Below are 55,044 nucleotides of genomic sequence, written 5' to 3' on the forward strand. Positions count from 1 at the left end.
ATATACGGTCGGTTTTGCGAATACCGTAAGCAAACGGCAGGTTTCAGGCGTACGTCCAAAGGCAGGGCAGGGGCAGGGCAGGGGCAAGACAGGTGAAGCGCGGGCGAGTGAATTCGCGCAGTTTACACGCCGTGAGCGGGCATGACCTTAGGGTCACCACTGACGAACGGTCATCACTTTCCCATTGCTGATTCACATGCCGCGGTTTTTGGAGGTGCCCTTGTGTGCCGACGAGCATCAACCGCCAGGTTCGCCTAGGCGACTTTCTTTTCACCGGAGAGTAACGAGGAATCCATGAAGGTTCTTGTAGCTGTCAAACGCGTTGTCGATTACAACGTGAAAGTTCGCGTCAAGGCGGACAATTCCGGCGTCGACCTTGCCAACGTCAAAATGTCGATGAACCCGTTCTGCGAAATCGCCGTGGAAGAAGCCGTCCGCCTGAAAGAGAAAGGCGTGGCGACTGAAATCGTGGTGGTTTCCATCGGCCCGACCACTGCTCAAGAGCAGTTGCGCACCGCCCTGGCACTGGGCGCCGACCGCGCCATCCTGGTCGAGTCCGCTGAAGAGCTGACCTCCCTGGCCGTGGCCAAGCTGCTCAAAGCCGTTGTCGACAAGGAACAGCCGCAGCTGGTGATCCTCGGCAAGCAGGCCATCGACAGCGACAACAACCAGACTGGCCAGATGCTGGCTGCCCTGACCGGTTACGGCCAAGGCACCTTCGCGTCCAAAGTCGAAGTGAGCGGCGACAGCGTGGCGGTGACCCGTGAAATCGACGGCGGCGCACAGACCGTTTCGTTGAAACTGCCGGCCATCGTCACCACCGACCTGCGTTTGAACGAGCCGCGCTATGCGTCCCTGCCAAACATCATGAAAGCCAAGAAGAAGCCGCTTGAGTCGGTCACTCCGGACGCTTTGGGCGTTTCCACCGCCTCCACCAACAAGACCGTCAAGGTTGAAGCACCGGCTGCACGCAGCGCGGGCATCAAGGTCAAGTCGGTTGCAGAACTGGTCGAGAAACTGAAAAACGAAGCGAAGGTGATCTGACCATGACTATCCTGGTAATCGCTGAACACGACAACAAGGTCGTGGCCCCGGCCACCCTGAACACTGTGGCGGCCGCCGCTAAAATCGGTGGCGACATTCACGTACTGGTCGCCGGTCAAGGCGCGGGCGCCGTGGCTGAAGCGGCTGCGAAAATCGCTGGCGTGAGCAAAGTACTGCTGGCCGACAACGCCGCCTATGCGCACCAGTTGCCGGAAAACGTTGCACCGCTGGCTGCCGAACTGGGCAAGGCCTACAGCCACGTCCTGGCCGCCGCCACGTCCAACGGCAAAAACATCCTGCCACGCGTTGCCGCGCAGCTGGACGTTGACCAGATCTCCGAGATCATCTCGGTCGAAAGCGCCGACACCTTCAAGCGCCCGATCTACGCTGGTAACGCCATTGCCACCGTGCAATCGAGCGCTGCTATCAAAGTGATCACCGTACGTGCCACCGGTTTCGACCCGGTCGCTGCCGAAGGCGGTTCGGCTGCCGTTGAAGCTGTGGCGGCTGCCCACGACGCGGGCACGTCGAGCTTTGTTGGCGAAGAACTGGCCAAGTCGGACCGTCCTGAGCTGACCGCTGCCAAGATCGTCGTTTCCGGCGGCCGTGGCATGCAGAACGGTGATAACTTCAAACACCTGTACGCCCTGGCCGACAAGCTGGGCGCTGCGGTCGGCGCTTCCCGCGCGGCCGTCGACGCAGGTTTCGTACCCAACGACATGCAGGTCGGCCAGACCGGCAAGATCGTCGCGCCACAGCTGTACATCGCCGTCGGTATCTCCGGCGCGATCCAGCACCTGGCCGGCATGAAAGACTCCAAAGTGATCGTTGCGATCAACAAGGACGAAGAAGCGCCGATCTTCCAGGTGGCCGATTACGGCCTGGTGGCGGACTTGTTCGAAGCCGTACCTGAGCTGGAGAAGCTGGTCTAATCCAGCCGCTTCACTTATAAAGAGCCCGGTCCTTGTGACCGGGCTTTTTTTTGCCGCGCCTTTTTGAACACCGGAGAACTTCGCCATGGAATTGCGCCCCTGGGCCGTACTGCTGGGCTTCACGCTGCTGCCAGGATTGTCGCTGGCCGCCGGCAAATGCGACCGCCTGGTGATCACCGGCAGCCCGGATGCGCCGCCGTTGCTGTGGCGCGACCCGCAAGACCCTACGCACCTGATCGGTGCCACTGCCGATGTGTTGCAGAGCGTAGCCAAGGACCTCGGTCTGAAAATCGACCTGCTCTATGGCGGCAAACGCTCCCTGGCGCTGGACGAAGTGCGCAGCGGGCGTATGGACATCCTCGCCGACGCACCGCTGAACCTGGGTGAGCTGGAAAACCTCGACTATATCCACCCGGCGCTGGTGCAGATCGACTACCTGGTATGGACACGCAAGGACTCGGCACTGGCCTACCATACGGCCGCCGACTTGCAAGGCCATAAGGGCGCGGTATCGGAACGGGCGCGTTTAAGCGCCGCTTTCGAGACCTTGGCCACCCAGCAACTCACCCTGCAAAAGCTGCCGAACCTGACGCCGGCGTTCCAGAAACTGCTGCTGGGCGAGGTGGACTACGTGCTCGCCGGGCGTTATTCCGGCATGGCCATGGCCCAGTCGCTGGGCATGAGCAATGACCTGGTCGCGCGGGACATTCCCATTGATCAACCCGGTCTGTACCTGGCGATTTCCCATAACTCGGCCTGCAATGATCCGTGGCTGCGCGGACAGTTGGCCAAAAAGATGACAGAATTGCCCGGGTCCGGTGTGGCGCAAGCTGCATTGCAGAGCAACCTCGAGCGTTGGAAAGCGCAGTTGCAGCAACCCGTCGGCACCCCAACAAAGTAGGGATTTTCAGTGACGCTTCGACCTCTTTTCGCGGCCCTCGCCGTTGTAACGCTGGCGGGATGTGCAGCCGATCCTGCGCCGAATGAACAAATACGCCTCACCCAGCAAGCCCTGGACCAAGCCAGCGCGGTGGGCGCCAGTGCCGATGAGTCCCCTGAACTGAAACTGGCCGAAGACAAGTTCACCCGCGCCAGGGCCGACATGGCCAGGCAGTCCTACAAGGACGCGCGCATGCAGGCCGAACAGGCCGAGCTGGACGCGCGCCTGGCCGAGGCACAAGTACTGACCCACAAGAGTCAGGAGCAGTTGAACGTACTCAATACCCGTATCACGCGCCTGCGCAAGCAACTGCAATTGGGAGAAGCCCAATGAGCCCGTTGATCCGCAGCGTGAGTACCGCGTTGCTGCTGGGCAGCGCTGTATTGGGCGGTTGCGCCAGCCATCCGAACAGTGAGCAGGCGTTGCAGCAGGCCGGTAACGACTTCCAGAAGGTCAAGGAAGACGCCAATGTGCTGCGCTTTGCGCCTAAGGATGTGATCCGTGCCGGCGAGTCGCTGGCCCGTGCCGATCGTCTGTCCAGCTACTGGGGCAGCGGTGCCGATGTGGCGCATTACGCCTACCTCAGCCAGCGCTACAGTGCTATCGCGCGGGAACACACCGAGCAGGCACTGAATGCCGAGCGCGCTACCAAGCTCGAACTGGAGCGCCAGCGCTTGCAACTGGCCCTGCGGGAAAACAAGCTGAGCAGCGTGCAGCAGCAGGGCAAGTGGCTCGAAGAGCAGATCGCCAGCCTGGCCACCACCCAGACCGACCGTGGCCTAGTCATGACCCTGGGCGATGTGTTGTTCGACACTGGCGAGGCGGAGCTGAAAAACTCGGCCAACCGCACGGTCTTGAAAGTCGTGCAGTTCCTGCAACTGAACCCCAAGCGGGTGGTGCGCATCGAGGGCTACACCGATAGCACCGGTGGCGAGCAGGAAAACCTCAAGCTGTCCCGCGACCGCGCGCAGTCGGTGGCTGATGTGCTGGTGGACCTGGGCATTGACGAAAAACGCATCCAGGTCGAAGGCTACGGCGACCAGTATCCGGTGGAGGCCAACGCGTCCGAGCGGGGCCGCGCGCAGAACCGTCGTGTGGAAATTGTGTTCTCGGATGAGAAAGGTCAATTGGGCGCCGCTCGCTAGACGCCTGACACCGATCAAACTGTGGGAGCGGGCTTGCCCGCGAAGGTGGTGTATCAGTCGGTATTTCAGTGGCTGACACACCGCCTTCGCGGGCAAGCCCGCTCCCACATCTGCTTGGTGCAGACCCTTACAGTTTTTACTGTCACTCCAACGCGCGCTCGACTATTGTGGCAACTGTCCCCGTACACTTCTAAACTGTGCCGGTATGTTTCACACAAAAATAAAATACCCGTGAAATCGAGTGCTGCGTCATGACCAATCTGTTGCTTTACCAGCGTATTGCCCAGCAACTGGCTGAGGATATCCGGCGCGGTGTCTATCAACCGGGCGAGCGCGTGCCGTCGGTGCGCAAGATGAGCTCCCAGCTCAACGTGAGCCATGCCACGGTGTTGCAGGCCTACGCCAATCTGGAAGACCAGGGGTTGATCCGCGCGCGGCCGCAGTCCGGGTACTACGTGCACCAGACCCCCGCGCTCACGGCGCCGACGCCGGACATCGCGCGGGTCGAACGCCCCGGTTTGGTCACCCGCAGCAGCATCATTCAGCAGGTATTGGTGGAGTCGCGCCGCGAGGGCGTGTTCCCGTTGGGCGCAGCCGTGCCCAGTGTCGATTACCTGCCGGTGCGGGCGTTGCACCAGCAACTGGCCAAAGTGACTCGATTCCAGAGCCCCCGGGCCTTCAGCTACATGTTCAGCCCCGGTTTCGAACCGCTGCGGCGCCAGGTGGCGATCCGCATGCGCGATGCCGGCGTAGTGGTGGACCCCTCCGAAGTGGTGATCACCCACGGTTGCGTTGACGCACTGCAGATGTCCCTGCGAGTACTGACCCGCCCCGGTGATCTGATCGCCGCCGAATCACCGACCTACTACGGCCTGCTGCAACTGGCCGATCTGCTGGGCCTCAAGGTCATCGAGATTCCCAGCGATCCGGCCACCGGCATGAGCCTGGAAGCGCTGCAACTGGCGGCCAACCAGTGGTCGATCAAGGCGCTGGTGCTGACCACGCGTCTGAGTAACCCGCTGGGCGGTACCATGCCCGAGGAACGGCAGAAACAGTTGCTGCGTCTGGCCTCGGATTTCGATATCCAGATCGTCGAGGATGATATCTACGGCGAACTGATGTTCGAGCTGGGCCGCACCAAAGCCCTGAAAGCCTACGACCGCCTGGACCGGGTCATTTACTGTTCGAGCTTTTCCAAGACGCTGTCCCCCGGGGTACGCATCGGCTGGATGATTGCCGGCAAGTACCAGCAGGAGATCCAGCGGTTGCAGATGTTCAGCACCCATTCGGCGTGCAGCGTTACCCAGATGGGCGTGGCAGCCTACCTGGAAAATGGCGGCTATGACCGGCACTTGCGCTACATCCGCCAGGAATACCGCAAGAACCTCAACGCCTTTCAGCTGGCGGTGCAGCAGTATTTTCCCGAAGGCACCCAGATGACCCGTCCGAGCGGCGGTTTTATCCTGTGGGTCAGTTTGCCGGGTCGGGTCAATACCCAGGAACTGCATGTGCGTGCCTTGCAGCAGGGCATCAGCATCGCACCAGGGTTGATCTTCAGTAATACGGAACAGTTCAACCACTGTATTCGCCTCAATTGCGGCACTCCGTGGAACCGTGAGGCCGAGCGCGCGCTGATGACTCTGGGCATGTTGGCCAACCAGTTGTGCCAGGAAACCGCAGCCGGTTTTTGAGCCCGTGATTGGGGACAGGGCCGATGGCTGGCTGATCACCACGCTTGTCATGCCGCGCGCAACAAGCGAGCATATGGCCCTCTGCCGTTAATGCTGTTGGCGATATGACATCAATTTTTCGTGCTGCTTTGGTGATTGGACTGTTAAGCCTGTGCAACGTCAGCACACTGCTGGCGGCCACCCCCGTGACCCAAAGCCAGCCGCAGCCTGCCGCCAGCAGTCAGCAAAAGAAGGCCCCCGCGAAGACGCCGACCCCGGCCAAAAAAGCCCCGGTGGCCAAGAAGAAAGCCGCCACGGTAAAAAAGCGCGCACCGATCGCGAGCAAGTCCAAGTCGGCCCACGAAGTGGCACAAACCCCATTGCCACCGGCACAGTTGGACTTGTCGCTCCCCTCCGACATGGTGAGGCATTTGCAGCCCATCGGTACCATGCCCAAGCCCAAAAGCGTGCCCTTGTTGCCGCCGATGTTTGGCGACAAACCCACGGACAACAGTGCGTTCCAGATCAACGGTCGGCTGCTCAGCAATGAAATGAAGCTGCAATTGCGCAACGAAGAACGGCGCGATGTGGAAGGCGCGGCGCTGGATTTCGAATTCAAGCAGTAAATTTCTTCAAGGCGGGTGACCCTGACGCCTGACCATCTGTCGCAGACTGGTCAGTCACTTTTGTTTTGTGCGAAAAACCCCTGTTAGGCCATTTTAAAACGCATGTTTAAGGGCGTACTCTAGCCCGGCCATCCACATTGAGCCCTCGAGGAACCGCTGTTCATGAATTGCCGTGAAGGTTGTGGCGCTTGCTGCATCGCCCCCTCCATCAGTTCGCCCATTCCGGGAATGCCCAACGGCAAACCGGCCGGCGAGCGCTGCCTGCACCTCTCGGTCGAACAGCTATGCCTGCTGTTCGGCCAGCCAGAGCGCCCGGCGGTGTGCGGCAATTTCAAGGCGGACATCGAGGTCTGCGGCACCGACCAGGCGGACGCGATCAGGTTGATCGGCTGGTGGGAGCAGATGACTGCGGCTTGATGGGCTTTACTATCGGAACTTCAACAATAAGGAATACAACAATGGGTTCGCTGAAACGAATGGCTGTGTTGTGCGGTTTTACGGTGTTGTTCGCTGCCACTGCCCAGGCTGAGGATTGGCAAGTCGCCAAGGATGAAGACGGTATCAAGGTATCCCTGAGCGAAATTGCCGGCTCCAAGTACAAGGCGTATCGCGGCGTCACCACGATCAAGGCGCCGGTCGCCAAGATTCAGGCCCTGCAGGAAGACGTAGCGGGTGCCTGCAAATGGATTCACGAGTGCAAATCCCAGAAGCTGGTCGACAAGAAAGGTGACGAGAGCTGGACCTACACCCAATTCAAGGCTCCGTTCCCGGTAACGGACCGTGACTCCTACCTGCATATCACCACCACCAAGGCCGCCGATGGCAGCCTGACCCGCAAACTGGAAGGCGTGCCCACCTACAAGCCTGAAGAGAAAGGGTACGTCCGGGTGGCGCAGGTGGATGGCTTCTGGAAGCTGGTGCCCAAGGGCGACAACCTCACCGAAGTGACCTACCAGGTGCACACCGAGCCAGGTGGCAGCGTGCCTTCCTGGTTGGCCAACAAGTTCGTGGTGGACGCGCCGTTCAACACCTTGAAGGCCCTCAAGGAACACGCCGAGAAGTAAGCGCAGCCGATCCGGTGCCTCCGGCCTTGGGGGGAACGTTTGACGAACCCTCAAGGTCCAGATGAATGTGAGCCCACACATGGGCTTTATCGAGGAGGCACTGATGCAAAATTGGGACATTACCTTCGTTGATGATCACGGTGTAAAGGCCGTGCAGCAGTTCACCTGCGAACAAAAGCCCAGCCTCGAAGACGCTGCGCATATGGTTCGCGCCAGGATGGTGCCTGTGGCCGCCGAGCTGGACCTCAATGACCTCGAAGGCCGCAAACCCGAGCCGACGGTCAAGATCCTCAAGGATCAGAACAGCATTCAAATCCTCGACATTTCCCCCTCCGTCTGAACATTCGCTGTACGCCCTGCAAGGCCCTCTGGTGGAGGTGATAGCTTCGCGCTACTCTGCAAGGGAGATCAGCGAATGAATCGCTAAGGTCTGGTCTTGTCAGCTCCATGCTTGTTTTCCAGCGGTGTAGTCATTGCCGTAGTCCCCGTGCCAGTAGGGCGCGGGCTTCGGGAAGCACGGAAAGTCTATCCATCGGTTTGAGGAGGACGTTTCATGAGCACAGCCTATCAAGAAGACATCAGCACCCACGTTCTGCGCCGCATGAAAGAGGGCGGCTTCGACTTCTCACGTTTCCACCCCATCGAGTTCTACGCCATTTTCCCGGATGAGGAGCGCGCGCGCAGGGCTGCGGGTCGTTTTCGTGGGGAATCCCTGAATGCCCAGGTCAGCGCGCGCGACGATGGCGCCTGGTACCTGGAACTGAGCAAAATCATGTCTGCCACCTACGACGGCATAGGAGACTTCGAGCAAGACTTTGAAGCGGTGGTCGAGCCACTGGGCGGGATCATCGAGGGCTGGGGCGTCAAGCAGGAGGTGCGCGGGCGACCCATGTAGTGGCACACGCAACACAGCACAGCGGCTGACCCTTGGGTCGGCCGTTTTTGTGTGCGTCGCACAATAAATATTCGGAACTTGCAGGCAGTTTTTCGGCACCAAAAAAAAGGCCACCCAAGAAGAGTGGCCTAACGGGAAGAGCGGAGCGCTGAAGATGTAGGACGTGTCCTGTTCAGCAGATGGTGGCGATTATCCGCAAGCAATGCCGGGCAGTGAAATCAACTCTGACTATGCTGTCGATAGTCAAAACCCGCATTGTGATGAAGCGTGCGGCCAGACGCCGGGCACTGCGCGCACCAGGACGGTGCGATAAGGTTCGGGTATTTATTCAACTCACTGATTTTTAAGTGTTTATGCCGCTGGCACGGGCCTTGCGATGGTTCTTGCGTCCGCGTGACAAGGAGTACGGCATGATCCGCACTTATTACGACGAAATGTACGATGGGGCAGGGCAGGTGCGTCCCCATTACCGGGAATTCGCCCGCTGGTTGGCTGAAACCCCTCCCGAACTGCTGGCCCAGCGTCGGCGCGAAGCCGATTTGCTGTTCCACCGCGCCGGAATCACCTTCACGCTCTACGGCGACGAGCAGGGCACCGAGCGCCTGATTCCCTTCGACACCATCCCGCGCAGCATCCCCGCCAGAGAATGGCGGGTGGTCGAGCGCGGCTGCATTCAACGGGTCAAGGCGCTGAACCTGTTTCTCGCCGACCTGTATCACGAACAACGCATCATCAAGGCCGGGATCATTCCCGCCGAACAGGTACTGGCCAACGAGCAGTACCAGCTGGCGATGCAAGGCCTGGACCTGCACCGAGACCTGTACGCTCACATCGCCGGGGTCGACCTGGTCCGCGATGCCGACGGCACTTACTACGTGCTTGAAGACAACCTGCGGACTCCCAGCGGCGTCAGCTACATGCTCGAAGACCGCAAGATGATGATGCGCCTGTTCCCCGAACTGTTCGCCGCCCAGCGCATTGCGCCCATTGACCATTACCCCAACCTGTTGCTCGACACCCTGAAAAGCGCCAGCCCCCTGGACAACCCCAGCGTGGTGGTACTGACCCCTGGGCGTTTCAACAGCGCGTTTTTCGAGCATGCGTTTCTGGCCCGGGAGATGGGCGTGGAACTGGTGGAGGGCGCCGACCTGTTCGTGCGCGACGACCGCGTGTTCATGCGCACCACTGACGGTCCCAAGGCCGTGGACGTGATCTACCGCCGCCTCGACGATGCCTTCCTCGACCCGCTGGCCTTCAACCCCGCCTCCATGCTCGGCGTGCCGGGCCTGCTCGCGGCCTATCGCTCGGGTCATGTGGTGCTGGCCAATGCCATCGGCACCGGGGTGGCGGACGACAAGTCGGTGTATCCCTTCGTCACCGAGATGATCCGTTTCTACCTGGACGAGGAGCCGATTCTGAAGAATGTTCCGACGTTCCAGTGTCGCAAGCCCGACGAACTGTCCCACGTGCTGGCCAACCTGCCGGAGCTGGTGGTGAAGGAAACCCAGGGCTCCGGCGGCTACGGCATGTTGGTGGGGCCCGCTTCCACCGCTGCCGAAATCGACGATTTCCGTCAGCGCATCAAGGCACGCCCCCACGCTTATATCGCCCAGCCGACTCTGTGCTTGTCCACCTGCCCGACCTTTGTCGACAACGGCATCGCCCCGCGACACATCGACCTGCGGCCATTCGTGCTATCGGGCAAGGACACCCGCGTGGTGCCTGGCGGCCTCACCCGCGTGGCGTTGCGCGAAGGCTCGCTGGTGGTCAACTCGTCCCAGGGCGGCGGCACCAAAGACACCTGGGTGGTGGAGGACTGATGCCATGTTGAGTCGAACTGCTTCGGACCTGTACTGGATGTCACGCTACCTGGAGCGTGCGGAAAACCTCGCGCGCATGCTGGAGGTGAGCTATTCGCTGTCACTGATGCCGCAGAACGGCCACGGTGACGGCTTGCATGAATTGGCCATGCCGCTGCTGATCACCGGCACCCTGGAGGATTATCGCGAGCGCCACGGTGACCTGCATGCAGAGCACTTGCTGCACTTCTTCGCGCTGGATGCGGCCAACCCCGCCAGCATCTACAGCTGCCTCGGTGCTGCGCGGGCCAGTGCCCATGCGGTGCGTGGGCGAATTACCGCCGACATGTGGGAAAACATCAACGCGACCTGGCTGGATATTCGCGAGATCGCCCAGCAAGGTCTCAGCCGCTACGGCATGAGCCGGTTCTGCGAGAGGGTCAGGGAGCGCTCGCACCTGTTTCGCGGCGCCACCTACGGCACCATCATGCGCAACGACGCGTTCCGCTTCATCCGCCTGGGAACCTTTATCGAGCGGGCCGACAACACCCTGCGTCTGCTGGATGCGCGCTATGAAATGGCTGGCGATCGCGCCGACACCGTCACTGACGGCACCGCCCACGCGTACTATCAATGGAGTGCGTTGTTGCGGGCCTTGTCGTCGTTCGAGGCTTACACCGAGATCTACCGCGATGCCCCGGGTGCCCGGCAAGTCGCGGAACTGTTGCTGTTGCGCGCCGACGTACCGCGTTCGCTGCGCGCTTGCAGCGAAGAGATCGACCAGATTCTCGCCAGCCTGCCCGGCCTCAACGGTCGACCGGCCCAGCGCCTGGCCGCCGAGATGGACGCGCGCCTGCGCTTTACCGCCATCGACGAAATCCTCGAGGAAGGCCTGCACGCCTGGTTGACCGATTTCATCCCGCAGGTCCGCCAACTGGGCGACGCCATCTACAGTGCTTACCTGGAGGCTGCATGAGACTCTCCATCACCCACGAAACCACCTACCACTACGAAGATCAGGTGCGCGCCAGCATTCAGTATCTGCGCCTGACGCCCCATGACAGCGAGCGCCAGCAAGTGCTCAGTTGGCAGTTGGATCTGCCGCGTCCGGTGCGCGCGCAAGTGGACCCGTTCGGCAACATCCTGCACGTGTTGACCCTGGATGAACCCCACGATGCGATCATCATTGGCGCCCGTGGCCAGGTGGATATCGACGCGTCGCGCGAGGCTGAATACGAGACTCAATCGGCGTTTCCGTTTCTGCGCAATACGCGCCTGACCGAGCCCGATGAAGCGCTACGCCGTTTTGCCGAACAGCACTGTCATCCACGTCGCGACCGCACGGCCTTGATCGACTTGATGCACGCGCTCAACCAGGCGATGGTCTACACGCCCGGCGCCACCGAAGTCGACACGTGCGCTGCCGAAGCGTTTGCGGGCCGGGCCGGCGTGTGCCAGGACCACACACATGCGTTTCTGGCTTGCGCGCGCAGCCTGGGGATTCCGGCGCGGTACGTGTCGGGGTATTTGTACTCGGAAGACAGCAGCCATCTGGCCAGTCATGCCTGGGCAGAAGCCTGGCTGGAGGGCGCCTGGTACAGCTTTGACGTGACCAACCAGTTGGCCAGGCCGGAGCGGCACCTGAAGCTCGCCGTGGGCCTGGACTACCTCGATGCCTGCCCTGTGCGTGGCATGCGCCGTGGCGGCGGGCATGAACAGATGCATGCCAAGGTCTTCGTCGCGCCGACACCAGTGATCTCGGTGCAGCAACAGTAAACCCTGTAGTGACCGATCGTTCCCACGCTCCGCGTGGGAATGCCGCCCTGGACGCTCCGCGTCCGCTGTTGAAGTCGTGACGCGGAGCGTCACAGGATGCGTTTCCACGCGGAGCGTGGGAACAATCAATCCCTAGATCAGGGCTGCTTGCGCCCCGCCATATGCTTCAAATACCCCACCAGCAACTCCAGCTCGCTGTCCGGCAACACGCTGGTTGCGAACGCCGGCATCTTCGCCTGCGGCCAATGCCTCAGGCTCTGCGGGTCGCGGATATAGCGCTTGAGGAAATCACCGCCGAAATATTCGGTGGGGTTGTAGGGAATATTCAGGTCCGGCCCCACCTGGGCATCACCGGCCCCATTGAGGCGGTGGCAGGCCAGGCAGTTTTTCTGGAACAGTGCGAAGCCCTGATTGATCGGGTCATTGGCTGGCAGTTTCGGGTCGGGCAATAACGCGGGGAAACGCTCGGCCACGGTCTTCAATTGCTTGATCACTGACAGCTGAAATGGCCACTGCTCCGGGCTGATAGCCCCTGCCTGCGGATCGGTCCACACCAGGTAAAACGGCCCGGCGCTCGGTTTGCCCGGCGCCAGTGCAGGCCACGGCTGGGCCGGGTCTTCCACCGCCAGCCAAGCCCGGGCCCCGGAGGTTTGCAGCAACGGCGCGGCGGCGAGTTCAGCGGCGAATCCATCGAGGGCCACGGCTTGCAGATGATCGTTCGGCTGCAGGCCCGGCAAGAGCGCCGCCAGCGGCACGGCGCGATAAGTCATGGTGCGCTTGTAGGAAACGTCACCGATGATCTGCACCGTCTGCGCGTCCGCACGCTTGAGCAGGTCGGCGGTCTGCCAAGTCGTGCTGGCGTGGTCGAGCTCGAGGGTCAAGGAGGCTGCCGAGGCGGGCAGGGCGATGAACAGCGCGAGAAGGGCGAGGATCGATTTCAATGGGAAAGCCCGATGGCAAGGTGGCAATGGGGCCCAAGATACCGGAAATTCACGCGCAAAAAGACAGCCCCTGCAACAGGACCGCTATACGCAATGCCCTGGCAGGTGCTGCCAAACGCTGCCGTCCTGATGCAATGAATGCACGGAATGTGAGGACTGAGAGGTCACCCGATAACCTTGGTTAAATTGGGCAAGATCAGAATCAGTGTGGTGGCGAACAGAATGAGTCCCGCCTGACGAACTTTCGTATGCTTGAACATGGCTGACTGCCTTTTGTTGTTATTCCTGAGCGTCAAATGCGTGCCGGTTTATTTCAGTATCGCGAGGTGACGTTGCACTTTTCTTACGGCTGATTCTTACGGCTGCTCCAGCAAAACCCGGCAGCAGCTCCTTACAGATTCAACCTTAGAGCCCTCGTTCTTCGCGGCTTAGATCCATTTCATATCAGCTAGTCAGAATTCGCGTTAAAAACGGCATGAGGCCTATCGCCATCTTGGCGCCAGCCCCTTGGCTAGACAGCTAAAACGATTAACCCCGGGTTTCCCGTAGGGACCTACCGTTCGTCCGAGCGTGGGGGTCAAAAGCAATGAGCGCATCCGTCATTGAAACCGTGTCAATCGGGCCTAAGGTAAGGGCACACCTGCACAGCGGTTCGAGGACGTCATGACCCAAGCTTTGATCTTTGATGCGATACGTACGCCCCGGGGCAAAGGCAAGGCCGACGGTGCCTTGCACAGCGTCAAGCCGGTCGACCTGGTGGCCGGTTTGCTTACCGCGCTGGCCCGGCGCAACGACCTCGATACCCATCAGGTGGATGATATCGTGCTGGGCTGCGTGACCCCCATCGGCGACCAGGGCGCCGACATCGCCAAGACTGCCGCTTTGGTAGCCGACTGGGACATCAGCGTCGCCGGCGTGCAGGTCAATCGCTTCTGCGCTTCCGGGTTGGAGGCAGTCAATCTGGGCGCCATGAAGGTACGCTCCGGCTTCGAAGACCTGGTGGTGGTGGGTGGTGTCGAGTCGATGTCCCGCGTGCCCATGGGCAGTGACGGCGGGGCTTGGGTGCTCGACCCCCACACTAACCTGCACACTCATTTCACGCCCCAGGGGATCGGCGCAGACCTGATCGCCACCCTGGAAGGCTTCAGTCGTGCAGACGTCGACGCCTTCGCCCTGCATTCCCAGCAGAAAGCGGCCAGGGCGCGCGCGGACGGTTCCTTCGACAAGTCACTGATCGCGGTGAAGGACCAGAACGGCATTGTGCTGTTGGACCATGACGAGTTCATTCGAGGCGACTCCACCCTCGAAGGCCTCGGCAAACTCAAGCCGAGCTTTGAAATGATCGGGCAGATGGGCTTCGACGCCACGGCGCTGCGAGTCTACAGCCATGTGGAGCGCATCGACCATGTGCATACGCCGGGCAACAGCTCCGGCATCGTCGACGGTGCTGCGTTGATGCTGATCGGCTCCGAGGCCAAAGGCCGCGAATTGGGCCTGCGACCTCGGGCGCGTGTGGTCGCCACGGCGGTGACCAGCACCGACCCGACCATCATGCTCACCGGGCCGGCGCCCGCCACGCGCAAGGCGTTGGCCAAGGCTGGTTTGCGTGTGGAAGACATCGACCTGTTCGAAGTCAACGAAGCCTTTGCCTCGGTGGTACTCAAGTTCATCAAGGACATGGGCATCGACGCGGCGCGGGTCAATGTCAACGGCGGCTCCATCGCCATGGGCCATCCTTTGGGCGCCACTGGCTGCGCGATCCTCGGCACCTTGCTCGATGAGCTGGAACTGCGCCAGCAGCGCTACGGCCTGGCCACCCTGTGTGTCGGTGGTGGCATGGGCATCGCTACCATTATTGAACGTCTCTGAGCCCAAGGAAGCTGTCATGACCGACGCCATTCGTTACGAAAAAGGCCAGGACCAGATCGTGGTGCTGACCCTCGATATGCCAGGCCAGAGCGCCAATACCATGAACGGCGCGTACCGCGAGGCCATGGCGGCCACGCTCACGCGGCTGGAAGCCGAGAAGGAGGGCATCGCCGGGGTGGTGATCGCCTCGGCCAAGAAGACCTTCTTTGCCGGTGGCGACCTCAATGAACTGATCAAGGTCGACAAGGCCCGTGCCCAGGCGTTCTACGACGGCGTCGGGATATTGAAAGCGCAGCTGCGTCGCCTGGAAACCCTCGGCAAACCGGTGGTGGCCGCGATCAACGGCGCGGCGCTGGGGGGCGGTTGGGAGATTTGCCTGGCCTGCCATCATCGGGTGGCGCTGGATGACAAGTCGGTGCAACTGGGCTTGCCGGAAGTCACCCTGGGCCTGCTGCCGGGCGGCGGCGGGGTGGTACGCATGGTACGCATGCTGGGGCTGGAAAAGGCGTTGCCGTACCTGCTGGAAGGCAAGAAGGTTCGACCGCAACAGGCGCTGCAGGCCGGTTTGATTGATGAGCTGGCGGCGGATCGGGACGAATTGCTGGCTAAGTCCCGAGCCTGGATTCTGGCCAACCCAGAGGTTAAACAACCCTGGGACAACAAGGGCTTTCAGCTCCCGGGCGGCACGCCGTCCAACCCGAAAGTGGCGCAGATGCTCGCCATTGCCCCGTCGATTCTGCGCAGCAAGACCCAGGGTTGCTTCCCTGCTCCGGAGAAGATTTTGTGCGCCGCCGTCGAAGGTGCCCAGGTGGATTTCGACACCGCGCACCTGATCGAAACCCGCTATTTCACCGAGCTCGTCACCGGCCAGGTGGCGAAAAACATGATCGGTACCTTCTGGTTCCAGCTTAATGATATCAACGCCGGCCGCTCGCGCCCCCGGGGGTTTGCGCCTTATGTGACGCGCAATGTGGGTGTACTCGGCGCGGGAATGATGGGCGCCGGTATCGCCTATGTCAGCGCCTGCGCAGGCATTGAGGTGGTGCTCAAAGACATCGACCTGGCGGCTGCCGAAAAGGGCAAGGCACATTCGGCGGCGTTGCTGGACAAAAAAGTCGGGCGTGGGCAATTGACCGTCGAGCAGCGGGAAATCACCCTGGCGCGGATCCGTCCTACGGCCTCCGATGCTGATCTGGCCGGCTGTGACCTGATCATCGAAGCGGTGTTTGAGAACCGTGAACTGAAAGCCACCGTCTCCGCCGCCGCCCAAGGGGTGGTCGGCCCCGACGCGGTGATCGCTTCCAACACCTCGACCTTGCCCATCAGTGGCTTGGCCACCGCCGTGCCTGACCAAAGCAAGTTTATCGGCCTGCATTTCTTCAGCCCCGTGGACAAGATGCCGTTGGTGGAAATCATCAAGGGTGCTCGCACCAGCGATGAAACCCTGGCTCGAGGTTTTGATTTCGTACTGCAAATCAAGAAAACCCCGATTGTGGTCAATGACAGTCGCGGCTTCTTCACCTCACGGGTGTTCGGCACGTTCACCAGCGAAGGCATCGCCATGCTCGGCGAAGGCGTGGCGGCGCCGCTGATTGAAACCGAAGCACGCAAGGCCGGCATGCCGGTGGGGCCGCTGGCGGTGTCCGATGAAGTGTCCCTCACCCTGATGAGCCATATCCGACAGCAGACAGCGAAAGACCTGCAAGCCGAAGGCAAGGCGATGCCGGCGCATCCGGCCACGCGGGTGATCGAGTTGTTGGTCAACGAGTACAAACGCACGGGCAAAGCGGCGGGCGGCGGTTTTTATGATTATCCCGCCAGTGGGCACAAACACCTGTGGCCCGAGTTGAAAACCCGCTTCCAGCAGGCGGAAAAGCAGATTTCGCCGCAGGACGTGCGCGACCGGCTGCTGTTTATCCAGGCCATCGAGACCGTGCGCTGCGTAGAAGAGGGCGTGCTGTTGTCCACGGCAGACGCCAACGTCGGTTCGATCTTTGGCATTGGCTTTGCCGCCTGGAGTGGTGGCGCATTGCAGTTCATCAACCAGTACGGCCTGGACGACTTCATCGCCCGCGCCCGCTACCTGGCCGAGCAGTATGGCGAGCGCTTTGCACCGCCGGCGTTGCTGTTGGAGAAGGCCGCGCAGGGCGAGATATTTACCTGATCGAATGATTGATGCAGACCCCATGTGGGAACGATCAGAGCAGAACTTGTGTGGGAGCGGGCTTGCCCGCGATGACGCTATATCAACCGACAAATACGTTGACTGATACACCGCTATCGCGGGCAAGCCCGCTCCCACATGAGGCGCTTGGCGGGCTTGCTTTGCAGGTGCATTTCAAGGCAGGCTTGGGTGTGCATTATTCCCATCACCGTGTCAGGTATTTTTTATGTCGCTACGCGTCTGCATTCTGGAAACCGATGTCCTGCGCCCGGAGTTGGTGGACCAATATCAGGGCTACGGGCAGATGTTCCAGCGTCTGTTTTCCCAGCAGCCGATTGCTGCCGAGTTCACCGTGTACAACGTGATGAACGGCGACTATCCCGCTGACGACCAGGTGTTCGACGCTTACCTGGTCACCGGCAGCAAAGCCGACTCTTTCGGCACCGACCCCTGGATCCAGACCCTCAAGACCTACCTCCTGAACCGCTACGAGCGTGGCGACAAGCTGCTGGGCATCTGCTTCGGCCACCAGTTGCTGGCGCTGTTGCTGGGCGGCAAGAGCGAGCGGGCGAGCCAGGGCTGGGGCGTGGGCATTCACAACTACCAGATGGCCGCCAAGGCGCCGTGGATGAGCCCGGTGGTGGAAGAACTGACGCTGTTGATCAGCCACCAGGACCAGGTCACCGCGCTGCCGGAAAACGCTACCGTCATCGCCTCCAGCGATTTTTGCCCGTTCGCCGCGTACCACATCAACGATCAGGTGTTGTGCTTCCAGGGCCACCCGGAGTTCATCCACGATTATTCACGCGCCTTGCTGGATATTCGCCAGGCGAACCTGGGCGAAAAAATCTACACCAGCGGCGTGGCCAGCCTCGCGCGTGACCACCACGGCGTGACCGTGGCGGAATGGATGATGCGCTTCGTGGCGCACAAGCCCGAGGCCACCGCTTAAAGCCAGCCCGAGCGCTTGAAGCTGGCCCACAGGCTGGTGCAGCCCACCGCGATAAGCCCGAGCACGGCAAAGTAACCGTAGTGCCATTGCAGCTCGGGCATGTTCTGAAAGTTCATCCCGTAAATCCCCGCTACAGCGGTGGGGAACGCCAGGATCGCCGCCCAGGCTGCGAATTTGCGTTGCACCACGCTCTGGCGCGATGCCTCCAGCAAGACGCCGATCTCGATGGTCTGGCTGGCGATATCGCGCAGGGTCGTGAGGTCTTCCATCTGCCGGGTGACGTGGATCTGCACATCCCGGAAATACGGGCGCATATTCTTGTCGATGAACGGGAAGCTCAGCTTCTGCAATTCCTGGCTGATCTCCACCATCGGCGCCACATGCCGTTTGAGCCGCAACACGTCGCGGCGCAGGCCGTGGAGGTTCTGGATATCACGCTCACTCAACGAGCTGCACAGCACGTTGCGCTCCAGTTCGTCGATTTCCGCATGGATCGCCTCGCTCACCGGCTGGTAGTTCTCGGTGACGAAATCCAGCAGCGCATAGAGCACGAAATCTTCCCCATGCTCCAGCAGCAGTGGTCGCGCCTCACAACGTTGGCGCACGTATTTGTAGGACGCCGAATGACCGTTGCGCGCGGTGATGATGTAGCCGTTGCCGGCAAAGATATGGGTTTCGATAAACACCAGCTTGCCGTTCTCGCGCACCGGTGAATAAGTGACGATAAACAGCGCATCGCCGAAGGTTTCCAGCTTCGGTCGGCTGTGTTTTTCCAGGGCGTCTTCGATGGCCAGTTCATGCAGATTGAATTGGCGTTGCAGGTTGGCCAGTTCCTGGGCGTTGGGTTCTTCCAGGCCGATCCAGACAAAGTGGCCGGGTTTGGCGGCCCAGGCCGCGCCTTCGTCGAGAGTGATATCCGTGACTTTCTTGCCAGCGCTGTAAACGGCGGCCGCAACAACTCTACCCATGGTGCTGATCGCTTCTTGTTGGGAGGACAGATGTTGGGCAGCTTAGCCTGAGGCGAGTTCGATTGTTACAGCACTTGGCACTTGGGGTGAGCGAACTTGCTCGCGGAGGGGGGGCGAAGCACCCCAAACCTCAAGCCGTTCGCAACTCAGGATTGCCCTGAGCAATAGCGGCATCCATTTCTTCAATGCACGCCGCCATCTGCGCCTGACAAGCCTGCATCAACCGGGGAATGTCATCCACCGTCATCCCGGCAGTCGGAATGGGCGGCAACGAGCGTATGAGCACATCACCGCTGTTCCAGCGATTGAGCTGCATATGACTGACGTAGTTGCTGACGCACACTTGCACGATCGGCACGCCGGCGCTGATCGCCATATGGAACGCCCCTTTCTTGAACGGCAGCAGGCCGTTGCCCAGGTTGCGCGTGCCTTCCGGGAACACCCAGATCGAGGTGTCTTCATGTTGCAAGGTTTGGGTGGTGGTGAGCATCGCGCGGCGCGCCTGGTGAGCGTTGCCGCGGTCGATCAGCACATTGCCGGCCAACCAGAACAACTGGCCAAAAAACGGCACCCATTTCAGGCTTTTCTTGGCGATGCACACCGTGCGATGGGGCACCACGGTGCCGAACACGAACAGGTCATAGTTGGACTGATGGTTGGCGATGACCACACAGGTGCCGGGTTTGTCGCGCAACGAATCGACATCGGCCTTCACCTTCAACCGCAGGATCCACATGGCCGGCACGGCATACAGGCGCGCGCACAAACGACTGTTGTCTGGGTTGAACGGTCGGCACAGGCCCAACAGCACGCCCAATGCGCCCGCGACGATAAAGTGCAGGCCCATCAACAACATACGCAACAGAAACAGCATCGACACGGCCTATCGAGACAAAAGGTGGCGCAGTGTACGGATGTGCACTGTATTCGGCAATTGCCCCTGCGGACGTGGGAGATAGGCGATGTTTGAGTACATGTTTCAACCTGTGCCAAAAGGGGCAGGCTAGAGCGACCCGCTCGCTCTCAGGTTAATTTGTAAGAAAAAGCCCGACTCAAGGTCGGGCTCCGGCACTGCGCATGGTGGTGGCTTAGCTCAGGATGTGGCCCTGGTCCTGGATGATCGCGTCGTCCAGGGCTTCCAGCAGTGCTTTGCGTACTTTCAGTTTGGTGTGCTTGTGGGCGTTCATGTTCAGTTTCTTCAATTGACGTGCCGCTTCCAGGGCTGCCGCCTGCAATTCCTCCGGTGCCACCACCTTGTCGAGGAAACCCGCCTGTTGCGCGCTTTGCGGGTCGAACATCTCGGCATTGATCACCGAGCGATGGAACGCCGACTTGCGCAAACGATCCCGCGCCAACTCGATGCCCGCGTGGTGCATGGTCATGCCGATCGCCACTTCATTCAGGCCAATGCTGAACGGGCCCTCGACACCAATCCGGTAATCCGCCGACAACAGCAGGAACGCGCCCTTGGCCACCGCGTGCCCGGGGCAGGCCACAATCACCGGGAAGGGGTGCGACAACAGGCGCCGCGCCAGCGTCGAGCCGGATGTGACCAAGCCAATGGCTTCTTTGGGCCCGGCGGTCATCACTTTCAAATCGTAACCGCCCGACAGAATCCCCGGTGTCCCGGTGATGATCACCACCGCGCGATCCTTCTCGGCCTGGTCCAGCGCTTCATTAAAGGCGCTGACCACCGCCGGGGAAATGGCATTCACCTTGCCGTTGCTCAAGGTCAGGGTCGCGATACCGTCTTCGAGGTGGTAGGCAATCAACTCACTCATGACGCGGTTCCTTGTAGGGTTTGTTATAGAGGGGCATACCCAAACGTTACCCACCCCGTCTGTCTCGGTAAAGCGCCGTGACTGACTGCCCAGTCAGACTTTTCCCGCACACCGACCCGCAAGCGCCCGTGGCAACGCGCAGCAACGGCCCCAGACACCTGCACGCGATGCCCGAGAATGGCAGAATCACCGCCCCTTACGGGACCCTGCCTGGTATTACCTTCTAAGCGCATGAAAATTCTGAAAAAAACCTTTGCCATCAGCAAGGCTTTCGACTACATTAGCGCGCCTCGACAGACTGAACGGTTTGACGAGATACGGTGAAGTGTCCGAGTGGCTTAAGGAGCACGCCTGGAAAGTGTGTATACAAGAAATTGTATCGAGAGTTCGAATCTCTCCTTCACCGCCAAATTCGATGTAAACAAAACCCCTGGTTTCGAGAGAAACCAGGGGTTTTGTGGTTTTTGGCGTCTGAAAAACGGCCATATGGGGCAGAGCCCGGACAGATAAGTGATTTTTTCGCGCGAGAGGCTATCGTTGCGTCGAGCCCACCTCTGCGCGAACCCCGGCCTTTCACACCGGGGGCAGTATCAAGCGCATGACGATCACAGGCACCCCCCTGTGGTCGTGACCATGCCCAGACCCTCGAAGGATAGATTTCCATGCAGTTCCTGAAACTTGTATGCGCGGCAATGACACTCATCGCGGCAGGAAGCGCCCATGCACAAAGCGCGAACTTCGCCAACCCTCCTGGCATCGCCAAGCCATTCGGTTACTCACATGTAGTGGTCGTCCCTGCCGGGCAGCGGACGGTCTTCGTTTCGGGGCAGTTGGGTTTTCTGCCGGACGGAAAGATGGCAGGCGCGCCGGGCGACTTCCGGGCGCAGGCTCATCAGGCCTTTCAGAACCTCCAGGTGGCCCTTGAGTCTGCGGGCGCCCAATGGGAGAGCGTGGTGAAAATCAACATGTACGTGACGGATGCCAGAACTCAGCTGCCTTTGCTGCGCGAGGTCCGCGACAGCTTCGTCAATACGGGCGCGCCTCCGGCGAGTACTACGGTCGAAGTTTCCCGGTTAGTGGTCGAAGGAGCGTTGTTCGAGATCGATGCGGTGGCCGTTGTTCCTTGAGATTCATGCCGGAGAGTTTTTATCTTCACGCCTGCACGTACACCCAGGCAGTCAGGCCCGAGGCCAGGGCGACTGAAATCCGTTTGTAGTCCGACACTTCATAGGCGTCCGCCGCTGCCAGTTCCTGCTCGGTGATCTGAAAGACCATGCCTTCAACGCTGCAGGCGTTGTCGGCGGTGGGGGCCACGATGGGGTGATGGGTCTTGCCGCTGGTGGCCAACACTTCAGGGTCGGTGATCTCGACCCAGCTCTTCGAATAACCGAGCATTGCGTCGTGCTGGCCAGTGAGTTCGCGGCCAAAGTTAGTGAGTTGCACGGCCTTGTCCTGCAACGTGCCGTAGGAAAAAAGCAACACAGGATGATCGGTGGAGAGTTCCATTGATGGTCCTTAAAGGTCAGGCGAGCAAGTCTTCGTAGAAAGCGCCGTAGGGCTTGGTCGGGTGCGCGATCTGGATTTCCAGGATCCAAAGCCCGGCATTCGGGTAGTGCTCGAAATCCCCCAGGTCACCGCCGCGATGAATGGCGTGGGGAAAGTCGCTGACGCGGTGGCCCTTGATGTCGAGGTTCAACTGCCAGCCCATGGCCCGGGCCTGTTCTTCGGCGTAGCGGTACAGCTCGAGACCCACCATCCGGTCGTTTCTCCAGCGCGATTCCACCCGGTCGAACAGCGTTTTGGCGGCGTTGGCGCAGGCGATCATTTCCGGGTCGTTGCCGGTGCTGAACGTAGCGCCCGCATCGCCCTCATGGCCCTGCCAGACGGCGCCCATGTCGATGAAGAAAATATCGTTTTCACCCAACACCGGGTCGCCCTCGGAACGCTGGTTGAAGGCCTTGAGGGTGTTGCCACCGAAACGCACCAGCAACGGGTGCCAAATGCGCTGCATATCGAGGTCGGCGAGCACGTGCTTGCCCAGTTCACGGGCTTCGGATTCACGCATGCCGGGACGGATGCGCCGGGCGAGGTGATCGATGGCTTGCCAGGTCATGGCCTGGGCATGGCGCATGGCGTCGATGCTGTAGGCGGCGCCCACGGCTTCCTTGGGTTGTGCGGTCACCGGCGTTTCCTTGAGTTGGGCATGGGCTTCGTTATGCTTTTTACTATATAGCGAGGTGATGACCCAACCAAGGCAAAAAAGCGGTGTCCGACGACGTTTTCTGTCGAAAAAAACGGCAGGCCCCGGGCGTATGTCTAAAGATGCAACCAGGCAAGACTACCCAGCACCACCGCTGCCCCGCCGGCCGTATACGACAGGCGTTTCAACCATTCCCGCCGTGTCAGCAAGGTGATCGCCGCCAGCGAAATTGCGATCTGAATCGCCGTCATGGCCTGGGCCCAGCGGTGATGCTGGTGCAGTGCCTGTTCTGATTTTTCATCCCATTCCCTTGAGGTGGCCTCCAGCTTCTCGGCCTGTTTGCGCACGTCTTCCTTCTGGCTTTTGTAACGCTCGATCTCTGCCGTGTAATGCGCCGCATCCACGCCGGGAATGTGGGTAGCCAGTTCCGCCAGGTTCTGGCGGCTGGATTTGGCCTGGTAGTAATTCCACTGGTTGGCGGCTTCGGTCTTGAAGATGGCGGCGTTGTTCTTGTCCATCGCCGCTTCGCTTTCGGTGGAGCCGGCCTGATAGCTGAGCATGGCGCCGAGGGTGGCCATCAGGGCGGTCATCACGGCAATGCGACTGGCGAAATTGTCCCCACGGCCGTGGGCATGTTCGGTGGTGTGTTCGAGGTGTTTTTCGTGGGGGCTGGGGACTTCGAAGGTTTCGGACATAGGGCTGTCTGTGAACGGAATGAGGGCGTGTGATTGTTCACCACGCCAGCTGTCTCAATCCTGTACGTAACGCTGCAAACCCTCGACCAGCGCATCAAAAGTCACCCGGCAGCGCGGGCTGGTGCGCAGGTCTTCATGCATGGTGACCCAGGTGTCCAGCGCTATGGAGACGCCTTGCGGCAGCACCCGCCGCAGACGCGGGTCGCGCTTGGCCAATTGCACCTGGCAGCCGCCGATCCCAGCACCAGCGCGGATCAGTGCCAGTTGTGCCAGGTCACTGTCACTGCTCAGGGCAAAGGCGCTGCGTTCGAAGCCTTTGATTGCCAGGCTGCGGATAAACGCGTTTTCCTGATCGAAACCGATCACCGAGTGATGTGCCAGATCCTGCATCTGCTGGGGCGTGCCGTGTTGCTGCAGGTAGTCATCGCGGGCATGCAGGCCCACTTCGATCAAGCCCACGCGCCGCGCCAGCAGTTGTTCCTGGCGAGGGCGCACCATGCGCACGGCGATGTCGGCTTCCAGTTGCAACAGGTCGCTCAGGCGATTGGTCAGCACCAGTTCAACCTTGAGGAGCGGATGGGTTCGGCGCAGTTCGGTGAGGATCGGCGGCAACACTTCCACGCCGACCACCTCGCTGGCGGAAACTCGCACCACACCGCGCACGTCATCGCCTTGGGCCGAGGCGGCCCGTTCCAGAGCGGCCGCCGTGCGCGCCATGGTTTCGGCGTGGGGGCGCAGGGTGTGCGCCATCGCTGTCGGCAACAGGCCGGTGGGTGAACGGGTGAACAGCACCACGCCCAGCGCCGTCTCCAGCGCGGCAATATGCCGGCCGACCGTGGGCTGCGTGATGCCGAGCAACCGTGCGGCCCCCGACAACGATCCTTCCTCGAGTACACCGAGAAACGACCGATAAAGCTCCCATCCAATATTCGATGCCATGCATAAATGTATAGCGACTTAACAATCTTCGGCAATTTATCTATAGCGGCGCCCCGCACACACTGTCCTCCACAACACACAGTGGCGGGAGGCGGTGATGAGCAAAGTGCTGGTATTGGGTGCTACGGGAGGTATTGGCGGTGAAGTGGCGCGGCAGTTGAACGCGGCAGGCTGGGAGGTGTGTGCATTGACCCGCGACGTGGACAAGGCACGTGGCCAGAATGCGGCGTTCACCTGGCTCAAGGGTGACGCACTGAACCGTGAAGACGTACTGACCGCCGCCCGTGGCTGCGTGGTGATCGTTCACGCCGTGAACCCGCCGGGTTATCGCAACTGGGCGCAACTGGTATTGCCGATGATCGATAACACCATCGCGGCCGCCATCGCCGAAGGCGCGACCATCGTGTTACCTGGCACGGTTTACAACTACGGGCCGGATGCGTTTGCGAGGTTGCGCGAAGACTCGCCCCAGCATCCGCACACCCGCAAGGGCGCGATCCGTGTGCAACTGGAGCAGCGGTTGTTCGATGCGTCGCGGCAAGGTGCCCGGGTGCTGATCGTGCGGGCGGGGGATTTTTTCGGGGGCGGCGCGGCCAACAGCTGGTTTTCCCAGGGGCTGGTCAAGCCCGGCAAACCGGTAGGCAGAATCAGTTATCCCGGCGCGCCAGGCATCGCACATCAGTGGGCCTACCTGCCTGATGTGGCGCGCACGATGCTTCAACTGCTGGAGCGTCGCGAAGCGCTGGCGCCGTTTGCACGGTTTCACATGGCCGGGCATGTGGATCACGACGGCCGCCAGATGGTCGAGGCGATACGTCGCATCGTGCTGCGCAGGACCGGCACCGAACCCCGCGCAGGCCTGTTTCCCTGGTGGTTGCTGAAGCTGGCTGCGCCCTTCGTCACCACCTTGCGTGAATTGCAGGAGATGCGTTACCTGTGGCAAATCCCGCTGTTGATGGACAATCGTCCATTGGTGCAGGCCCTGGGCCGCGAACCGCACACGCCGCTGGACGAGGCAGTGGAAGCGACGCTGATCGGCATGGGCAACCTGCCCCGGAACGTTTGATCAACGAGCTTGCGCTGGCCTTCAAGCGCTCAGGGTTTCTTGCAGATAATCGATGAACACCCGCAGTTTTTTCGGCGTGTTGCTGCGATTGAAGTAATACAAGTACAGCGCGCTGTGGGTGATCCAGTCGCCCAAGACCTCCACCAACTCGCCGGATTGCAGATAGGGTTCGACACTGGAGCGCGCCACGTAGGCAAAGCCGAAGCCGTCGAGTGCGCCGCGGACCATCAGCTCGATATCGTTGGTGGCCAGCCGGCCCTTGACGGAAACGCGCAGCGGCTTGCCGTCCCTTTCAAAGTCCCAGCGGTGCAGCAGACCGGTCTGCGCGCTGCGGTAATTGACGCATTCATGTTCGAGCAAATCATGGGGATGGGTCGGTACTGTGCGGCCCTGCAAATAGCCCGGGGTGGCGACGATCACAAAGCGCAGTTGCCGGGCCACGGGGATCACCACCATGTCCTCGGCCAATACATGGTCATAGCGGATCCCCGCGTCAAAGCCCTGGGCAACGATGTCCACCAAGGCATTGTCGACCGCGACTTCCAGGTTGATCCCCGGATGCTTGCGCAGGAAACCCTGCAACATCGGCTGCAGCAGCATTCGGCTGGCGGTGGAGGGCACATTCAGGCGCAGGGTACCGCTGGCCTCGACCGTGGCAGCGGCGACGCTGCGCAAGCTGGTTTCCAGCTCTTCCAACAACGGGGTGATTTTTTCCAGCAACTGCGCACCGGCTTCGGTCAGGCTGACGCTACGGGTGGTGCGGTTGAGCAAACGCACGCCCAACTGCTTTTCCAGGGCACCGACGCGTTGGCTCACGGTCGAGACCGACAGGCTCACCGCATCGGCCGCCTGGGTGAAGCTCTTGGCGTGTGCCACCTGCTGGAACAGGCGTAATTGCTGAAAGTCAGGCGTGTCCATTGTGTGGTTTTTCCGAAAGGGTCTTCCGGATTATGCATCTTTTTAACAAGAACGCCCGTGAGCATACTTTTCCCACACACACTCGCAAGGCTTACCCATGACCCATTCCACTGCAAAACCCGTTTGGTTCATCACCGGCTGTTCCACCGGTTTCGGGCGCCAGTTGGCGTCGTACACCTTGAGTCTGGGCTACCCAACCGTTGTGACGGCGCGTAACCCGCAGCAGGTTCAGGATATCGTCGCAGGCTTCGAGGACATTGCCCTGGTACAGGCGCTGGATGTGACCGACCCGGCTCAGGTCGAAGCTGCAATAGCGGCGGCTCAGGCGCGTTTCGGGCAGATCGACGTGCTGGTCAACAATGCTGGCGTCGGCTACTTCGGTGCGTTCGAAGAAAGCCAGTTGGACGAAGTGCGCCGCATGTTCGAGATCAATGTCTGGGGCCTCAGCGCCATGACGCGAGGCGTATTGCCCGGCATGCGGGCGCGACGCTCGGGCACCGTGGTGAATATTTCTTCGGTCGGCGGTATTGCGGCATTTCCCGCGCTGAGTTTCTACAACGCCAGCAAGTTCGCGGTGGAGGCGTTGTCCGAAGCGCTGTCCCAGGAAGTCGCGCCGTTGGGCATCAAAGTGCTGCTGGTCGAGCCGGGGCCGTTTCGTACCGACTGGGCCGGGCGTTCGGCCAATGAGGCGGCGCACGCCATTGACGACTACCGCGAGACGGCGGTGGCGCGTGCCAGTGCGGTGCGCAGTTACAGCGGCAAGCAGCCGGGTGATCCGGTGCGGGCGGCGATTGCCATCGTCAAGGCGGTGGAAGCGGAACAGCCGCCCCAGCGCCTGCTGTTGGGCAAGGCCGCCCTGGGTTTTGCACGGACCAAGGTCAAGGCGCTGAATGCGGATTTCGAAGCCTGGGCCGAGGTCACCGAAGGCGCGGATTTCCCGGAGTGAAGTCAAACGGGGAAGGCCGGGTTGTCCGCAATGGTTGCTTGCGGGCAACCCGGCCCGCTATTGTGCTGAATCCTTTTAGTCCTTCCCCCCAAAGGATCCGTTGTGATGAATGCACCGCGTACCGCCGGCCCGATCAAGGCCGTGATTTTCGATATGGACGGTTTGCTGCTGGACACAGAAGGCATCTACACAGAAGTCACGCAACTCATTGCCGAGCGCTATGGCCGCACCTATGACTGGGGGATCAAGCAGCACATCATCGGGCGCGGGGCCCAGGACCTGGCCGATTATGTGGTCAAGGCGCTGGATCTGCCGATCACGCCGGCCGAGTTCCTGGTGATCCGCGAGCCGCTGATGAGCGAGCGTTTTCCCAAGGCCCAGGGCATGCCCGGTGCCGAAGCGCTGGTGCGGCACTTGAAGGCGCACAATATTCCGATTGCGGTGGGCACCAGTTCGTCGCGCCATTCGTTCGGCCACAAGACGACCCTGCACCGCGAATGGTTTGGTCTGTTCGACACCATTGTTACCGCCGATGACCCGGAAGTCGGCGCCGCCAAGCCTGCGCCCGACATCTTCCTCACCGCCGCCCGCCGCCTGGGCATTGCCCCCGAGGATTGCCTGGTGTTCGAGGATTCACCTTTCGGCGTCACCGCCGCGAAGGCCGCCCACATGACCGCCATCGCCGTGCCCGATGAAGCCATGGCCGACAGCAAGTACCACCACGCCGACCAGATCATCCGCAAACTCGCGGACTTCGACCTGGCCGTCTACGGCCTGCCACCTTTCAAACACTGAGCGCGATCAAAATGTGGGAGCCGGCTCCCACATTGGGCTATGCGCTGAAGCCACCGTCGATGGTCAAGCTCGCACCGGTGATGTAACCCGCTTCCGGGCCCGCCAGATAGGCGACAAAGCTGGCGATCTCTTCCACCTGACCATACCGTCCCACCGCCATCAAGCCGATCAGGCTCTCGGCAAAGTCACCGTTCGCCGGGTTCATGTCGGTGTCCACCGGCCCGGGCTGCACGTTATTGACAGTGATGCCCCGCGGTCCCAGATCCCGTGCCAGGCCTTTGGTCAGTCCCACCAGCGCCGATTTGCTCATGGCATACGGAGCGCCACCGCCAAAGGGCATGCGTTCGGCGTTGGTGCTGCCGATGTTGATCACCCGGCCGCCGTCGCCCATGTGTTTGGCCGCTTCCTGAGTCGCGATAAATACGCTGCGCACGTTGATCGCCAAGGTCTGGTCGAAGTCTTCCAGCTTGAAGTCTTCCAGCGGTGCGATGGCCAGCACGCCGGCATTGTTCACCAGGATGTCCAGGCGGCCGAAGGCTTCGACGGTGGCGGTGACGGCGTGGCGGATCGCTTCTGCGTCGGCACTGTCGGCCTTGATCGCCAAGGCTTTGCCGCCTTCGCTGATCACGCTGTTTTGCAGGTCTTCAGCCTTGGTGGCCGAGCTGACGTAGGTAAAGGCGACGGCTGCACCTTGCGCGGCGAGGCGCTTGACGATGGCGGCGCCGATGCCGCGGGAACCGCCTTGAATCAGGGCGACTTTGCCGGTGAGGTTGTGTGTGGTCATGTCGATCTCCTAGCGAGTTCAAGGCGGAATGCCTTGTTGTTGGAACCGAGTATCGACCTGGCCAGGCCCTCCCGGTAGACCGTGATTGCTATAGTCTGTGTAAACCAAAAGTTTAGAGTGAGACGGTATGGAGAGCTTTGGCAGTATCGAATGCTTTGTGCGCAGCGCCGAAGGCGGCAGTTTTGCGGAGGCTGCGCGGCACCTGAGCCTCACGCCGGCGGCGGTCGGCAAAAGCGTCGCGAAGCTGGAGGCACGGCTGGGCGTTCGGTTGTTCCAGCGCAGTACACGGCGCCTGACCCTGACCGAAGCCGGCAAGCTGTTTCTCGAGGAGGTCAGTGGCAGCCTCATCACCATCCAGAATGCGGTGGCCAACCTGGCGAGCGCCGAAGGGCGCCCGGTGGGCACGCTCAAGGTCAGCATGGGCACGGTGTTTGGCAACCGCTACGTGGTGCCGCTGCTGGGGGCGTTCTTGCAGCGTTTCCCGGATATCAGCCCGGACTGGCATTTCGATAACCGCCAGGTCGACTTGATCGGGCAGGGCTTCGATGCCGCCATTGGCGGTGGCTTCGAACTGCCTCAAGGGGTGGTGGCGCGCAAGCTGGGGCCGGCGCACCGCGTGTTGGTCGCCGCGCCGGCTTATCTGGCGCAACGCCCTCCGGTGCAGGGGCCGGAAGACCTGGCGCGCTGCAGCGGCATCCTGATCCGCTCACCGCAAACCGGCCGCATACGCTCCTGGCAACTGACCAGTCGCGAACGTGAACAACGCCCGCTGGTGCTCAAGCCCGGCATGACCATGAGTGACTCCGAAGCGGCCTGCTGCGCCAGCGCCCAGGGCCTGGGCATTGCGCTGGTGAGCATGCCGATGGCGGTGCCGTTTCTGGACAAAGGTGAATTGGTGCGGGTATTGCCCGACTGGTACGTCGACGACGGCAACATTTCCCTTTATTACGCCGAACACAAGCTGCTGCCCGGCAAGACCCGGGCGTTCGTGGGGTTCATCATCGAGCAGTTTGCAGAGCAGCGATTGGGTGAGCGCTTCAGCGCGGTTTGAGCCGGGCTGTAGACCGAGGCGCGGCCATCGCAGGCAAGCCAGCTCCCACAGGAAAATGCGTTCAACTGTAGAGCCCCTACAGGAAAGATGCGATCTCCTGTGGGAGCCGGGCTTGCCCGCGATGCTGGCGACTCGGTCTACCGGCCAAACTGCCCCGGCCAGCCGATGATCTTCTTCGGCCGCGGCGTCGCATAAGTGCGGATCTTGGATGTGGACAACCCCAGCCGCACCAGCGATTCGGCAATCGTCACCGCCGAGGTCACCCCGTCCACCACCGGGACACCGGTGCGCTGGCGAATCTGCTCATCGAGCCCGGCCATGCCACCGCAACCCAGGCAGATCACCTCGGCCTTGTCGTCGCGGATGGCCAGTTCGGCCTGGCGCACGATGGCTTCCATGGCGGCCAGCGGGTCCTCCTCCAGTTCCAGCACCGCCATGCCGCTGGCCCGCACCGAAGCGCAGCGCTGGTACAGGCCGGCGAGTTTCAAGCGGTCTTCGATCAGGGGCACGGTGCGGTCCAGGGTGGTCACCACCGAGTAGGCGTGGCCCAGGAACATTGCGGTGCTGGCGGCGGCTTCGGTGATGTCCACCACCGGCACATTCAACAATTCCTGCAAGCCTTCGCGACCATGTTCGCCGTAGCCGGCCTGGATCACTGCGTCGAAGGGCTGGTCGTAGGCCATCACTCGGTCCATCACCGCGATGGCCGCCAGGTAGCTTTCGAAGTTGCCTTCCACCGATTCCGCACCGAAGGACGGGGTGAGCCCGACGATCTCGGTGCCCGGCGCGGCCACGGCCCGTGCCTGCTGAGCAATGGTTTCAGTGATGGATTCGGTGGTGTTGACGTTGACCACGAGGATACGCATGGGAGGTCCTTGATTAATGACTGACGTTATCGACTGCAATGCTCTCGCCGCTGACATCGGCGTAATACGGTTGGCGCTTGGCGATCAACAGGTACAGCAACCCTGCAATACCGGCGCCAAACATCCAGGAAAAAGGCGCGACGCTGGCGAACCCGGGCAACAGCGCCAGCAGGATCGCGATCACCGCTGCGGGAATGAATGCTGCCACGGCGCGTAGATTGACCCCACGGCTGTAGTAATAAACGCCATTCGGGTCTTCGCTGTACAACTGCAACACGTCCACGCGGCTTTTACGGATCAGCCAGTAATCGACCATGATCACGCCGTACAACGGGCCGAGCAGCGCGCCCAGGCCCGACAGGAAATACACGATCACCAATGGGCTGTTATAGAGGTTCCACGGCAGGATCAGCACCGCCACGGTGGCGCTGATCAATCCGGCGCGGCGGAAGTTCAGGTACTTGGGCGTCAGGTTGCTCAACACAAAGGCCGGCGCGACGAAGTTGGCCATGATGTTCACCGCCACGGTGACGATCAGGAAGGCCAGGCAACCGAGCACGAGGAAGAAGGTATTGGGGATGGCTGCGATGATTTCGGTCGGGCTTTCGATGATCCGTCCGTTGAGCTGGAACTGCCCGCCGCACAGCAGCACGGTGATGGCGGCGAACACCAGGATATTCACCGGCAACCCCCAGAAGTTGCCGACGATGATGGTCTTGCGGCAGGGAGAAGAGCGGGCGAAATCGCAGAAATTGAGGATGAGCGTGCCGTAGATTGTCAGCCACAGCGCACCGCCGGCGAAAATATTGCGCCACATTTCGCCGCCGCTCAGCGGCTTGCGGATCGACCAGGCAATCTGGCCGCCCACCTGGAAGTACATCCAGCCGGCCAGCGCCGCCACGGTGAGCAAGATCACCGGCCCGGCGAAGGCTTCGTAGCGGCGCACCATTTCCATGCCGTAGGCCAGGATCACCAGTTGCACCAGCCAGATCACCACAAAACACGCCCAGCCCAAGGTCGACAGGCCGAGGATCGAGTTGTGGTCGTAGTCGGCGAACCCTGGATGAATCGCCGACAGCAGCACGCGGAAAACCACCGAGGCCAGGTAGGTCTGGATGCCGAACCAGGCAATCGCGATCACTGCACGGATCAACGCTGGAATCTGTGCGCCATGGATGCCGAAACTGATACGGCTGATCACCGGAAAGGGCACGCCGGTCTTTTGCCCCATGTACCCCGACAGGTTCATGAAGAAATACACCAGCGCCGCGCCGATCCCCAGGGACAACAGAATCTGCCAGCCGCCCAGCCCCAATGCATACAGACCGATGGCAAACGAGTAATTGGCAATGTTGTGTACGTCGTTGGTCCACAGCGCAAAGATGCTGTAGCGCCCCCAGCGCCGGCCTTCGACCTTGGTAGGCGCCAGGTCGCGATTGTGCAGGCGCGGGCTGAGTACCAGCGGGCCGGGGCTGCTGCTTGTGGTGGGGTTCAGGGAAGCGGAGGGCAGATCCAGTGCGATGTCGTTCGAGAGGCTTGTACGCATTCCGGCAGGCTCCAGAGCCTCTGCAACAGAGCGGCAGAGGACAAAGTGTATGTAGGTTTTGTATTTATTGTATACAAAGCGTATTTCACCTTAAGCCACATGCGTGCCAGCTTTCGATCTATGAAAACCTCGGTTAATTTCGTTTTTATAGGTTATTTAAGTAACATGCTGAATTTAAAGCGATATAAATTGACCGTTTGAACAGCTATTTATTTTTGAGCGGTAGATGGGGAATTTGAAGCGGGGAAGGATAAGCGGCGTAGGTGTTACGTAATGGTGCGGTTGAATATGAATTGCACACATAAATGGCACCGATGGTTACATATCTGTGTACATTTCAGCGTTCAACACAAAACAAAGCGTGGGAGCGGGCTTGTGTGGGAGCTGGCTTGCCTGCGATAGCATCACCCCGGTATCACTGATACACCGAGGTGCCTGCATCGCGGGCAAGTCGAGGCGTCGAACCGCCAGCTCCCACACAAGCCAGCTCCCACATTTTTATACCGCGCCAGGCTTACGCCTTGCTGATGATGTTACCGGCATGCAGCCCGCATTCCTTCTGCGTGGCTTCTTCCCACCACCAGCGACCTTCGCGCTCGTGCTGGTTTGGCAGTACCGGACGGGTGCAGGGTTCGCAGCCGATGCTGATGAACCCGCGCTCATGCAGGCTGTTGTAGGGCAGTTCCAGCATGCGGATGTAACCCCAGATCTCCTCGCTGGTCATCTGCGACAGCGGGTTGAACTTGTACAGGGTGCGTTCCGGGGTGGAGAAGGCCGTGTCGATTTCCAGCGCCGCTACCTGGCTGCGGGTGCCGGGGCTCTGGTCGCGGCGCTGGCCGGTGGCCCAGGCGCTGACGCCTGCGAGTTTGCGGCGCAGCGGCTCGATCTTGCGCACGCCGCAGCATTCGCCATGGCCGTCCTTGTAGAAGCTGAACAGGCCTTTCTCTTTGACGAAGGGTTCCAGCTTGCTCTGGTCCGGCGAGATCAGTTCGATGTCGATCTTGTAGAAGTCGCGCACCTGCTCGATGAACCGGTAGGTCTCCGGGTGCAGGCGGCCGGTGTCGAGGCTGAACACCTTGACGTTCTTGTTCAGCTTCCAGGCCATGTCCACCAGCACCACGTCCTCGGCACCGCTGAAGGAAATCCACAGGTCGTCGCCAAACTGGCTGAACGCCAGCTTGAGGATGTCCTGGGCAGACTTGTTGGCATAGGTCGCGGCGAGGTCAGCGACGTCGAAGGCTTGGTTCATCAGGACGGTTCCTACAGGTCAGTGGCGCTGAGCGCTCTCTAGGGGGGCGATGGTATCAAATCCGCCCTGCGTTGCGGCGGCGAGCTTGAGTCGCTAGAGTTCGGCAGTCCTTTTGCTCGCTCAACCAACCACCTGTAAATGGGAGTGTCTTGTGGAAATTGCCTGTCTTGACCTGGAAGGGGTGCTGGTTCCGGAAATCTGGATCGCCTTCGCCGAAAAAACCGGTATTGAATCCCTGCGGGCCACCACCCGTGACATTCCCGACTATGACGTGCTGATGAAGCAGCGCCTGCGCATCCTCGACGAGCACGGGCTCAAGCTCGCCGACATCCAGGAAGTGATCGCCACCCTCAAGCCGCTGGATGGCGCCATCGAGTTCGTCAACTGGCTGCGAGAGCGCTTTCAGGTGGTGATTCTGTCGGACACCTTCTACGAATTCTCCCAACCGCTGATGCGCCAGCTGGGCTTTCCCACGTTGCTCTGCCATCGCCTGATCACCGATGAGCATGACCGGGTGGTGAGTTACCAGCTGCGCCAGAAAGATCCCAAGCGCCAGTCGGTACTGGCCTTCAAGACCCTGTACTACCGCGTGATCGCCGCTGGCGATTCCTACAACGACACCACCATGCTGGGTGAAGCCGACCGTGGGATTCTGTTCCATGCGCCGGAGAACGTGATCCGCGAGTTCCCGCAGTTCCCGGCGGTGCATACATTCGAGGACTTGAAGAAAGAGTTCATCAAGGCGTCGAATCGGTCGTTGAGTCTCTGACTGTCCTCAGCGTCGAGCCCTTGTCAGCGCTGCTGCGTTTGACCCAATAGCAGGAAAGATCCTGATTCAGAACAACTGTGGACGGTATGTGAGCTGGAAGATAGCGTCCAGCTCCGACTGTCCACAGCTGTTTGTGAGGGATCACATGAAGCGTCTGTTTACCCATCAGAAATTGTTTCCCGGATTGCATTTAATCCAGACTGTGTCTACGATCTCCCAAATTGGGAGGTTACAGCGATGCGCATAATCGCTCTATCTACCTTACGAATATTCTGGGAAAGCCATCCAGCCCATGCCGATGCCCAAACGCCGCTGGTTGAGCTGTACCGTCACTTGGAAAAAGCGATTTACTCCACACCGCAGGCGCTCAAGGCAGAGCTCAGAACGGCAAGCGTTCTTAAAGGTGGCAGGGTGGTATTCAACGTCGGTGGCAATAAATATCGAGTAATCATGGCGATCGACTATCAGCGACAGCTTGGGTTCATACGTTTCGTTGGGACTCACGCGCAGTACGATCAGATCAACGCGGAGACCGTGTGATGAACATCAAACCCATACATTCACGGGATGACCTGACTGCAGCGCTTGCGCGCGTAGAGCAGCTATGGGGAGCGCAAATCGGCTCTCCCGAGGGTGACGAGCTGGAAATCCTCGCCATTCTCATTGAAAAATACGAGTCCGAGCATTACCCGATGCCACCTTCAGATCCGGTGGAGGCCATCAAGTTTCGAATGGAGCAGTTGGGGCTGACCGCGCGTGACCTCGAGCCTTTTATCGGTACGAGCGGGCGGGTGTCGGAAGTGTTGAATCACAAGCGCAAGTTGAGCCTGGCGATGATCAAGCGCTTGCACGAAGGTCTGCGTATTCCCTATGAGCGTTTGCTGGCGGGGGAGTAGCGGACAGATGCAGTACCAGGGCAAGCCCTGTTGCGGGCAAGCCTGGCCTCACTTTTGCTCATCCGGCGATCAATTGTCACTCGGGCAACTGGTGCCCTGAACCTGGTAATCCAGCACATGCTCACGGTTCTGATGGTCGAGGTAGTCCAGCCGCGAAGGGACGATGCCGCATGCGCCATTGGTGTCGGTGCTGGTCAGGACTTTATTGATGTCCAGGTGTACGAAAAAGCCTGTCTTGTCGTGAATCACGGCGGGTGTGGGCATGTCGGCGGCGAACACGGAGCCGGTGACAAGCAGGGTGGCCAAGCCGAGGGTGATCAGTTTCATGGTGCTCTCTCTCTTTAAAGTGTTGGGTTAGGGATCAAGGCTGACGGCCGGACGCTTCGAGAATCAGGTCGCTGATTTCCCTGGCATGGGACACCAGTGACAAATGGCTCGAGGGCAACTCGATGGTGTTGGCATTCATGCGTTTGGCCAGAAAGCGCTCCAGATCCGGGTTGATGGTCTGGTCGTTGCTGGAAACCGCGTACCACGAAGGTTTTTCGCGCCAGGCCGCGTGAGCGATGCGGCTATTGAGGTTCTTTGAGATCGGCTGCTGTACTGCGAACAGTTCCATCGCCTTGGCAGGGGGCACATCGGCGGCGAAGTACTTGAGGAAGGCTTGCTGATTCAGGCTCAGGTAGCCGTCGTGTTCTTCGATACCGGCGACCGCCGGCATGCTCGGATACCGGGCGGAGAGGGCCGCAAAATCTTCGTTGGCATCCGGGGCACGCGCCGCGACGTACACCAGGGCACTGACGTTCGGGTTGACTCCGGCGTCGCTGATGACAGCCCCTGCGTAGGAATGGCCGACCAGCACGGTAGGACCATCCTGCTGAGCCAGCACCCGTTGAGTGGCGGCGACATCCTCCGGAATTGAGTTGAGCGCGTTTTGTACCGCCGTGACGTGCAGGCCGGCGGCCTGCAGCCGGGTGATCACTTCTGACCAGCTTGACCCATCGGCAAAAGAGCCGTGAACCAATACCACGTTGTTCGCCTTGATCGGTGCGACGGCGGCGGCCATTGCGCCACCGCTGCCCAGCATCAACAGGCTGGTAGCGATCAGGCAGAGTGTGTTGGCAGACTTCATGGTGTGGACCTCATCAGCGCAAAGTGTGGGTGGAATCGGCAGCCTTCTGCGTTGAACGAGTCGGCTGCACAGGGTTCGGGTTTTTTCGTATGCGATATGGTCGTATGCGATGTTTTTTGGTGTACGTCGACTGCACGTATCCATTCAAACGATCAGGCTACAGGCCCAAGCATCATTCTTTGATCAGTGAAGCGCCCTGATGGGACAGGAAGAACGAGGAGTCTTCCAGGGCAACGGCGTCGTGTTCTTCGCCCGGCCCGATTTTCAGGTAGTCACCCGCCGCCAGGACCAGGTCGCCGAAGCGGATGCGCCCGCTAAGCATCATGATTTCCTCGCGACCTTCGTGATCATGCAGCGGAAAGCGCGCACCGGTGGTGAATTTGACCAGCTCCGAGCCGTCGCCATTTTCTCCCCAGATGGACAGGAAGCTGACGCCGGGATGTTCGGTGCTTTCGAAGACGCGCTGGGACTCAGTCAAGTGGATCATGATTTTCTTCCTTCAGGGTTTGATCAATGGGTTTTGGTAGTTTTGCGCATTCGATTAAATCGAATGCGATTTAAATTTCTATGATTTGCCCGGCCTTGTCAAACTTTTTCTCAGGGCATGTATTCACGGCCAGAGCCGCCGTGGATTCGCTGCCTGGGTAAGCACCGGAAACAACCACTCTTCCGATTTGATCGCATGCGTAGTAAATTGGCGGTTCGCAGTTGAAGTACCAGCATGCACCAGGGAGCTTTTCGATGAAAACCAAACAGCCCATCACGCCAGACATCCAGAGCCTTTCTGAATTCCTGTGCTTTTCGGTGTATTCCAGCAATCTCGCGTTCGGGAAAATCTATAAACCCGTGCTGGAAAAATTCGGTCTGACCTACACGCAATACATTACGATCGTGGCGCTCTGGGAAGAGGAGCCCGTGACTGTCAGTGCGTTGGGGGAAAAACTTTTTCTGGAGTCCAATACCCTGACGCCGATCCTGAAGAAGCTTGAGGTCGCCGGCTTTGTAACGCGTCGCCGGGATGCCGAAGACGAGCGGGTGGTTCAGGTCAGCCTGACGAAAAAGGGACGCGCGCTGCGTGAAAGTTGCCCGGAACTCGACATCACCGAGGCGACAGGCCTTTCGCCCGAGGAGTTCACCCAGATGCAACGTGCCATCAGCAAGCTGCGCGACAGCCTGAATCGTTCGCGAGCCTGATGCCGGGCTGGCTTCACCCTTCATCAAGAACCGGACGCGCACCGCCCGGCAGCATCAGGGCAAGATACTTAAGGATACACAGCGAAGATTCCTGGACACATGGCGGATACATGGGCGCAGTTTCATTGGGAGGCTTGAAAAACCTTGCACTGCGACTGCTCCGGTGTGTCCGATAGAGGACGGCCCGGGCCGGTCGTTGAGCACCTCCAACAATAAGACTGCCAGCGTTGCGTGCTGGTCGGAGTGATCAATGACAACGCTCTCCAAACATCTGGGCTGGCTTGGGATTGGAGTCCTCGGCGCCTGTGCGTTGGCCGTAGTGGCTTTACGGCGTGGCGAACCCGTGAATGCGCTGTGGATGGTAGTGGCCAGCGTCGCTATCTATCTCGTCGCTTACCGCTATTACAGCTTGTTCCTGTCCAGGCATGTGATGCAGCTCGACCCCTCCCGAGCGACGCCAGCCGTACGGAACAACGATGGGCTCGACTTTGTTCCTACCCATAAAAATGTGCTTTTCGGTCATCACTTTGCAGCGATTGCGGGGGCAGGTCCGTTGGTGGGGCCGGTATTGGCCACGCAAATGGGCTATTTGCCAGGCATTCTCTGGCTGATCGTGGGCGTGGTGTTGGCCGGCGCCGTGCAGGACTTCATGGTGCTGTTTCTGTCGATGCGCCGTAATGCCAGTTCTCTCGGCGAGATGGTGCGCGAGGAAATGGGCCGCATCCCTGGCACCATCGCCTTGTTCGGTTGTTACATGATCATGGTGATCATCCTCGCCGTGCTCTCGCTGATTGTGGTCAAGGCCTTGGCCGAAAGCCCCTGGGGCATGTTCACGGTGATGGCCACTGTGCCGCTGGCGATGTTCATGGGCGTTTATATGCGCTACATCCGCCCCGGACGGATAGGCGAGGTCTCGATCATTGGCGTGGTGCTGTTGCTCGCCTCCATCTGGCTGGGCGGCCAGATTGCTTCGAACCCTTACTGGGCCAGCGTGTTCACCTTTACCGGCCCGCAAATCTGCGCACTGCTGGTGGGCTACGGTTTTGTGGCTTCGATCACGCCAGTCTGGCTGGTCCTCGCGCCGCGGGACTACTTATCGACGTTCCTCAAAATCGGCACGATCGTCGCACTCGCCATCGGCATATTGCTCACGGTTCCCGAACTGAAAATGCCGGCGATCACGCAATTCGTGGATGGCAGCGGACCGGTCTGGCGTGGCGGACTGTTTCCGTTCCTGTTCATCACCATCGCCTGCGGTGCGGTGTCGGGCTTTCACTCCCTGATCGCCTCGGGCACGACACCGAAGATGCTCGATAACGAGATCAACGCGCGTTTCATCGGCTATGGCGCGATGCTGGTGGAGTCGATGGTGGCGGTGATGGCGATTGTCGCGGCATCGGTGATTGAGCCGGGTGTGTATTTCGCGATGAACAGCCCTGCGGCGATCGTCGGGTCGGACGTCGTCACGGTCGCGCAAACGGTCAGCCAATGGGGCTTTGTGATCACCCCCGATGCATTGCAGGCGGTGGCGCGGGACATTGGTGAAAACACGGTGCTTGCCCGTGCAGGTGGGGCGCCCACTCTGGCCGTGGGGATCGCGCAGATTCTTCACCATGTGCTGCCCGGCAAAGACACCATGGCTTTCTGGTACCACTTTGCAATTCTGTTCGAGGCGTTGTTCATCCTCACCGCTGTGGATGCGGGCACGCGGGCCGGGCGCTTCATGTTGCAGGATCTGCTCGGAGCGTTTGCGCCCGCATTCAAACGTACGGATTCCTGGGCCGCGAGCATCACGGCCACAGCCGGGTGCGTTGCGATGTGGGGCTATCTGCTTTACCAGGGAGTGATCGATCCATTGGGAGGCATCAATACCTTGTGGCCACTGTTCGGTATTTCCAATCAGATGCTGGCGGGAATTGCATTGATGCTGGCGACCGTGGTGCTGATCAAGATGAAGCGGCAGCGCTTCATCTGGGTAACCCTGTTACCCACTGTGTGGCTCGTCATCTGCACCACCTATGCCAGCCTTATCAAGCTGTTCGATAAAGACCCGGCAATCGGCTTTCTGGCCCTGGCGCGTAAGTATCAGGCCGCGCTGGATTCGGGCACGGTCCTGGCGCCCGCGAAGAATCTGGGGCAGATGCACGACGTCATTTTCAATGCGTACATCAACTCGACACTTACAGTGCTGTTCCTGTTTGTGGTGTTGAGCGTGCTGGTCTACTCATGCAACGTTGCGCGTCTGGCCTGGCAAGCCCCCCATCGCAGCGACAAGGAAACCCCCTACGAGGCGGTGTCTCGATACAGTTCACCGACCGCCACCCATCCCTCATCCACGAAGGGTCCAGTCCATGTTTAAAGCACAACTGAAACGGAGCTTCACGTGGTTCCGGCAACTGTCACGCCTGATGGTCGGTATACCGGATTACGAAAACTATGTCGCGCTCAGAGCCGTCAGCCATCCGGGTGAGCCGGTGATGACGTATGAACAGTTCTTCCGCGAACGCCAGGACGCCCGTTACAGCAAGCGCCAATGCACCACACGTTGTTGCTGAGCCAGGCGCTCGATTGAGGCATGAAAAGCACGCCACCCGAATGGGTGGCGTTGTTCCGATCCCATTGCGAAAACTGGCTTACAAACCTTCCAGCGTTTGCAGCAACACCCTTACCTTGGTCAGCGATTCCTGATACTCCGCCTCCCACTGCGAGTCGGCGACAATCCCGCCGCCGCCCCAGCAACACACTTGCCCGTCTTTCACCAGCAGGCTGCGGATGGCAATCGAGCTGTCCATCTCACCGCGCACATCCAGATACACCAGCGAACCGCAGTACAACCCACGCCGGGTCGGCTCCAGTTCGTCGATGATCTGCATCGCGCGGATCTTGGGCGCACCGGTGATGGAGCCGCCGGGGAAGCTGCCGGCGATCAGGTCGAGGGCGTCCTTGTCGGCCGCCAACTCGCCGGTGACGCTGCTCACCAGGTGATGCACATTGGGGTAGCTTTCCAGGCTGAACAGTTCCGGCACTTTTACCGAACCGGTGCGGCAGGTACGCCCGAGGTCGTTGCGCAACAGGTCGACGATCATCAGGTTTTCGGCGCGGTCCTTGGGGCTGGCCAGCAGTTCGGCGGCGTTGGCGGCGTCTTCTTCAGGCGTCGTTCCACGGGGGCGGGTGCCCTTGATGGGGCGGGTCTCGACGCGGCGTTCGCTGACGTGCACGAAGCGCTCCGGCGACAGGCTCAGCACCGCGCCGTCATCGGGCAGGCTCTGGAACCCGGAAAACGGCGTCGGGCAGGCTGCACGCAAGGCGCAGTATGCCGCCCAGGGATCGCCGCTGCACACGGCACGAAAGCGTTGGGCAAAGTTGACCTGGTAGCAGTCGCCGGCCTGGATGTAGTCCTGAATACGTAGGATGGCTTGTCGGTAGTCCTCGGCGGTAAGGTCTGGGGCCATGGGGCCGTCAAGCTTGAAGGTCGCCGCGTCGTGGGCTACCGGCTGGCCGAACAGAGTGATCAAGCGCTGCTGTTCGCTCTCGGCAAGGGCCGGATGAAACACAAGTTGGCTGGTCTGCGCCTGATGGTCACTGATCATTGCCCAGGCATATAGCCCGAACCGCGCGTCCGGCAGGTGCAAATCGTCTGCGGCAAGGTGCGGGATGTGCTCAAGATGGCGACCAAAGTCATAGCTCAGGTAACCGATCAGCCCACCCGCGAACGGCAGCTCATAGCCAGCAGGCAGATCCGCCTTGCCCAACTGCGTAAGATTTGCCCGCAAGCGTTGCAGGAAATCACCACCACTTTCGTCGGGCGATATCGTCAGTGTCGCTTGTGGCCAGGCGCTCAGTAGGTCATAACGCCCGCGCTCGGCTGCCGGTCGCCCGCTATCCAGCAGCACCGCGCCAGGGGCGTGACGAATCGCCGCGAAATACTCGGCGGGGTTGGCTCGATAGGGCAGCGGGTGTACGGAACAGGTCGACATGCGGGGTGAATCAGCCGTTGGCGTGGGGGAGGGGATTGTAGTCCCCTGTCGGTTCTGGTCCTAGAGGGGATGTCGGGGATAAGCAGATTGAGGCCTTGTCCTGAAAGATCAGTTGCTGGTTAGAAAGCCATCGCAGGCAAGCCAGCTCCCACATGGGAATGCGTTCAACCTGTGGGAGCTGGCTTGCCTGCGATGAGGCCGTCAGCCCTCTACCGCGGGAATATGCCCGAACATTTCCTGCACGAACTTCACCCGCTCCTCCGGTGTTTCCGTCACGCCAGCGGCTTTCAGCTCTTCCAGTCGCGCTTCTACCGCATGCGTACGCAAGGTCAAACCGCAGTCGTTGGCAATCTGGATATTCAGCCCTGGCCGCGCATTCAACTCAAGAATCAGCGGGCCTTTCTCCTGGTCCAGCACCATGTCCACGCCGATGTAACCCAGCCCGCACAGTTCATGGCAACCGGCAGCGAGTTTCATGAACCCGTCCCAGTTCGGCAGTTGTACGCCATCCACCGCGTTGGTGGTGTCGGGGTGCTTGGTGATGATGTTGTTCAGCCAGGTGCCGCGCAGGGTCAGGCCAGTGGCCAGGTCGACGCCCACGCCGATGGCGCCCTGGTGCAGGTTGGCCTTGCCGCCGGATTGGCGGGTCGGCAGGCGCAACATGGCCATTACCGGGTAACCCATTAGCACGATGATGCGGATGTCTGGCACCCCTTCGTAGCTGATGCTCTTGAATATCTGATCGGGGACCACGCGGTATTCGATCAGCGCACGATCGCGGTGACCACCCAGTGAATACAGGCCAGTGAGGATGCTGGAGATCTGATGCTCGATCTCTTCATGGCTGATGATCTTGCCGGACACCGTGCGATAGCGCCCCTCGAAGCGGTCGGCCACCACCAGGATGCCGTCACCGCCGGCACCCTGGGCCGGCTTGATCACGAAGTCGCTGCGCCCGCCGATGATGTCATCGAGCTTGTCGATGTCTTTCTCGGTGCTGATCACGCCGTACATTTCCGGCACATGGATGCCCGCCGCCAGCGCCCGCTCCTTGGTGATGATCTTGTCATCCACGATGGGGTACAGGCTGCGCTTGTTGTACTTGAGCACGTAGTCGGCGTTGCGCCGGTTGATGCCCATGATTCCCCGCGCTTCCAGGGCTTTCCAGGTTTTCCAGAAACCGAACATTACTGGTCAGCCTTCAGGAAGGCCTTGAAACGCACCAGCTCGGTCAGGCGGTAACCGCGATAACGCCCCATGGCCAGCATGAAACCCACCAGGATCAACAGGATCGCCGGGAAGGTGAACACGAAGTAGATCAGCTCGGGCACGCTCATGATGATGTGCGCCAGGGCGGCGGCGAACAGCGTACCGATCGCCACTTTCAGCGCATGGTTGGCGCCGCGTTCTTCCCAGGTGATCGACAGGCGTTCGATGGTCATGGTCAGGATCACCATCGGGAACAGCGCCACCGACAGCCCGCGCTCCAGCCCCAGCTTGTGGCTGAACAGGCTGATGGCCGCGATCAGCACCACCACGAAGGTCAGCACCACCGAGAGCCGTGGCAGCATTTGCAGCTTCAGGTGTTCCAGGTAGGAACGCAAAGACAGGCCCAGCGCCGTGATCAGGGTGAACAGCACAATCCCGAAGCCCAGTTGCGTCTCGCGGAATGCCAGGGCAATCAGAACCGGGGTGAATGTGCCGAGGGTCTGCAGGCCGATCAGGTTGCGCAGAATCAGGATCACCAGCACACCGATCGGGATCATCACCATGATCATGAAGGTCTGCTGGGTTTGCAGCGGCAGGCCGTACAGCGAGTATTCGAGGAAATTCGCGTCGGTGTTTTCGTCGGTCAGCTTGGCCAGACGGATGGCGTTCATCTCGCTGTTGTTGAGGCTGAAGGTCACGGTCGCCTTCTTGCCGCCGTCGACAGTGATCAGGTTTTCATCGCCGGTCCACCACAGCAGGCGGTCCGCCGGCAGGCCCTGTTCGCCGGTTTCCGGGTTGAAGTACAGCCAGTCGTTGCCATTGAAGCTGCGCAACCACAGTTCCGGGGTTTGTGGCTGGTCGGCGACGAGGCGGATGGTGTGGACCTTTTCCACCGGCACGTGGGCGATGGACAGCAGCAACTCCACGATCTTGGCCTTGTGCGGCGTGGACGGGTCGCCCGCCAGCAGCAGTTTCACGTTGTCGTCGTTGAGGTTGTTGGTGCGCTTGATGGCTTCGCTGATAAAGGTCTCGACGTCGGCCGAGTGCTGGCGAATCGGCGCGAGCAAGGCTTCGGCGGCGATTTTTTCCGGGCCCTCCACGGCAATGCTGTCGCGGAAGGTCGGGCCCTTGACCTTGATCTTTTCACCGCTGTAGCGCTTGGTCAGTACCAAACGGTAATAGAGGGTCTGGTTGCCCTTGGCGCGGCGTGCCGACCAGGTGACCTTGCGGTTGCCGTCGATGCGGTTGACGCTCACCCCGTAGTTGTTCGAGATGAAGCTCTCGTTGAGGCTCACGAAATCGCGGCTCAGCGGTGGCACGAACATCTGGATCTTCACCGGGTCTTTCGGGTTGGGCACGAATTCGACCTTGGCGTCGATGTTCCACAGATCGTCCGTGGCGTCCTCGGTCACCGGGATCCCCAGCACGAAAATCTGATAAGCGGTGACCGAAATACCCAGTACCACCAGGACGGCGATCAGGATTTTCAGGTGCAGGGTAAGAGAGCGCATTCGGTTTACTCGGCGGTATGAGCGTCGGCGGCGCAGGCGGGTTTGCCTGCAGCATATTTAAGACTGGGGTCGACCAGCGCATCAAAGCGTTTCAGCGCTTCGGAGCCGATCAGCAGCGGGTATTGGAATGCGCTACGGTCAGTCAAGTTCACTTCGATGCTGCGTAAAGCGGTGCCCATGCAGATATCCAGGGCAATGACCGGGCGGGCGGTGTAGTTCTTGTCCTCATCGGGGTCGTAGTCGCCGGCGCGGCGCTTGATCTTGCTGACGCGGGCCAGTGGGCGTTCGATGGGGTGGGAATGGGCGGTGTCGATTGCCAGGTAGAAGCGCACCCAGGACTCGCCGTTACGCTTGAAACGCTTGATATCGCGGGCGCTGAGGGAAGCGGTCTTGGCGCCGGTGTCCAGTTTGGCCGCGACTTCAAGGTCGATGCCGGCCAATTGCGCGTATTCATTGAGGCCGTACACGGTCTTCTCGGCGCCGACGCCGAGATTCGGTAGGGACAACAGGCAAATCATTAAGAGGAAGGGCTTGAGTCTCATAAATCCCGAGGCGGTGCAGTGCGATGGTCAATTCAAGGCGACTGGCATTGCTGCGCAAGCTCCCTCGTGCGCCGTTTCATCACGTGATGTCAGGCAAATGCGGCGGGCATTCTAACATGATGCTTTTTTGGCGCCAGCGCTGGCAGGCGGCCATGCCCTGATAAAGTGCAAGCGGGGTTATTAGACGATTGTCGACAATGTGGATTTATTCTTTGACTACTTAGGGCTTATTGGCTAGTTTTTGCGGCATTGCTTTTGAAGGTGTCGACAATATGCTGGATCAATCGGAAGCGCTGGTGGCGACGACAGACGAATCCCAGACCATGTCCGAGAACGTCTTCCGCCGCATCCAGGCCGCCATCGTCAAGGGCGAAATCGCCCCGGGCAGCAAGATCTCCGAGCCTGAGCTGGCGCGTACCTACGGCATCAGCCGTGGGCCGCTGCGCGAAGCGATTCATCGCCTGGAAGGCCAGCGCCTGCTGGTGCGTGTGCCCCATGTGGGCGCGCGGGTGGTGTCGTTGAGCCACGCTGAACTGATCGAGCTGTATGAAATCCGCGAATCCCTCGAAGGCATGGCCTGCCGCCTGGCCGCCGAGCGCATGACCGACGCGGAAATCGAAGAACTGCGCCAGGTATTGCACACCCACGAGCGCGACGCGGCGTTCCAGGCCGGTCTTGGCTACTACCAGCAGGAAGGCGACTTCGACTTCCACTACCGGATCATCCAGGGTGCAGGCAACCGCACCCTTACGCAGATGCTCTGCGGCGAGCTGTACCAACTGGTGCGCATGTACCGCATCCAGTTTTCCACGACGCCCAACCGTCCACGCCAGGCCTTTGCCGAACATCACCGCATTCTGGACGCGATTGCCGATCGCGACGGTGAACTGGCCGAACTGCTGATGCGCCGCCATATCGGCGCGTCCAAACGCAACATTGCCCGTCACTTCCCCGACGGCACTTCCCCCTCACGAGGTGAATGATGAGTTCCAATAACAAGACGACTCCAGGCCAGCGTTTCCGTGATGCGGTCGCCGGCGAACAGCCCTTGCAGGTGGTTGGCGCGATCAACGCGAACCACGCGCTGCTGGCCAAGCGCGCCGGTTTCAAGGCCATCTACCTGTCGGGTGGCGGGGTGGCCGCAGGCTCCCTCGGCGTGCCGGACCTGGGCATCACCGGCCTGGATGATGTACTGACCGACGTGCGCCGCATCACAGACGTGTGCGACCTGCCGCTGCTGGTGGACGTGGACACCGGTTTCGGCTCCTCGGCGTTCAACGTGGCGCGCACCGTCAAGTCGATGATCAAGTTCGGCGCCGCCGCCATCCATATCGAAGACCAGGTCGGCGCCAAGCGCTGCGGTCATCGCCCTAATAAAGAAATCGTGTCCCAGCAGGAAATGGTCGACCGCATCAAGGCCGCCGTCGACGCACGCACCGATGACAGCTTCGTGATCATGGCGCGTACCGATGCTCTGGCGGTCGAAGGCCTGGAGTCTGCCCTGGAACGTGCCGCCGCCTGCATAGAGGCGGGGGCCGACATGGTGTTCCCGGAGGCCATCACCGAGCTTGAAATGTACAAACTGTTCGCCTCCCGTGTGAAAGCGCCGATCCTGGCCAACATCACCGAGTTTGGCGCCACACCGCTGTACACCACCGAACAATTGAAGTCTGCCGATGTTTCCATCGTGCTGTACCCGCTGTCGGCCTTCCGTGCCATGAACAAGGCGGCCGAGAACGTCTACACCGCGATCCGTCGCGACGGTACCCAGCAGAACGTGATCGACACCATGCAGACCCGCATGGAGCTTTACGATCGCATCGACTACCACACTTTCGAGCAGAAGCTCGACGCGCTGTTCGCAGCCAAGAAGTAAAGAACAGCCTCCCTAATAAATTCAAGATTGGAGAACCGACATGGCTGAAGCAAAAGTATTGAGTGGCGCCGGCCTGCGTGGCCAGGTGGCCGGGCAGACCGCATTGTCCACCGTGGGCCAAGCGGGCGCCGGCCTGACCTATCGCGGTTACGACGTACGCGAACTGGCCGCCGATGCACAGTTTGAAGAAGTCGCCTACCTGCTGCTGTACGGCGAATTGCCGACCAAGACCGAACTGGCTGCCTACAGCGCCAAGCTGAGCAAGCTGCGCGACCTGCCGCAAGCGCTGAAGGAAGTGCTGGAACGCATCCCCGCCGACGCCCACCCGATGGACGTGATGCGCACGGGTTGCTCGTTCCTGGGCAACATCGAGCCCGAGAAAGACTTCAGCGCGCAGCGCGATGTCACCGACCGTCTGCTGGCCGCCTTCCCGGCGATCATGTGCTACTGGTATCGCTTCAGCCATGACGGCAAGCGCATCGACTGCGTGACCGACGAGCCTTCCATCGGCGGTCACTTCCTGCACCTGCTGCACGATAAGAAACCCAGCGAGTTGCACGTCAAAGTGATGAACGTGTCGCTGATTCTCTATGCCGAGCACGAATTCAACGCCTCGACCTTCACCGCCCGGGTCTGCGCGTCGACGCTGTCCGACTTGTATTCCTGCGTCACCGCCGCCATCGGCTCGCTGCGCGGCCCGCTGCATGGCGGTGCCAACGAAGCGGCGATGGAAATGATCGAGCGCTTCTCGTCCGCTGAAGAAGCGGTCGAAGGCACCCTCGGTATGCTGGCGCGCAAGGACAAGATCATGGGCTTCGGCCACGCGATCTACAAAGACAGTGACCCGCGTAATGAAGTGATCAAGGGCTGGTCGAAAAAGCTGGCTGACGAAGTGGGTGACAAGGTGTTGTTCCCGGTCTCCGAAGCCATCGACAAGACCATGTGGGACCAGAAGAAACTGTTCCCCAACGCCGACTTCTACCATGCCTCGGCGTACCACTTCATGGGTATCCCGACCAAGCTGTTCACCCCGATCTTCGTGTGCTCGCGGCTGACTGGCTGGGCCGCGCACGTGTTCGAACAGCGCGCCAACAACCGCATCATCCGTCCAAGCGCCGAATACACCGGCGTAGAACAGCGCAAGTTCGTGCCAATCGAACGTCGCTGAATGGGATGAGCCTGAGGCACCGGTTTTAAGCGTTGGAACCGGGTCAATGTGGGAGCCGGGCTTGCCCGCGATGATTGACTGACATTCAACACAGGTGTCGACAGTTACATCGCTATCGCGGGCAAGCCCGGCTCCCACAGGGACCGTGTTCATCCAGACCGATGCCGCAGGTTCGTTCCACCTAACTACCGTGACCGAGTCCTGACGATGAACACTGAATTTCGCAAACCGCTCCCCGGCAGCCGCCTGGATTACTTCGACGCCCGTGCGGCAGTCGATGCAATCACCCCCGGTGCCTACGCCACCTTGCCCTACACCTCCCGCGTCCTCGCCGAGAACCTGGTGCGTCGCTGTGACCCGGCCACTCTCAATGCGTCCCTGAGCCAACTGATCGAACGCAAGCGCGACCTCGATTTCCCGTGGTTCCCGGCCCGTGTGGTGTGCCACGACATTCTGGGCCAGACCGCCCTGGTGGACCTCGCCGGCCTGCGCGACGCCATTGCCCAGCAAGGGGGGGACCCGGCCCAGGTCAACCCGGTGGTGCCGACCCAGCTGATCGTCGACCACTCCCTGGCCGTCGAAGCCGGTGGTTTCGACCCGGACGCGTTCGAGAAAAACCGCGCCATCGAAGACCGTCGCAACGAAGACCGTTTCCACTTTATCGAGTGGACCAAAAAGGCCTTCAAGAACGTCGACGTGATCCCGCCGGGCAACGGCATCATGCACCAGATCAACCTGGAGAAAATGTCCCCGGTGATCCAGGTGCGCGACGGCGTGGCCTTTCCGGATACCTGCGTCGGCACTGACAGCCACACCCCCCACGTGGATGCCCTGGGCGTGATCGCCATTGGCGTCGGCGGCCTCGAAGCCGAGAGCGTCATGCTGGGGCGTGCCTCGTGGATGCGCCTGCCGGAAAGCGTCGGCGTGGAGCTCACGGGCAAGCTGCTACCGGGCATCACTGCCACCGACATGGTGCTGGCGCTGACCGAATTCCTGCGCAAGCAAAAAGTCGTGGGTGCCTGGCTGGAGTTCTTCGGCGAAGGTGCTTCGGCGCTGACCCTCGGCGACCGCGCGACCATCTCCAACATGGCCCCGGAATACGGCGCCACGGCGGCGATGTTCTACATCGACCAGCAGACCATCGCTTACCTCAAACTCACCGGGCGCGAAGACGAACAAGTCGCGCTGGTGGAACAGTACGCTCGCCACACCGGCCTGTGGGCCGATGACCTCAAGGGCGCGCAATACGAGCGCGGGCTCACGTTTGACCTGTCCAGTGTCGTGCGCAACATGGCCGGTCCGAGCAACCCGCACGCCCGTGTCGCGACCCGCGACCTGGCTGCCAAAGGCATCAGTGGTCAATGGGAAGAAGTGCCCGGCCAGATGCCGGATGGCGCAGTGATCATCGCCGCCATCACCAGTTGCACCAACACCAGCAACCCGCGCAACGTGATCGCCGCCGGCCTCCTGGCACGCAACGCCAACAAGCTCGGGCTCACCCGCAAGCCGTGGGTCAAATCGTCCCTGGCACCGGGTTCGAAAACCGTGGCCATGTACCTGGAAGAAGCCGGTCTGGGCCACGAGCTGGAAAAACTCGGCTTTGGCGTGGTGGCGTTTGCCTGCACCACCTGCAATGGCATGTCCGGCGCACTGGACCCGGTGATCCAGCAAGAGATCATCGACCGCGACCTGTACGCCACCGCCGTGCTGTCGGGCAACCGCAACTTCGACGGGCGCATTCACCCGTACGCCAAGCAGGCGTTCCTGGCTTCGCCGCCGCTGGTGGTGGCCTACGCGATCGCCGGCACCATCCGTTTCGACATCGAAAAAGACGTGCTCGGCCTCGATGCCAACGGCAAGGAAATCCGCTTGCAGGACATCTGGCCGAGCGACGAGGAAATCGACGCGGTGGTGCAGTCGGCGGTGAAGCCGGAGCAGTTCCGCCAGGTCTACATCCCGATGTTCGCGATTCACGAAGACACCGGCCCCAAAGTCGAGCCGTTGTATGCATGGCGCCCGCAAAGCACCTACATCCGTCGCCCGCCGTATTGGGAAGGTGCGCTGGCCGGTGCGCGTCCGCTCAAGGGCATGCGCCCGCTGGCGGTGCTGCCGGACAACATCACCACCGACCACCTGTCGCCGTCCAACGCGATCATGCTCGACAGCGCCGCTGGCGAATACCTGGCGAAAATGGGTGTGCCGGAAGTCGACTTCAACTCGTACGCGACGCACCGTGGCGACCACCTGACCGCCCAGCGCGCGACCTTCGCCAACCCGAAACTGTTCAACGAAATGGTCCAGGAAAACGGCAAGGTCAAACAGGGCTCCCTAGCGCGTATCGAGCCGGAAGGCCGGGTGACGCGGATGTGGGAAGCCATCGAGACCTACATGGAGCGCAAGCAGCCGCTGATCATCATCGCCGGTGCCGATTACGGCCAGGGCTCGTCCCGCGACTGGGCCGCCAAGGGCGTGCGCCTGGCCGGTGTAGAGGCGATCGCCGCCGAAGGCTTCGAGCGCATCCACCGTACCAACCTGGTGGGCATGGGCGTGTTGCCCCTGGAGTTTCTGCCGGGCACCGACCGCACGACCTTGAAGATCGATGGCAGTGAGACCTATGACGTGATCGGCGCGCGCACCCCGCGTGCCACGCTGACGCTGGTGATCAACCGCAAGAACGGCGAGCGTGTCGAAGTGCCGGTGACCTGCCGCCTGGACACCGCCGAAGAAGTGTCGATCTACGAGGCGGGCGGCGTGTTGCAACGTTTTGCCCAGGACTTTCTGGAATCGGCGGCGACTGCCTGAAGAGGACAACCATGGCACACGTAGCGCAAATCAAGATCCCCGCCACCTACATGCGTGGCGGTACCAGCAAGGGCGTGTTTTTCAGCCTCCAGGACCTGCCCGCCACGGCGCAGGTGCCGGGCGCTGCGCGTGACGCGCTGTTGCTGCGGGTGATCGGCAGTCCCGATCCCTACGACAAGCAGATTGACGGCATGGGCGGCGCCACCTCCAGCACCAGCAAGACCGTGATCCTGGCCAAAAGCACCCGCGCCGACCACGACGTGGACTATCTGTTCGGCCAGGTCTCCATCGACAAACCGTTCGTGGACTGGAGCGGCAACTGCGGCAACCTGTCGGCGGCGGTGGGCTCCTTTGCCGTGAGCAACGGCCTGGTGGATGCGTCGCGCGTTCCCCGCAACGGCGTGGCGGTGGTGCGGGTCTGGCAGGCCAATATCGGCAAGACCATCATTGCCCACGTGCCGATCACGGACGGTGCGGTGCAGGAAACCGGCGACTTCGAACTGGACGGCGTGACCTTCCCGGCGGCCGAGGTGCAGCTGGAATTCATGGACCCGGCAGCGGAAGAAGAGGGCGGCGGTGGCTCGATGTTCCCCACCGGCAACCTCGTCGACGAGCTGGACGTGCCCGGTGTCGGCACCTTCAAGGCCACGTTGATCAACGCCGGTATTCCCACCATCTTCATCAACGCCGAAGACCTGGGCTACACCGGTACCGAGTTGCAAAGTGCGATCAACAGCGACCCGAAAGCGCTGGCCATGTTCGAGACGGTGCGGGCCTACGGCGCGGTGCGCATGGGGCTGATCCAGCATGTGGACGAAGCCGCCGGGCGCCAGCACACGCCCAAGGTGGCGTTCGTGGCAAAACCTGCGGATTACGTGGCTTCCAGCGGCAAGGCGATCAAGGCCGGCGATGTGGACCTGCTGGTGCGCGCGCTGTCCATGGGCAAATTGCACCACGCCATGATGGGCACGGCAGCGGTGGCGATCGGCACGGCGGCGGCGATCTCCGGAACGCTGGTCAACCTGGCCGCCGGTGGCATCGAACGCAATGCGGTGCGCTTCGGGCATCCGTCCGGCACCTTGCGCGTCGGGGCCGAAGCCAGCCAGGTCAACGGCGAGTGGGTGGTGAAAAAAGCCATCATGAGCCGCAGTGCCCGAGTACTGATGGAAGGCTTCGTCCGCGTGCCCGGCGACGCGTTCTAGCGACTGTCACCGGCCCAATGTGGGAGCTGATGACCGATCGTTCCCACGCTCGTGGAAACGCATCCGGTGACGCTCCGCGTCACGACTTCAAAGGCGGACGCGGAGCGTCCAGGGCTGCATTCCCACGCGGAGCGTGGGAACAATCATTTCAAGGCAGACAATCAAGATCTGCACCCTGACAACCGTGAGCCCGAGGACCATCCCCAACCCATTTTTCGGAGTACCGCCATGAGCGCCAACGTCGACCAGAACAACCGTCCGGACTACGACCAGGTTTTGCAGGATATCGCCGACTATGTTCTCAACTACCGCATCGATTCCCGGGAAGCACTGGACACCGCCCGCAACTGCCTGATGGATACCTTGGGCTGCGGCCTGCTGGCCTTGCGTTTCCCCGAGTGCACCAAGCACCTGGGGCCGATTGTCGAGGGTACGGTGGTGCCGTTTGGCGCGCGAGTGCCCGGCACCTCGTTCCGCCTGGACCCGGTCAAGGCCGCCTGGGATATCGGCTGCATCGTGCGCTGGCTCGACTACAACGACACCTGGTTGGCCGCCGAATGGGGCCACCCTTCGGATAACCTCGGCGGCATTCTGGCGGTAGCCGATCACCTGTCGCAAAAGCGCGTGGCCAATGGCGATGCGCCGCTGACCATGCGCGTCGTGCTTGAGGCAATGATCATGGCCCATGAGATCCAGGGCGTGATTGCCCTGGAAAACTCATTTAACCGCGTCGGCCTCGACCATGTGCTGCTGGTGAAAGTCGCGTCCACGGCGGTGACCGCCAAGCTGATGGGCGCCAATCGCGAGCAACTGCTCGCGGCCTTGTCCCAGGCCTTCGTCGACGGCCAGGCACTGCGTACCTATCGACATGCGCCGAACGCCGGTTCGCGCAAGTCCTGGGCGGCGGGGGATGCATCGAGTCGCGGCGTGCGCCTGGCGGATATCGCGTTGCGGGGCGAGATGGGTATTCCCGGTGTGTTGAGCGCGTCGCAATGGGGTTTCTACGACGTGCTGTTCAGCCACACCAACAAAGACCTGGCCCTCAAGCCCGAGGACAAGCGCGCGTTCAGTCTGTCCCAACCCTACGGCACCTATGTGATGGAAAACGTGCTGTTCAAGATCAGCTTCCCCGCCGAGTTCCATGCGCAGACCGCCTGCGAAGCGGCTGTCATCTTGCACCCGCAGGTGAAAGACCGTCTGCATGAGATCGAGCGTATCGTCATCACCACCCACGAGTCGGCGATTCGCATCATTTCCAAAGCCGGTCAACTGGCCAATGCAGCAGACCGTGACCATTGCCTGCAATACATGACTGCCGTGCCGCTGGCGTTCGGCAACCTGGTGGCGGAGCAGTACGAAGATGCGTTCCATGCCGCGCACCCGATCATCGACGAACTGCGCGACAAGATGGTTATCGTCGAAGAGCCCCGCTACAGCCGTGAATACCTGGAAGCCGACAAGCGTTCCATCGCCAACGCCGTGCAGGTGTTTTTCCACGACGGTTCCAGCACCAGTCAGGTGGCGGTGGAATACCCCATCGGCCATCGCCGCCGTCGGGCCGATGGCGTCCCGTTGCTGGAAGACAAGTTCAAGGCCAACCTGGCCACGCGGTTTACCGCGCAGCGCAGTACCGAGATTTTTGCGTTGTGCAAGGATCAGGCGTTGCTTGAAAAAACGCCGGTTCATCACTTTGTGGGGTTGTTCGTGATCTAGCCGTTTTTGCTCTGAAACACTTTGCCTGTTATTCGTCCTACAGGTTGGGAACCATATTTCGGAGAAGTGCCAATCAGGTAGGCCAGTCAACCGTAAAAGGTTGTCTGGTCACCTACCTGAGCATCGAATCCTGAATAGAGGTACTTGTATGAGTCGTGTGAACAGTCAACCCGCTGTATCCTATCACCCCGGCTACCAGACTCCGCCCACTGCTGGTCCAGTCCCACACAACGAAGCCGTAAGGACCGATGAAAATACTGGGCGGGCGCGTGCAAACGTTACCACTCAGCAGCGCAAAGCGCTGGGGACACAGGGCCGGATTGAAAAAGCGCCGGCCCAGGCACAATCGGTAGTCATCGATCAACTGCGCAACGACAACAAGGTGCTGCGTGGCCAGCTCCAGCAAGTGGCGGATGAGTTCAAGTCGATCATCAGCGCGCTGCAGCAACAAATTACCCAGTTGCAGCAGCAGATTGGGGCTAAAAACAATCGCGCTTCAGCAGCGCCTCAACCTCAGGCGCCAGCTCAGCCTTCGGTGGGTGCCACTGCCTCTAATGGGCTTCAGGAACTGGCCGAGGAGAACAAGCAATTGCGCATGGCGGTCAACGATCTGACGGCGCAGTTCAATGCCGTCGTGCAGCAACTTCAACAGCAGATCGGCGAATTGAAACAAAAGCTGGCAGGCCAGGATGCACCTGAGGCCTCCTCACCTGCTACGCCTGAAAATGCCACTGCTGAAACGGCCTCCACTGAAGCCAGTCGACAAACTGCTGGTTCGTCGAGCAGCGTTGAAAACCTGACCCGTGAAAACGAAGCCCTGCGCGCCGACATCAAAAAGATGGTTGAGCATTTCACGCTGGTGATCAAACAGCTGCAAAGTCAGCTCGTTGAGCTGAGCCAACAGAGCAGTACCCAGAACGCTTAAGACGATCGAGCACGGTCAGGTCGGCAGGCAGCGCCAGGCGCGCGGCCTGCCATTGGTCGCCGTCGGCGCGCTTCTCTATTCGAACCGCACGATCACCCGGCGGTTATGTTTGCTCTTCTTCTCGATTTTCTCGCAGAACACCCGGCCGATTTCCTCGGTGTTGAGCACGTGCGTACCGCCGCACGGCTGGATGTCGATACCACCGATTTCAATGACCCGCACCGAGCCCTGGATCACCGGGGGTGCCACCGCCTGGGTGCGGGTGATCTGCAGCAGGGTGGCGTATTCGGAGGCGGGCATCGACAGGGTTTTCACCTGATGGGCCTGTTCGATCAGGGCGTTCAGATCACGGGTGATGCTGTCTTTGTCGAGGGTCATTTCCGGCAGGTCGAAGTCCAGGCGGCCCTTGTCCGCGCTGATGCTGCACCCGGTCACGGGCGCATCGATGAGCGAGCACAGCAGGTGCAGGCAGGTGTGCATTTTCATGTGTTGGTAGCGCCGTTCCCAATC

The 55,044-nt window shown here is 60.8% G+C and carries 56 protein-coding genes and 1 tRNA gene (1 of these 57 only partly in view); 36 read left to right on the top strand and 21 right to left on the bottom strand.

The window, feature by feature from the left end; translation table 11 throughout:
* Positions 1-294: 294 nt before the first annotated feature.
* The 14 genes from ACW9IN_RS07125 (at position 295) to ACW9IN_RS07190 (ending at position 11,891) form a co-directional block, all read left to right on the top strand.
* Positions 295-1,044, top strand: a complete 750-nt coding sequence (locus ACW9IN_RS07125) for an electron transfer flavoprotein subunit beta/FixA family protein (RefSeq protein WP_016973648.1) — start codon at positions 295-297, stop codon at positions 1,042-1,044.
* Positions 1,045-1,046: 2 nt separating this feature from the next.
* Positions 1,047-1,976: an electron transfer flavoprotein subunit alpha/FixB family protein gene (locus ACW9IN_RS07130; RefSeq protein WP_457365213.1), complete on the top strand. Its 930-nt coding sequence runs from the start codon at positions 1,047-1,049 to the stop codon at positions 1,974-1,976.
* An 85-nt stretch (positions 1,977-2,061) separates the two neighbouring features.
* Entirely contained in the window at positions 2,062-2,877 is an 816-nt protein-coding gene (locus ACW9IN_RS07135) for a substrate-binding periplasmic protein (protein ID WP_457365214.1), read from the top strand.
* Positions 2,878-2,886: 9 nt separating this feature from the next.
* Positions 2,887-3,249: a DUF4398 domain-containing protein gene (locus ACW9IN_RS07140; RefSeq protein ID WP_457365215.1), complete on the top strand. Its 363-nt coding sequence runs from the start codon at positions 2,887-2,889 to the stop codon at positions 3,247-3,249.
* A complete protein-coding gene (locus ACW9IN_RS07145) occupies positions 3,246-4,061 on the top strand; it encodes an OmpA family protein (protein WP_457365216.1) in 816 nt (271 codons plus the stop codon). The genes ACW9IN_RS07140 and ACW9IN_RS07145 overlap by 4 nt, the downstream gene beginning before the upstream one ends.
* A 251-nt stretch (positions 4,062-4,312) precedes the next feature.
* Positions 4,313-5,752, top strand: a complete 1,440-nt coding sequence (locus tag ACW9IN_RS07150; RefSeq protein ID WP_457365217.1) for an aminotransferase-like domain-containing protein — start codon at positions 4,313-4,315, stop codon at positions 5,750-5,752.
* Positions 5,753-5,856: 104 nt separating this feature from the next.
* Positions 5,857-6,357, top strand: a complete 501-nt coding sequence (locus ACW9IN_RS07155) for a translation initiation factor 2 (RefSeq protein ID WP_457365218.1) — start codon at positions 5,857-5,859, stop codon at positions 6,355-6,357.
* A gap of 162 nt (positions 6,358-6,519) precedes the next feature.
* Positions 6,520-6,774: a YkgJ family cysteine cluster protein gene (locus ACW9IN_RS07160; RefSeq protein ID WP_457365219.1), complete on the top strand. Its 255-nt coding sequence runs from the start codon at positions 6,520-6,522 to the stop codon at positions 6,772-6,774.
* Positions 6,775-6,815: 41 nt separating this feature from the next.
* Entirely contained in the window at positions 6,816-7,421 is a 606-nt protein-coding gene (locus ACW9IN_RS07165; protein ID WP_457365220.1) for an START domain-containing protein, read from the top strand.
* 103 nt (positions 7,422-7,524) lie between these two features.
* Complete coding sequence (locus ACW9IN_RS07170; protein WP_457365221.1) at positions 7,525-7,761, top strand: hypothetical protein; 237 nt, start codon at positions 7,525-7,527, stop codon at positions 7,759-7,761.
* Positions 7,762-7,974: 213 nt separating this feature from the next.
* Entirely contained in the window at positions 7,975-8,316 is a 342-nt protein-coding gene (locus ACW9IN_RS07175; RefSeq protein WP_457365222.1) for a ribonuclease E inhibitor RraB, read from the top strand.
* Positions 8,317-8,726: 410 nt separating this feature from the next.
* Complete coding sequence (locus ACW9IN_RS07180; RefSeq protein ID WP_457365223.1) at positions 8,727-10,136, top strand: circularly permuted type 2 ATP-grasp protein; 1,410 nt, start codon at positions 8,727-8,729, stop codon at positions 10,134-10,136.
* Between the two features lie 4 nt (positions 10,137-10,140).
* Positions 10,141-11,091, top strand: coding sequence for an alpha-E domain-containing protein (locus tag ACW9IN_RS07185; RefSeq protein ID WP_457365224.1), 951 nt, complete (start codon positions 10,141-10,143; stop codon positions 11,089-11,091).
* The gene (locus ACW9IN_RS07190) at positions 11,088-11,891 is read left to right on the top strand and encodes a transglutaminase family protein (protein WP_457365225.1); all 804 of its coding nucleotides are present in this window, start codon (positions 11,088-11,090) and stop codon (positions 11,889-11,891) included. Before ACW9IN_RS07185 ends, ACW9IN_RS07190 begins: the two co-directional genes overlap by 4 nt.
* A gap of 137 nt (positions 11,892-12,028) precedes the next feature.
* Here ACW9IN_RS07190 and ACW9IN_RS07195 read toward each other — a convergent pair whose 3' ends face one another.
* Complete coding sequence (locus tag ACW9IN_RS07195) at positions 12,029-12,832, bottom strand: c-type cytochrome (RefSeq protein ID WP_457365226.1); 804 nt, start codon at positions 12,830-12,832, stop codon at positions 12,029-12,031.
* Between the two features lie 663 nt (positions 12,833-13,495).
* Between ACW9IN_RS07195 and ACW9IN_RS07200 the strand changes: the two genes are divergently transcribed.
* The 3 genes from ACW9IN_RS07200 to ACW9IN_RS07210 all read left to right on the top strand — a co-directional run bounded on the left by ACW9IN_RS07200 (position 13,496) and on the right by ACW9IN_RS07210 (position 17,817).
* Entirely contained in the window at positions 13,496-14,701 is a 1,206-nt protein-coding gene (locus ACW9IN_RS07200) for an acetyl-CoA C-acetyltransferase (protein WP_457365227.1), read from the top strand.
* Positions 14,702-14,717: 16 nt separating this feature from the next.
* Entirely contained in the window at positions 14,718-16,865 is a 2,148-nt protein-coding gene (locus ACW9IN_RS07205; protein WP_457365228.1) for a 3-hydroxyacyl-CoA dehydrogenase NAD-binding domain-containing protein, read from the top strand.
* Positions 16,866-17,091: 226 nt separating this feature from the next.
* Positions 17,092-17,817 carry an amidotransferase gene (locus ACW9IN_RS07210; protein ID WP_457365229.1) on the top strand — a complete coding sequence of 242 codons (726 nt, stop codon included), beginning with the start codon at positions 17,092-17,094 and terminating at the stop codon, positions 17,815-17,817.
* On the opposite strand, the gene ACW9IN_RS07215 is transcribed toward ACW9IN_RS07210, so the two are convergent.
* From ACW9IN_RS07215 to ACW9IN_RS07225, 3 genes are all read right to left on the bottom strand, one after another.
* On the bottom strand, positions 17,814-18,785 hold the full coding sequence (locus ACW9IN_RS07215) for a magnesium and cobalt transport protein CorA (protein ID WP_457365230.1): 972 nt from the start codon (positions 18,783-18,785) through the stop codon (positions 17,814-17,816). The two genes, ACW9IN_RS07210 and ACW9IN_RS07215, sit on opposite strands and share 4 nt — an antisense overlap.
* 130 nt (positions 18,786-18,915) lie before the next feature.
* Entirely contained in the window at positions 18,916-19,659 is a 744-nt protein-coding gene (locus tag ACW9IN_RS07220) for a lysophospholipid acyltransferase family protein (RefSeq protein WP_457365291.1), read from the bottom strand.
* 214 nt (positions 19,660-19,873) lie between these two features.
* Entirely contained in the window at positions 19,874-20,566 is a 693-nt protein-coding gene (locus ACW9IN_RS07225; RefSeq protein ID WP_457365231.1) for a crotonase/enoyl-CoA hydratase family protein, read from the bottom strand.
* Between the two features lie 319 nt (positions 20,567-20,885).
* Between ACW9IN_RS07225 and ACW9IN_RS07230 the strand changes: the two genes are divergently transcribed.
* Both ACW9IN_RS07230 and ACW9IN_RS07235 read left to right on the top strand, forming a co-directional pair.
* Positions 20,886-20,975, top strand: a tRNA-Ser gene (locus ACW9IN_RS07230).
* Between the two features lie 253 nt (positions 20,976-21,228).
* Positions 21,229-21,693 (top strand): RidA family protein, encoded by a 465-nt coding sequence (locus ACW9IN_RS07235; RefSeq protein ID WP_457365232.1) that lies wholly within the window; start codon positions 21,229-21,231, stop codon positions 21,691-21,693.
* 25 nt (positions 21,694-21,718) lie between these two features.
* Here ACW9IN_RS07235 and ACW9IN_RS07240 read toward each other — a convergent pair whose 3' ends face one another.
* The 4 genes from ACW9IN_RS07240 to ACW9IN_RS07255 all read right to left on the bottom strand — a co-directional run bounded on the left by ACW9IN_RS07240 (position 21,719) and on the right by ACW9IN_RS07255 (position 24,400).
* On the bottom strand, positions 21,719-22,072 hold the full coding sequence (locus tag ACW9IN_RS07240) for a gamma-glutamylcyclotransferase family protein (RefSeq protein ID WP_457365233.1): 354 nt from the start codon (positions 22,070-22,072) through the stop codon (positions 21,719-21,721).
* A gap of 16 nt (positions 22,073-22,088) precedes the next feature.
* The gene (locus ACW9IN_RS07245; RefSeq protein WP_457365234.1) at positions 22,089-22,748 is read right to left on the bottom strand and encodes a M24 family metallopeptidase; all 660 of its coding nucleotides are present in this window, start codon (positions 22,746-22,748) and stop codon (positions 22,089-22,091) included.
* A 134-nt stretch (positions 22,749-22,882) separates the two neighbouring features.
* On the bottom strand, positions 22,883-23,461 hold the full coding sequence (locus tag ACW9IN_RS07250; protein WP_457365235.1) for a DUF4337 domain-containing protein: 579 nt from the start codon (positions 23,459-23,461) through the stop codon (positions 22,883-22,885).
* 54 nt (positions 23,462-23,515) lie between these two features.
* Positions 23,516-24,400, bottom strand: a complete 885-nt coding sequence (locus ACW9IN_RS07255; RefSeq protein ID WP_457365236.1) for a LysR family transcriptional regulator — start codon at positions 24,398-24,400, stop codon at positions 23,516-23,518.
* Positions 24,401-24,497: 97 nt separating this feature from the next.
* Here ACW9IN_RS07255 and ACW9IN_RS07260 point away from each other — a divergent pair, with 97 nt between their 5' ends.
* Positions 24,498-25,466, top strand: coding sequence for an NAD(P)H-binding protein (locus ACW9IN_RS07260; RefSeq protein ID WP_457365237.1), 969 nt, complete (start codon positions 24,498-24,500; stop codon positions 25,464-25,466).
* A 21-nt stretch (positions 25,467-25,487) separates the two neighbouring features.
* On the opposite strand, the gene ACW9IN_RS07265 is transcribed toward ACW9IN_RS07260, so the two are convergent.
* Positions 25,488-26,384, bottom strand: a complete 897-nt coding sequence (locus ACW9IN_RS07265; protein ID WP_457365238.1) for a LysR substrate-binding domain-containing protein — start codon at positions 26,382-26,384, stop codon at positions 25,488-25,490.
* Between the two features lie 97 nt (positions 26,385-26,481).
* Between ACW9IN_RS07265 and ACW9IN_RS07270 the strand changes: the two genes are divergently transcribed.
* A complete protein-coding gene (locus ACW9IN_RS07270; protein ID WP_457365239.1) occupies positions 26,482-27,330 on the top strand; it encodes an oxidoreductase in 849 nt (282 codons plus the stop codon).
* Positions 27,331-27,435: 105 nt separating this feature from the next.
* On the top strand, positions 27,436-28,125 hold the full coding sequence (locus ACW9IN_RS07275) for an HAD-IA family hydrolase (protein WP_457365240.1): 690 nt from the start codon (positions 27,436-27,438) through the stop codon (positions 28,123-28,125).
* 37 nt (positions 28,126-28,162) lie between these two features.
* Here ACW9IN_RS07275 and ACW9IN_RS07280 read toward each other — a convergent pair whose 3' ends face one another.
* Complete coding sequence (locus ACW9IN_RS07280; protein ID WP_457365241.1) at positions 28,163-28,909, bottom strand: 3-oxoacyl-ACP reductase family protein; 747 nt, start codon at positions 28,907-28,909, stop codon at positions 28,163-28,165.
* 127 nt (positions 28,910-29,036) lie between these two features.
* Between ACW9IN_RS07280 and ACW9IN_RS07285 the strand changes: the two genes are divergently transcribed.
* Positions 29,037-29,960 (top strand): LysR family transcriptional regulator, encoded by a 924-nt coding sequence (locus tag ACW9IN_RS07285; RefSeq protein WP_457365242.1) that lies wholly within the window; start codon positions 29,037-29,039, stop codon positions 29,958-29,960.
* A 137-nt stretch (positions 29,961-30,097) separates the two neighbouring features.
* Here the strand turns inward: ACW9IN_RS07285 and ACW9IN_RS07290 are convergent, their stop codons facing one another.
* From ACW9IN_RS07290 to ACW9IN_RS07300, 3 genes are all read right to left on the bottom strand, one after another.
* Complete coding sequence (locus tag ACW9IN_RS07290) at positions 30,098-30,826, bottom strand: aspartate/glutamate racemase family protein (RefSeq protein ID WP_457365243.1); 729 nt, start codon at positions 30,824-30,826, stop codon at positions 30,098-30,100.
* A gap of 13 nt (positions 30,827-30,839) precedes the next feature.
* The gene (locus ACW9IN_RS07295; protein ID WP_457365244.1) at positions 30,840-32,372 is read right to left on the bottom strand and encodes an NCS1 family nucleobase:cation symporter-1; all 1,533 of its coding nucleotides are present in this window, start codon (positions 32,370-32,372) and stop codon (positions 30,840-30,842) included.
* A 514-nt stretch (positions 32,373-32,886) separates the two neighbouring features.
* The gene (locus ACW9IN_RS07300; RefSeq protein WP_457365245.1) at positions 32,887-33,621 is read right to left on the bottom strand and encodes a phosphoadenylyl-sulfate reductase; all 735 of its coding nucleotides are present in this window, start codon (positions 33,619-33,621) and stop codon (positions 32,887-32,889) included.
* 151 nt (positions 33,622-33,772) lie between these two features.
* On the opposite strand from ACW9IN_RS07300, the gene thrH reads away from it, so the two are divergent.
* From thrH to ACW9IN_RS07315, 3 genes are all read left to right on the top strand, one after another.
* Positions 33,773-34,390 (top strand): bifunctional phosphoserine phosphatase/homoserine phosphotransferase ThrH, encoded by a 618-nt coding sequence (gene thrH / locus ACW9IN_RS07305; RefSeq protein ID WP_457365246.1) that lies wholly within the window; start codon positions 33,773-33,775, stop codon positions 34,388-34,390.
* Positions 34,391-34,627: 237 nt separating this feature from the next.
* Positions 34,628-34,930, top strand: a complete 303-nt coding sequence (locus tag ACW9IN_RS07310; protein WP_457365247.1) for a type II toxin-antitoxin system HigB family toxin — start codon at positions 34,628-34,630, stop codon at positions 34,928-34,930.
* Positions 34,930-35,286, top strand: coding sequence for a helix-turn-helix domain-containing protein (locus tag ACW9IN_RS07315; protein ID WP_457365248.1), 357 nt, complete (start codon positions 34,930-34,932; stop codon positions 35,284-35,286). The genes ACW9IN_RS07310 and ACW9IN_RS07315 overlap by 1 nt, the downstream gene beginning before the upstream one ends.
* A gap of 69 nt (positions 35,287-35,355) precedes the next feature.
* On the opposite strand, the gene ACW9IN_RS07320 is transcribed toward ACW9IN_RS07315, so the two are convergent.
* From ACW9IN_RS07320 to ACW9IN_RS07330, 3 genes are all read right to left on the bottom strand, one after another.
* Entirely contained in the window at positions 35,356-35,613 is a 258-nt protein-coding gene (locus ACW9IN_RS07320) for a DUF2790 domain-containing protein (RefSeq protein WP_457365249.1), read from the bottom strand.
* 34 nt (positions 35,614-35,647) lie between these two features.
* Entirely contained in the window at positions 35,648-36,415 is a 768-nt protein-coding gene (locus ACW9IN_RS07325) for an alpha/beta hydrolase (protein WP_457365250.1), read from the bottom strand.
* Between the two features lie 172 nt (positions 36,416-36,587).
* Positions 36,588-36,902 (bottom strand): cupin domain-containing protein, encoded by a 315-nt coding sequence (locus tag ACW9IN_RS07330; RefSeq protein WP_177037558.1) that lies wholly within the window; start codon positions 36,900-36,902, stop codon positions 36,588-36,590.
* A 254-nt stretch (positions 36,903-37,156) separates the two neighbouring features.
* On the opposite strand from ACW9IN_RS07330, the gene ACW9IN_RS07335 reads away from it, so the two are divergent.
* The 3 genes from ACW9IN_RS07335 (at position 37,157) to ACW9IN_RS07345 (ending at position 40,164) form a co-directional block, all read left to right on the top strand.
* Positions 37,157-37,609: a MarR family winged helix-turn-helix transcriptional regulator gene (locus ACW9IN_RS07335; RefSeq protein WP_177037559.1), complete on the top strand. Its 453-nt coding sequence runs from the start codon at positions 37,157-37,159 to the stop codon at positions 37,607-37,609.
* Between the two features lie 250 nt (positions 37,610-37,859).
* Positions 37,860-39,968 carry a carbon starvation CstA family protein gene (locus ACW9IN_RS07340; RefSeq protein WP_457365251.1) on the top strand — a complete coding sequence of 703 codons (2,109 nt, stop codon included), beginning with the start codon at positions 37,860-37,862 and terminating at the stop codon, positions 39,966-39,968.
* On the top strand, positions 39,961-40,164 hold the full coding sequence (locus ACW9IN_RS07345) for a YbdD/YjiX family protein (protein WP_177037561.1): 204 nt from the start codon (positions 39,961-39,963) through the stop codon (positions 40,162-40,164). Before ACW9IN_RS07340 ends, ACW9IN_RS07345 begins: the two co-directional genes overlap by 8 nt.
* A gap of 78 nt (positions 40,165-40,242) precedes the next feature.
* On the opposite strand, the gene pabB is transcribed toward ACW9IN_RS07345, so the two are convergent.
* From pabB to rloA, 4 genes are all read right to left on the bottom strand, one after another.
* Complete coding sequence (gene pabB, locus ACW9IN_RS07350) at positions 40,243-41,586, bottom strand: aminodeoxychorismate synthase component I (protein ID WP_457365252.1); 1,344 nt, start codon at positions 41,584-41,586, stop codon at positions 40,243-40,245.
* A 201-nt stretch (positions 41,587-41,787) separates the two neighbouring features.
* Complete coding sequence (locus ACW9IN_RS07355) at positions 41,788-42,774, bottom strand: alpha-L-glutamate ligase-like protein (protein ID WP_457365253.1); 987 nt, start codon at positions 42,772-42,774, stop codon at positions 41,788-41,790.
* Positions 42,774-44,306, bottom strand: coding sequence for an osmotic stress tolerance membrane protein RloB (gene rloB, locus ACW9IN_RS07360; protein WP_457365254.1), 1,533 nt, complete (start codon positions 44,304-44,306; stop codon positions 42,774-42,776). Before rloB ends, ACW9IN_RS07355 begins: the two co-directional genes overlap by 1 nt.
* A 5-nt stretch (positions 44,307-44,311) precedes the next feature.
* The gene (gene rloA, locus ACW9IN_RS07365; protein ID WP_457365255.1) at positions 44,312-44,848 is read right to left on the bottom strand and encodes a retropepsin-like aspartic peptidase RloA; all 537 of its coding nucleotides are present in this window, start codon (positions 44,846-44,848) and stop codon (positions 44,312-44,314) included.
* A gap of 272 nt (positions 44,849-45,120) precedes the next feature.
* Here rloA and ACW9IN_RS07370 point away from each other — a divergent pair, with 272 nt between their 5' ends.
* The 7 genes from ACW9IN_RS07370 to ACW9IN_RS07400 all read left to right on the top strand — a co-directional run bounded on the left by ACW9IN_RS07370 (position 45,121) and on the right by ACW9IN_RS07400 (position 54,534).
* A complete protein-coding gene (locus ACW9IN_RS07370) occupies positions 45,121-45,831 on the top strand; it encodes a GntR family transcriptional regulator (RefSeq protein ID WP_457365256.1) in 711 nt (236 codons plus the stop codon).
* Positions 45,831-46,724: a methylisocitrate lyase gene (gene prpB, locus ACW9IN_RS07375; protein WP_457365257.1), complete on the top strand. Its 894-nt coding sequence runs from the start codon at positions 45,831-45,833 to the stop codon at positions 46,722-46,724. The genes ACW9IN_RS07370 and prpB overlap by 1 nt, the downstream gene beginning before the upstream one ends.
* 40 nt (positions 46,725-46,764) lie before the next feature.
* Positions 46,765-47,892, top strand: a complete 1,128-nt coding sequence (gene prpC / locus ACW9IN_RS07380; RefSeq protein ID WP_457365258.1) for a bifunctional 2-methylcitrate synthase/citrate synthase — start codon at positions 46,765-46,767, stop codon at positions 47,890-47,892.
* A gap of 207 nt (positions 47,893-48,099) precedes the next feature.
* Positions 48,100-50,694 (top strand): Fe/S-dependent 2-methylisocitrate dehydratase AcnD, encoded by a 2,595-nt coding sequence (acnD, locus tag ACW9IN_RS07385; RefSeq protein WP_457365259.1) that lies wholly within the window; start codon positions 48,100-48,102, stop codon positions 50,692-50,694.
* Positions 50,695-50,705: 11 nt separating this feature from the next.
* Positions 50,706-51,896, top strand: a complete 1,191-nt coding sequence (gene prpF / locus ACW9IN_RS07390) for a 2-methylaconitate cis-trans isomerase PrpF (RefSeq protein ID WP_457365260.1) — start codon at positions 50,706-50,708, stop codon at positions 51,894-51,896.
* A gap of 228 nt (positions 51,897-52,124) precedes the next feature.
* Positions 52,125-53,609, top strand: a complete 1,485-nt coding sequence (gene prpD, locus ACW9IN_RS07395; RefSeq protein WP_457365261.1) for a 2-methylcitrate dehydratase — start codon at positions 52,125-52,127, stop codon at positions 53,607-53,609.
* A 148-nt stretch (positions 53,610-53,757) separates the two neighbouring features.
* Positions 53,758-54,534: a hypothetical protein gene (locus ACW9IN_RS07400; RefSeq protein ID WP_457365262.1), complete on the top strand. Its 777-nt coding sequence runs from the start codon at positions 53,758-53,760 to the stop codon at positions 54,532-54,534.
* A gap of 75 nt (positions 54,535-54,609) precedes the next feature.
* On the opposite strand, the gene ACW9IN_RS07405 is transcribed toward ACW9IN_RS07400, so the two are convergent.
* Positions 54,610-55,044: the 3' portion of an alanyl-tRNA editing protein gene (locus tag ACW9IN_RS07405; protein ID WP_457365263.1), read on the bottom strand. It continues 294 nt past the right edge of the window; 435 of the gene's 729 nt are visible here — the last part of the coding sequence; the start codon falls outside the window, past its right edge — the gene reads right to left on this strand; it ends in the stop codon at positions 54,610-54,612.

Source organism: Pseudomonas sp. SDO5271_S396, assembly GCF_054071795.1.

What these genes read in the sequence shown, in the direction of transcription:
- ACW9IN_RS07125 (WP_016973648.1), top strand. Translation starts at nt 295, where the DNA reads ATGAAGGTTCTTGTAGCTGTCAAACGCGTTGTCGATTACAACGTGAAA.
- ACW9IN_RS07130 (WP_457365213.1), top strand. Translation starts at nt 1,047, where the DNA reads ATGACTATCCTGGTAATCGCTGAACACGACAACAAGGTCGTGGCCCCG.
- ACW9IN_RS07135 (WP_457365214.1), top strand. Translation starts at nt 2,062, where the DNA reads ATGGAATTGCGCCCCTGGGCCGTACTGCTGGGCTTCACGCTGCTGCCA.
- ACW9IN_RS07145 (WP_457365216.1), top strand. Translation starts at nt 3,246, where the DNA reads ATGAGCCCGTTGATCCGCAGCGTGAGTACCGCGTTGCTGCTGGGCAGC.
- ACW9IN_RS07150 (WP_457365217.1), top strand. Translation starts at nt 4,313, where the DNA reads ATGACCAATCTGTTGCTTTACCAGCGTATTGCCCAGCAACTGGCTGAG.
- ACW9IN_RS07155 (WP_457365218.1), top strand. Translation starts at nt 5,857, where the DNA reads ATGACATCAATTTTTCGTGCTGCTTTGGTGATTGGACTGTTAAGCCTG.
- ACW9IN_RS07160 (WP_457365219.1), top strand. Translation starts at nt 6,520, where the DNA reads ATGAATTGCCGTGAAGGTTGTGGCGCTTGCTGCATCGCCCCCTCCATC.
- ACW9IN_RS07165 (WP_457365220.1), top strand. Translation starts at nt 6,816, where the DNA reads ATGGGTTCGCTGAAACGAATGGCTGTGTTGTGCGGTTTTACGGTGTTG.
- ACW9IN_RS07170 (WP_457365221.1), top strand. Translation starts at nt 7,525, where the DNA reads ATGCAAAATTGGGACATTACCTTCGTTGATGATCACGGTGTAAAGGCC.
- ACW9IN_RS07175 (WP_457365222.1), top strand. Translation starts at nt 7,975, where the DNA reads ATGAGCACAGCCTATCAAGAAGACATCAGCACCCACGTTCTGCGCCGC.
- ACW9IN_RS07180 (WP_457365223.1), top strand. Translation starts at nt 8,727, where the DNA reads ATGATCCGCACTTATTACGACGAAATGTACGATGGGGCAGGGCAGGTG.
- ACW9IN_RS07185 (WP_457365224.1), top strand. Translation starts at nt 10,141, where the DNA reads ATGTTGAGTCGAACTGCTTCGGACCTGTACTGGATGTCACGCTACCTG.
- ACW9IN_RS07190 (WP_457365225.1), top strand. Translation starts at nt 11,088, where the DNA reads ATGAGACTCTCCATCACCCACGAAACCACCTACCACTACGAAGATCAG.
- ACW9IN_RS07200 (WP_457365227.1), top strand. Translation starts at nt 13,496, where the DNA reads ATGACCCAAGCTTTGATCTTTGATGCGATACGTACGCCCCGGGGCAAA.
- ACW9IN_RS07205 (WP_457365228.1), top strand. Translation starts at nt 14,718, where the DNA reads ATGACCGACGCCATTCGTTACGAAAAAGGCCAGGACCAGATCGTGGTG.
- ACW9IN_RS07210 (WP_457365229.1), top strand. Translation starts at nt 17,092, where the DNA reads ATGTCGCTACGCGTCTGCATTCTGGAAACCGATGTCCTGCGCCCGGAG.
- ACW9IN_RS07215 (WP_457365230.1), bottom strand. Translation starts at nt 18,785, where the DNA reads ATGGGTAGAGTTGTTGCGGCCGCCGTTTACAGCGCTGGCAAGAAAGTC.
- ACW9IN_RS07220 (WP_457365291.1), bottom strand. Translation starts at nt 19,659, where the DNA reads ATGCTGTTTCTGTTGCGTATGTTGTTGATGGGCCTGCACTTTATCGTC.
- ACW9IN_RS07225 (WP_457365231.1), bottom strand. Translation starts at nt 20,566, where the DNA reads ATGAGTGAGTTGATTGCCTACCACCTCGAAGACGGTATCGCGACCCTG.
- ACW9IN_RS07235 (WP_457365232.1), top strand. Translation starts at nt 21,229, where the DNA reads ATGCAGTTCCTGAAACTTGTATGCGCGGCAATGACACTCATCGCGGCA.
- ACW9IN_RS07240 (WP_457365233.1), bottom strand. Translation starts at nt 22,072, where the DNA reads ATGGAACTCTCCACCGATCATCCTGTGTTGCTTTTTTCCTACGGCACG.
- ACW9IN_RS07250 (WP_457365235.1), bottom strand. Translation starts at nt 23,461, where the DNA reads ATGTCCGAAACCTTCGAAGTCCCCAGCCCCCACGAAAAACACCTCGAA.
- ACW9IN_RS07255 (WP_457365236.1), bottom strand. Translation starts at nt 24,400, where the DNA reads ATGGCATCGAATATTGGATGGGAGCTTTATCGGTCGTTTCTCGGTGTA.
- ACW9IN_RS07260 (WP_457365237.1), top strand. Translation starts at nt 24,498, where the DNA reads ATGAGCAAAGTGCTGGTATTGGGTGCTACGGGAGGTATTGGCGGTGAA.
- ACW9IN_RS07265 (WP_457365238.1), bottom strand. Translation starts at nt 26,384, where the DNA reads ATGGACACGCCTGACTTTCAGCAATTACGCCTGTTCCAGCAGGTGGCA.
- ACW9IN_RS07270 (WP_457365239.1), top strand. Translation starts at nt 26,482, where the DNA reads ATGACCCATTCCACTGCAAAACCCGTTTGGTTCATCACCGGCTGTTCC.
- ACW9IN_RS07275 (WP_457365240.1), top strand. Translation starts at nt 27,436, where the DNA reads ATGAATGCACCGCGTACCGCCGGCCCGATCAAGGCCGTGATTTTCGAT.
- ACW9IN_RS07280 (WP_457365241.1), bottom strand. Translation starts at nt 28,909, where the DNA reads ATGACCACACACAACCTCACCGGCAAAGTCGCCCTGATTCAAGGCGGT.
- ACW9IN_RS07285 (WP_457365242.1), top strand. Translation starts at nt 29,037, where the DNA reads ATGGAGAGCTTTGGCAGTATCGAATGCTTTGTGCGCAGCGCCGAAGGC.
- ACW9IN_RS07290 (WP_457365243.1), bottom strand. Translation starts at nt 30,826, where the DNA reads ATGCGTATCCTCGTGGTCAACGTCAACACCACCGAATCCATCACTGAA.
- ACW9IN_RS07295 (WP_457365244.1), bottom strand. Translation starts at nt 32,372, where the DNA reads ATGCGTACAAGCCTCTCGAACGACATCGCACTGGATCTGCCCTCCGCT.
- ACW9IN_RS07300 (WP_457365245.1), bottom strand. Translation starts at nt 33,621, where the DNA reads ATGAACCAAGCCTTCGACGTCGCTGACCTCGCCGCGACCTATGCCAAC.
- ACW9IN_RS07310 (WP_457365247.1), top strand. Translation starts at nt 34,628, where the DNA reads ATGCGCATAATCGCTCTATCTACCTTACGAATATTCTGGGAAAGCCAT.
- ACW9IN_RS07315 (WP_457365248.1), top strand. Translation starts at nt 34,930, where the DNA reads ATGAACATCAAACCCATACATTCACGGGATGACCTGACTGCAGCGCTT.
- ACW9IN_RS07320 (WP_457365249.1), bottom strand. Translation starts at nt 35,613, where the DNA reads ATGAAACTGATCACCCTCGGCTTGGCCACCCTGCTTGTCACCGGCTCC.
- ACW9IN_RS07325 (WP_457365250.1), bottom strand. Translation starts at nt 36,415, where the DNA reads ATGAAGTCTGCCAACACACTCTGCCTGATCGCTACCAGCCTGTTGATG.
- ACW9IN_RS07330 (WP_177037558.1), bottom strand. Translation starts at nt 36,902, where the DNA reads ATGATCCACTTGACTGAGTCCCAGCGCGTCTTCGAAAGCACCGAACAT.
- ACW9IN_RS07335 (WP_177037559.1), top strand. Translation starts at nt 37,157, where the DNA reads ATGAAAACCAAACAGCCCATCACGCCAGACATCCAGAGCCTTTCTGAA.
- ACW9IN_RS07340 (WP_457365251.1), top strand. Translation starts at nt 37,860, where the DNA reads ATGACAACGCTCTCCAAACATCTGGGCTGGCTTGGGATTGGAGTCCTC.
- ACW9IN_RS07345 (WP_177037561.1), top strand. Translation starts at nt 39,961, where the DNA reads ATGTTTAAAGCACAACTGAAACGGAGCTTCACGTGGTTCCGGCAACTG.
- pabB (WP_457365252.1), bottom strand. Translation starts at nt 41,586, where the DNA reads ATGTCGACCTGTTCCGTACACCCGCTGCCCTATCGAGCCAACCCCGCC.
- ACW9IN_RS07355 (WP_457365253.1), bottom strand. Translation starts at nt 42,774, where the DNA reads ATGTTCGGTTTCTGGAAAACCTGGAAAGCCCTGGAAGCGCGGGGAATC.
- rloB (WP_457365254.1), bottom strand. Translation starts at nt 44,306, where the DNA reads ATGCGCTCTCTTACCCTGCACCTGAAAATCCTGATCGCCGTCCTGGTG.
- rloA (WP_457365255.1), bottom strand. Translation starts at nt 44,848, where the DNA reads ATGAGACTCAAGCCCTTCCTCTTAATGATTTGCCTGTTGTCCCTACCG.
- ACW9IN_RS07370 (WP_457365256.1), top strand. Translation starts at nt 45,121, where the DNA reads ATGCTGGATCAATCGGAAGCGCTGGTGGCGACGACAGACGAATCCCAG.
- prpB (WP_457365257.1), top strand. Translation starts at nt 45,831, where the DNA reads ATGAGTTCCAATAACAAGACGACTCCAGGCCAGCGTTTCCGTGATGCG.
- prpC (WP_457365258.1), top strand. Translation starts at nt 46,765, where the DNA reads ATGGCTGAAGCAAAAGTATTGAGTGGCGCCGGCCTGCGTGGCCAGGTG.
- acnD (WP_457365259.1), top strand. Translation starts at nt 48,100, where the DNA reads ATGAACACTGAATTTCGCAAACCGCTCCCCGGCAGCCGCCTGGATTAC.
- prpF (WP_457365260.1), top strand. Translation starts at nt 50,706, where the DNA reads ATGGCACACGTAGCGCAAATCAAGATCCCCGCCACCTACATGCGTGGC.
- prpD (WP_457365261.1), top strand. Translation starts at nt 52,125, where the DNA reads ATGAGCGCCAACGTCGACCAGAACAACCGTCCGGACTACGACCAGGTT.
- ACW9IN_RS07400 (WP_457365262.1), top strand. Translation starts at nt 53,758, where the DNA reads ATGAGTCGTGTGAACAGTCAACCCGCTGTATCCTATCACCCCGGCTAC.